Source organism: uncultured Veillonella sp. (assembly GCF_937981445.1).
Lineage (GTDB): Bacteria > Bacillota > Negativicutes > Veillonellales > Veillonellaceae > Veillonella_A.
The window spans coordinates 1-57,671 of sequence record NZ_CALJON010000058.1 but is presented as its reverse complement, the minus strand read 5'-3'; the positions used below and the strand labels follow the sequence as shown (position 1 = coordinate 57,671).

The 57,671-nt window shown below is 39.2% G+C and carries 49 protein-coding genes and 1 pseudogene; 43 read left to right on the top strand and 7 right to left on the bottom strand.

The features are described from left to right. The first annotated feature begins 50 nt into the window (after window positions 1-50). The 19 genes from Q0376_RS09150 (at window position 51) to Q0376_RS09340 (ending at window position 24,854) form a co-directional block, all read left to right on the top strand. Window positions 51-563 (top strand): hypothetical protein, encoded by a 513-nt coding sequence (locus Q0376_RS09150; protein ID WP_298706756.1) that lies wholly within the window; start codon window positions 51-53, stop codon window positions 561-563. A 40-nt stretch (window positions 564-603) separates the two neighbouring features. Then, entirely contained in the window at window positions 604-1,245 is a 642-nt protein-coding gene (locus Q0376_RS09145; protein WP_298706754.1) for a hypothetical protein, read from the top strand. Window positions 1,246-1,353: 108 nt separating this feature from the next. Continuing rightward, entirely contained in the window at window positions 1,354-1,935 is a 582-nt protein-coding gene (locus Q0376_RS09140) for a shikimate kinase (protein WP_298706752.1), read from the top strand. Window positions 1,936-1,954: 19 nt separating this feature from the next. Then, entirely contained in the window at window positions 1,955-2,869 is a 915-nt protein-coding gene (locus Q0376_RS09135; RefSeq protein ID WP_298706773.1) for an ATP-dependent 6-phosphofructokinase, read from the top strand. Window positions 2,870-2,979: 110 nt separating this feature from the next. Further along, a complete protein-coding gene (locus Q0376_RS09130) occupies window positions 2,980-4,056 on the top strand; it encodes an efflux RND transporter periplasmic adaptor subunit (protein WP_298706750.1) in 1,077 nt (358 codons plus the stop codon). A 12-nt stretch (window positions 4,057-4,068) separates the two neighbouring features. Further along, window positions 4,069-4,806: an ABC transporter ATP-binding protein gene (locus Q0376_RS09125; protein WP_298706747.1), complete on the top strand. Its 738-nt coding sequence runs from the start codon at window positions 4,069-4,071 to the stop codon at window positions 4,804-4,806. Beyond that, window positions 4,799-6,013: an ABC transporter permease gene (locus Q0376_RS09120; RefSeq protein WP_298706745.1), complete on the top strand. Its 1,215-nt coding sequence runs from the start codon at window positions 4,799-4,801 to the stop codon at window positions 6,011-6,013. The genes Q0376_RS09125 and Q0376_RS09120 overlap by 8 nt, the downstream gene beginning before the upstream one ends. 13 nt (window positions 6,014-6,026) lie before the next feature. Beyond that, window positions 6,027-6,473 carry a PaaI family thioesterase gene (locus Q0376_RS09115; RefSeq protein WP_298706743.1) on the top strand — a complete coding sequence of 149 codons (447 nt, stop codon included), beginning with the start codon at window positions 6,027-6,029 and terminating at the stop codon, window positions 6,471-6,473. A gap of 401 nt (window positions 6,474-6,874) precedes the next feature. Beyond that, window positions 6,875-7,897 carry a phenylalanine--tRNA ligase subunit alpha gene (gene pheS, locus Q0376_RS09110; protein WP_298706771.1) on the top strand — a complete coding sequence of 341 codons (1,023 nt, stop codon included), beginning with the start codon at window positions 6,875-6,877 and terminating at the stop codon, window positions 7,895-7,897. 12 nt (window positions 7,898-7,909) lie between these two features. Next, window positions 7,910-10,354, top strand: a complete 2,445-nt coding sequence (pheT, locus tag Q0376_RS09105) for a phenylalanine--tRNA ligase subunit beta (RefSeq protein WP_298706741.1) — start codon at window positions 7,910-7,912, stop codon at window positions 10,352-10,354. A gap of 363 nt (window positions 10,355-10,717) precedes the next feature. Beyond that, entirely contained in the window at window positions 10,718-13,105 is a 2,388-nt protein-coding gene (locus Q0376_RS09100) for a U32 family peptidase (protein WP_298706739.1), read from the top strand. Between the two features lie 112 nt (window positions 13,106-13,217). Further along, window positions 13,218-15,596 carry an endonuclease MutS2 gene (locus Q0376_RS09095; RefSeq protein WP_298706737.1) on the top strand — a complete coding sequence of 793 codons (2,379 nt, stop codon included), beginning with the start codon at window positions 13,218-13,220 and terminating at the stop codon, window positions 15,594-15,596. Window positions 15,597-15,732: 136 nt separating this feature from the next. After that, window positions 15,733-17,799, top strand: coding sequence for a transglycosylase domain-containing protein (locus tag Q0376_RS09090; protein ID WP_298706768.1), 2,067 nt, complete (start codon window positions 15,733-15,735; stop codon window positions 17,797-17,799). A gap of 34 nt (window positions 17,800-17,833) precedes the next feature. Beyond that, window positions 17,834-19,042 (top strand): tyrosine--tRNA ligase, encoded by a 1,209-nt coding sequence (gene tyrS / locus Q0376_RS09085; protein ID WP_298706736.1) that lies wholly within the window; start codon window positions 17,834-17,836, stop codon window positions 19,040-19,042. Between the two features lie 248 nt (window positions 19,043-19,290). After that, entirely contained in the window at window positions 19,291-21,669 is a 2,379-nt protein-coding gene (ppsA, locus tag Q0376_RS09080) for a phosphoenolpyruvate synthase (protein WP_298706735.1), read from the top strand. A 64-nt stretch (window positions 21,670-21,733) separates the two neighbouring features. Further along, on the top strand, window positions 21,734-22,363 hold the full coding sequence (locus Q0376_RS09075; protein ID WP_298706733.1) for a helix-turn-helix transcriptional regulator: 630 nt from the start codon (window positions 21,734-21,736) through the stop codon (window positions 22,361-22,363). 306 nt (window positions 22,364-22,669) lie between these two features. Then, window positions 22,670-23,494, top strand: coding sequence for a pyruvate, water dikinase regulatory protein (locus Q0376_RS09070; protein ID WP_298706731.1), 825 nt, complete (start codon window positions 22,670-22,672; stop codon window positions 23,492-23,494). Between the two features lie 21 nt (window positions 23,495-23,515). Continuing rightward, window positions 23,516-24,508 (top strand): deoxyguanosinetriphosphate triphosphohydrolase, encoded by a 993-nt coding sequence (locus Q0376_RS09065; RefSeq protein WP_298706729.1) that lies wholly within the window; start codon window positions 23,516-23,518, stop codon window positions 24,506-24,508. Between the two features lie 271 nt (window positions 24,509-24,779). Further along, window positions 24,780-24,854, top strand: coding sequence for a putative holin-like toxin (locus tag Q0376_RS09340; protein WP_363303107.1), 75 nt, complete (start codon window positions 24,780-24,782; stop codon window positions 24,852-24,854). A gap of 392 nt (window positions 24,855-25,246) precedes the next feature. Here the strand turns inward: Q0376_RS09340 and rpmB are convergent, their stop codons facing one another. Further along, a complete protein-coding gene (rpmB, locus tag Q0376_RS09060) occupies window positions 25,247-25,435 on the bottom strand; it encodes a 50S ribosomal protein L28 (RefSeq protein ID WP_006556543.1) in 189 nt (62 codons plus the stop codon). 303 nt (window positions 25,436-25,738) lie between these two features. Here rpmB and recG point away from each other — a divergent pair, with 303 nt between their 5' ends. The 10 genes from recG to Q0376_RS09010 all read left to right on the top strand — a co-directional run bounded on the left by recG (window position 25,739) and on the right by Q0376_RS09010 (window position 37,302). Then, on the top strand, window positions 25,739-27,781 hold the full coding sequence (gene recG / locus Q0376_RS09055; protein WP_298706727.1) for an ATP-dependent DNA helicase RecG: 2,043 nt from the start codon (window positions 25,739-25,741) through the stop codon (window positions 27,779-27,781). A 370-nt stretch (window positions 27,782-28,151) separates the two neighbouring features. Then, window positions 28,152-28,337 (top strand): 4-oxalocrotonate tautomerase, encoded by a 186-nt coding sequence (locus tag Q0376_RS09050; RefSeq protein WP_298706724.1) that lies wholly within the window; start codon window positions 28,152-28,154, stop codon window positions 28,335-28,337. A gap of 65 nt (window positions 28,338-28,402) precedes the next feature. Beyond that, window positions 28,403-29,857 carry an IMP dehydrogenase gene (gene guaB, locus Q0376_RS09045; RefSeq protein ID WP_298706722.1) on the top strand — a complete coding sequence of 485 codons (1,455 nt, stop codon included), beginning with the start codon at window positions 28,403-28,405 and terminating at the stop codon, window positions 29,855-29,857. 19 nt (window positions 29,858-29,876) lie between these two features. Beyond that, a complete protein-coding gene (locus tag Q0376_RS09040) occupies window positions 29,877-30,602 on the top strand; it encodes a WecB/TagA/CpsF family glycosyltransferase (RefSeq protein ID WP_298706719.1) in 726 nt (241 codons plus the stop codon). Window positions 30,603-30,616: 14 nt separating this feature from the next. After that, window positions 30,617-31,261: a phosphatidylserine decarboxylase family protein gene (locus Q0376_RS09035; RefSeq protein ID WP_298706717.1), complete on the top strand. Its 645-nt coding sequence runs from the start codon at window positions 30,617-30,619 to the stop codon at window positions 31,259-31,261. Beyond that, the gene (gene pssA / locus Q0376_RS09030) at window positions 31,254-31,925 is read left to right on the top strand and encodes a CDP-diacylglycerol--serine O-phosphatidyltransferase (RefSeq protein ID WP_298706714.1); all 672 of its coding nucleotides are present in this window, start codon (window positions 31,254-31,256) and stop codon (window positions 31,923-31,925) included. Before Q0376_RS09035 ends, pssA begins: the two co-directional genes overlap by 8 nt. Before the next feature lie 16 nt (window positions 31,926-31,941). Beyond that, a complete protein-coding gene (locus Q0376_RS09025) occupies window positions 31,942-33,240 on the top strand; it encodes a glycosyltransferase family 2 protein (protein WP_298706712.1) in 1,299 nt (432 codons plus the stop codon). A gap of 194 nt (window positions 33,241-33,434) precedes the next feature. After that, on the top strand, window positions 33,435-34,196 hold the full coding sequence (gene surE / locus Q0376_RS09020; protein WP_298706710.1) for a 5'/3'-nucleotidase SurE: 762 nt from the start codon (window positions 33,435-33,437) through the stop codon (window positions 34,194-34,196). A gap of 171 nt (window positions 34,197-34,367) precedes the next feature. Continuing rightward, complete coding sequence (locus tag Q0376_RS09015) at window positions 34,368-35,021, top strand: MmcQ/YjbR family DNA-binding protein (protein ID WP_298706708.1); 654 nt, start codon at window positions 34,368-34,370, stop codon at window positions 35,019-35,021. A gap of 610 nt (window positions 35,022-35,631) precedes the next feature. Continuing rightward, the gene (locus Q0376_RS09010) at window positions 35,632-37,302 is read left to right on the top strand and encodes a YadA C-terminal domain-containing protein (RefSeq protein ID WP_298706706.1); all 1,671 of its coding nucleotides are present in this window, start codon (window positions 35,632-35,634) and stop codon (window positions 37,300-37,302) included. Between the two features lie 190 nt (window positions 37,303-37,492). On the opposite strand, the gene Q0376_RS09005 is transcribed toward Q0376_RS09010, so the two are convergent. Together Q0376_RS09005 and Q0376_RS09000 are read right to left on the bottom strand one after the other, a co-directional pair. Beyond that, window positions 37,493-38,539: a low specificity L-threonine aldolase gene (locus Q0376_RS09005; RefSeq protein WP_298706704.1), complete on the bottom strand. Its 1,047-nt coding sequence runs from the start codon at window positions 38,537-38,539 to the stop codon at window positions 37,493-37,495. A gap of 162 nt (window positions 38,540-38,701) precedes the next feature. After that, window positions 38,702-40,063 carry an MATE family efflux transporter gene (locus tag Q0376_RS09000; protein WP_298706702.1) on the bottom strand — a complete coding sequence of 454 codons (1,362 nt, stop codon included), beginning with the start codon at window positions 40,061-40,063 and terminating at the stop codon, window positions 38,702-38,704. Between the two features lie 313 nt (window positions 40,064-40,376). Between Q0376_RS09000 and Q0376_RS08995 the strand changes: the two are divergent. Then, window positions 40,377-41,037 (top strand): annotated as a pseudogene (locus Q0376_RS08995) (YjbE family putative metal transport protein). A gap of 375 nt (window positions 41,038-41,412) precedes the next feature. Then, window positions 41,413-41,985, top strand: coding sequence for a nitroreductase family protein (locus Q0376_RS08990; protein ID WP_298706700.1), 573 nt, complete (start codon window positions 41,413-41,415; stop codon window positions 41,983-41,985). 307 nt (window positions 41,986-42,292) lie between these two features. On the opposite strand, the gene Q0376_RS08985 is transcribed toward Q0376_RS08990, so the two are convergent. Continuing rightward, the gene (locus Q0376_RS08985) at window positions 42,293-42,625 is read right to left on the bottom strand and encodes a hypothetical protein (protein WP_298706698.1); all 333 of its coding nucleotides are present in this window, start codon (window positions 42,623-42,625) and stop codon (window positions 42,293-42,295) included. 82 nt (window positions 42,626-42,707) lie between these two features. Continuing rightward, entirely contained in the window at window positions 42,708-43,136 is a 429-nt protein-coding gene (locus Q0376_RS08980; RefSeq protein WP_298706696.1) for a MarR family winged helix-turn-helix transcriptional regulator, read from the bottom strand. A 334-nt stretch (window positions 43,137-43,470) separates the two neighbouring features. Between Q0376_RS08980 and Q0376_RS08975 the strand changes: the two genes are divergently transcribed. Together Q0376_RS08975 and Q0376_RS08970 are read left to right on the top strand one after the other, a co-directional pair. Further along, window positions 43,471-43,857 carry an SgcJ/EcaC family oxidoreductase gene (locus Q0376_RS08975; protein WP_298706694.1) on the top strand — a complete coding sequence of 129 codons (387 nt, stop codon included), beginning with the start codon at window positions 43,471-43,473 and terminating at the stop codon, window positions 43,855-43,857. Between the two features lie 749 nt (window positions 43,858-44,606). After that, window positions 44,607-44,972: an ESPR domain-containing protein gene (locus Q0376_RS08970; RefSeq protein ID WP_298706692.1), complete on the top strand. Its 366-nt coding sequence runs from the start codon at window positions 44,607-44,609 to the stop codon at window positions 44,970-44,972. On the opposite strand, the gene Q0376_RS08965 is transcribed toward Q0376_RS08970, so the two are convergent. Both Q0376_RS08965 and Q0376_RS08960 read right to left on the bottom strand, forming a co-directional pair. Next, window positions 44,969-45,166 (bottom strand): hypothetical protein, encoded by a 198-nt coding sequence (locus tag Q0376_RS08965; protein WP_298706690.1) that lies wholly within the window; start codon window positions 45,164-45,166, stop codon window positions 44,969-44,971. The two genes, Q0376_RS08970 and Q0376_RS08965, sit on opposite strands and share 4 nt — an antisense overlap. Window positions 45,167-45,262: 96 nt before the next feature. Beyond that, on the bottom strand, window positions 45,263-45,418 hold the full coding sequence (locus Q0376_RS08960; protein WP_298706688.1) for a hypothetical protein: 156 nt from the start codon (window positions 45,416-45,418) through the stop codon (window positions 45,263-45,265). A 31-nt stretch (window positions 45,419-45,449) separates the two neighbouring features. Between Q0376_RS08960 and Q0376_RS08955 the strand changes: the two genes are divergently transcribed. From Q0376_RS08955 to Q0376_RS08910, 10 genes are all read left to right on the top strand, one after another. Beyond that, window positions 45,450-47,777 carry a YadA-like family protein gene (locus Q0376_RS08955; RefSeq protein WP_298706686.1) on the top strand — a complete coding sequence of 776 codons (2,328 nt, stop codon included), beginning with the start codon at window positions 45,450-45,452 and terminating at the stop codon, window positions 47,775-47,777. A 32-nt stretch (window positions 47,778-47,809) separates the two neighbouring features. Next, window positions 47,810-49,006, top strand: a complete 1,197-nt coding sequence (locus tag Q0376_RS08950; RefSeq protein ID WP_363303095.1) for a DUF2827 family protein — start codon at window positions 47,810-47,812, stop codon at window positions 49,004-49,006. 283 nt (window positions 49,007-49,289) lie between these two features. Continuing rightward, window positions 49,290-50,270 (top strand): aldo/keto reductase, encoded by a 981-nt coding sequence (locus Q0376_RS08945; RefSeq protein ID WP_298706684.1) that lies wholly within the window; start codon window positions 49,290-49,292, stop codon window positions 50,268-50,270. Window positions 50,271-50,710: 440 nt separating this feature from the next. After that, window positions 50,711-51,430, top strand: a complete 720-nt coding sequence (locus tag Q0376_RS08940) for a TetR family transcriptional regulator (RefSeq protein ID WP_298706682.1) — start codon at window positions 50,711-50,713, stop codon at window positions 51,428-51,430. Window positions 51,431-51,471: 41 nt separating this feature from the next. After that, the gene (locus Q0376_RS08935; RefSeq protein WP_298706680.1) at window positions 51,472-52,572 is read left to right on the top strand and encodes an alpha/beta hydrolase; all 1,101 of its coding nucleotides are present in this window, start codon (window positions 51,472-51,474) and stop codon (window positions 52,570-52,572) included. 172 nt (window positions 52,573-52,744) lie between these two features. Continuing rightward, on the top strand, window positions 52,745-53,044 hold the full coding sequence (locus Q0376_RS08930) for a YciI family protein (RefSeq protein WP_298706678.1): 300 nt from the start codon (window positions 52,745-52,747) through the stop codon (window positions 53,042-53,044). Window positions 53,045-53,145: 101 nt separating this feature from the next. After that, a complete protein-coding gene (locus Q0376_RS08925) occupies window positions 53,146-53,661 on the top strand; it encodes an NAD(P)H-dependent oxidoreductase (protein WP_298706676.1) in 516 nt (171 codons plus the stop codon). Between the two features lie 227 nt (window positions 53,662-53,888). Then, on the top strand, window positions 53,889-56,075 hold the full coding sequence (gene speC / locus Q0376_RS08920) for an ornithine decarboxylase (RefSeq protein ID WP_298706674.1): 2,187 nt from the start codon (window positions 53,889-53,891) through the stop codon (window positions 56,073-56,075). Window positions 56,076-56,301: 226 nt separating this feature from the next. Then, window positions 56,302-57,204, top strand: coding sequence for a LysR family transcriptional regulator (locus Q0376_RS08915; RefSeq protein ID WP_298706672.1), 903 nt, complete (start codon window positions 56,302-56,304; stop codon window positions 57,202-57,204). Between the two features lie 15 nt (window positions 57,205-57,219). Beyond that, the coding region (locus tag Q0376_RS08910) for an OB-fold nucleic acid binding domain-containing protein (protein WP_298706670.1) at window positions 57,220-57,671 on the top strand (452 nt) is incomplete at its 3' end.

Below are 57,671 nucleotides of genomic sequence, written 5' to 3'. Positions count from 1 at the left end.
TAGATTAAGATCATATTAGAATTTGACAATGGATTGCTGGGGAGGTTAAAGTGAATTTTATTACCTTAGGCATGCGTTGCCGTAAGTTGTATATGTTTAGAAAAGCTTGGCTTATGGGAGCGTTCTGTTTTATTCTAGGGCTTCCGATTTATTTCTTCTTACAAAGCTATCAGTATATGGTGAAGACCGAAGATATTAAAAATGAAATAAGTATTCTAATGGAACAGGGCCGACCTATGCGGGCGCAGGCTGTAGCTTACGAAGTGAATAAGCAAGCTTTGCTAGCACATCAACAAGAAACTTCTAGGATTAATAAGATTGTGCTTTATGCTTTGCTAGAAGCTGAAGATGGCATTCAATTAGAGAACATACAATGTTCTGACTATGAAGTGTCTATAAAAGGACGTGCAATTAATGCAAAATTAGGAACAGAGTATGTACAGCGATTAAAATATAAGTTGAAGGATGTGAGTATAACTGACAAGCAAGGAACTGATGCTACTCATAAAGTGGCTACATTCGAAATTCATGGCAGCCTTACAGGAACTAAAGATAGGGCCTAAATATATTGGATGGGGATTAGGGCTTTACCTTATATTATTAATGGGCAGCATATGGACCTATGGTTTTACTAAAGACGAAGTGTTTCGAGTCACACAGGAATTGGTGGCAAAGGAACAACAATTTACTAGTGACCAATATATAGTGCAAAATGAATCCTATGATTTGGTACAAGATTTGGCTCGTACATATGGAAGTGATGAGCTAAAACAAATTATTCTTACTAAAACCGCAGAACATAGATTGCACATAGTGGCTATGGAAGAGCTAATGGATGCATCTTCAAGACCTGTAAAGACTAAGAGTACTAAGGATAGTAAGGATAGTGAGGATAATAAAACCACCATAGATGGTAAAGATAGTAAGGATAGAAAAAATACTAAAGATACTAAAGATACTAAAGATTCTAAAGATACTAAAGATACAAAGGATTCTAATGAAGCTAATGATAGCAAGGACACTAACGAGCAGAAGCTAAATAGAGTAGCTAATTCAAAAAATCACGATGACAGTGAACCATTAACTACATTGCGGGTGGAACTTCAAGGGGATTTAAAAGAATGCTTATTAATGCTAAATGAACTGACTAATCAATATCCGTCATTGCAATATAGAGCAGAGTCATTGACATTAAAAAATGGACAACTTCACATGGTATATAAAATAAGTAATAGCCAAGGCTGATGAATTTCATTTTGTTTTTCATCAGTGCTTGGCTTTTATTTATTCAAATTTTGCCAGCCATGTAGTACAATGAAAGATAAGAAATTAAACAGATACAGGCGGGATAGAATGAAACGAAATATTATTTTAATTGGCACAATGGGCAGCGGCAAGAGTCATCTGGGACGTAATTTAGCGGAAGCCAAGGGATGGCAATTTGTTGATACGGATCGACTTTTAGAACGTCGCTATAATTTGCCTATTGCACAAGTTTATGAAAAATTAGGGGAAAAGTTATTTCGTGCTGCAGAGCGTGAGATTTTAAAAAAAGTTTGTTTATATCATGAGTCTGTGATTTCAGTAGGGGGAAATTTTCCTATTGATGTGAGGACGTTGCGCTATTTGCAGCGCTATGCTTATATAGTGGGGATTCGGGCAGCTAATTATCGCATAGTAAAGCGGGTAAATCGTCGCATAGGCAAGCGCCCTACTATGGATTATGATGATGTAGGGGGCTTTGTAGAATCTATGCTGCAAGTATGGAAGCCTTTGTACCGCAAATGTGATTTAGTTATAGATACAACATATGGTCGAACAGAAGATTTAATTGACCGAATTCATGAAGTGATTGAACAAGACGGTATTGTATTTAAGAAACGGCGACCTTTAACAGGAGGGAAGAGGCGTGAAAAATCTAGCAATTCTAACTAGCGGTGGTGATGCACCAGGCATGAATGCGGCTGTGCGTGCCTTAGTTCGTAAAGGCATTTACGAAGGCTATACAGTTTATGGCATTCGACGAGGATTTGAAGGCTTATTACATGATGATATTATTCCTTTAGATCGCCGTGATGTAGGGGCCATTGTAAATAAAGGGGGCACCATGCTTAAAACTGCTCGATGCCCTGAGTTTAAGGAGTTAGACAATCAGAAAAAAGCGGCCGCTCTTTTGAATCAGCGTCAAATTGATGCGGTTTTAGTTGTTGGTGGTGATGGCTCCATGGCCGGTGCACAGGCATTGAGTGAGCAGGGTATCCCAACGATTACAATTCCCGGAACGATTGACAATGATATGTGTGGTTCGAAGTATACTATTGGTTTTGATACGGCCTTAAATACCATTATTGAGGCGGTTGGTAAAATTCGTGATACCTCTACAGCTCATGATCGAGTGGCTATTGTGGAAGTCATGGGGCGCCACGCAGGGCATTTAGCGGTGCAGTCAGGCCTTGCTTGTGGGGCAGAGCTTGTTTTAATTCCAGAAAAGCCCCTACCTCTTGATGTAGTATGTGATCATTTGCGTGCCTCTAATGCAGCTGGTAAGACAAACAGTATTATTATGGTTGCCGAAGGAGCGTATCGGAGCTTTGAAGTATGTGCCTATATAAAGGAGCATATGGAGATTTCCCCGAGTGTAACGGTGCTTGGGTATTTGCAACGAGGCGGTTCGCCTACGGCAAAAGATACGACAATGGCTGCTTTGATGGCCGAAAAAGCCATTGATACGCTTAAAGCAGGGCAATATAATTGCTTGATTGGGGTCAGTGATAAGGGGATTGAAGCCATTCCGTATGACATAGCCAAAGATATACGCTATCCCATAGATGAAGGACAATACCAATTAATTTCTGTATTGGCTCGTTAATTTAAGTAGATGTGCAAACATCAGAACTACTTTTTCCATTCATGAGTAGCTCATTGTAACGCTCTATGATTATTTATAATATATTGTGATAAAGTAAAGGAGTTATATGAATGTGGAGAAATAAAAAGTTTTGGGGGGCTATAGTCCTAGTATTAATTGTATTGGGGGCCGCTTTTTATTATTTTAAAGGCAAAGATAATAGCGCAGCTCCTAGTTACACTACGGGTAAAGTAGAACGAGGCAATATTTCAACTATTATCACTGCCACGGGGACCATTAACCCAGTAAACTATGTAGATATTTCTACGAATGTAGCAGGCATGTTAGAATCTGTATTGGTAAAGGAAAATGACCATGTTACAAAAGGTCAAGTAATTGCAACTATTGATGATCGGCAGTTGCAAGCTTCCGTTGATGATGCACGAGCAACTTTAGATACAGCTAAGCTAAATTTAGATCGTTATTCTGTTTTAGTGTCTCAAGGGGCCATTGCACAACAAACTTATGATACCGCTAAAGAAGCCTACGACAAGGCCTTAGCAGCGTATAACCGAGCTGAAGCTGTATTAAATGACTCGACCATTACATCTCCTATGGATGGGACTGTAATTGGTACACCATTAAAAGTGGGCCAAACGATTAGTACAGGCATTTCCACGCAGATGATTATTGCTACAGTGGCAGATTTAAAAAATCTAGAAATTTACTTAACTGTTGATGAAACCGATATTGGCAGTATTAAAAAAGGGTCTCGCGTTGATTTCACCGTAGATGCCCATCCCGGCAAAACGTATACAGGGACCGTAAGTGATATTGCCCTTGGCACAAAAGGTAATATGGGGACTACTAGCTCCACCGTAGTATATTACACGGTAAAAGTGGCCATTCCAGAGTCTGAAGCAGGTGATTTCTTCCCCACTATGACGGCTCGTGCTACAATTTACGGTGATGAACAGAAAAATGTACTCGTAGTACCATTAGCAGCTGTTCGTACTGATAAGGTTGGGGAATATGTATATGTAATTAAAGATGGTAAGCCTGTGCGCACTAGTGTAACTACAGGCATCACTGGGGATACTACGATTCAGATTACTAAAGGTGTTAATGAAGGCGATGAAATTGTAGTAAGTGGTGATGTGAGCGCTAATTCAAAGACCACTAAATCTGGTGGCGGACCAATGTTTTAGGAGGCGTTATATATGAAAGAAGCCGTAATAACATTGGAAGGCATTACTAAGACATATGTGAATGGCAAATTAGTAGTACCGGTGTTGCATGGTATTGATTTGTCTATTTATGAAGGTGAATTTACATCCATCATGGGGCCATCTGGTTCAGGGAAGTCTACGTTTATGAATATATTAGGCTGCTTGGATCGCCCTACATCAGGGTCTTATAAGCTTGATGGGGAAGAAGTGGCAACGCTAAGTGATGATGAATTAGCTTTTGTGCGCAATAAGCGTATAGGCTTTGTGTTTCAAAGTTTCAATTTACTACCTAAGCTAACAGCTCAGGATAATGTGGCACTTCCTATGGTGTATGCAGGGGTTAAGAAACAGGAGCGTAAGGCACGAGCAGCAGAGTTGCTCACCGCCTTAGGGCTGGGCGATCGATTAGACCATTTGCCAGCTGAATTATCTGGTGGACAAAGGCAGCGTGTGGCTATTGCCAGAGCCCTTGCTAATGATCCATCCATTATCATGGCTGATGAACCAACAGGTAACTTAGATTCCAAATCCTCAGTAGATGTAATGGATATTTTTACTAATTTATATAAAGAAGGGCGTACTATTATCTTAGTAACCCATGAGCCCGATATTGCTACCTATGCAAGTCGCAATATTGTGCTTCGTGATGGATTAATTGTAGAAGATAAGCAAAATCCTCATATGGCTGGTTTAGAGAGAACCAAAAAAGGAGGTGGGGCTCATGTATAAAGAAGGATTTCTTATGGCCTGGGCCTCTATTGTGGCTAATAAAATGCGCTCTCTTTTGACTATGTTAGGGATTATTATTGGTGTTGCTGCCGTGATTGCCCTCGTATCCATTGGCTATGGTGTACGCAGTCAAATTCAAGACTCTATTTCGAGCCTAGGCAGTAACTTGCTCATGGTCTATCCAGGGGCACCACGTACGCCAGGGGTGCGTCCTACAGCTGACTCACAAAAGACTTTGAAGATAGATGATTTTAAGTCCATATCTCATATTGATGGTGTTGATTTGGCCTCACCAGTGTCAGCTGGTTCCAGCTATATTGTGATTTACATGAATAAGAACTGGACGACGACAGTTAATGGGGTCAGTGCTAATTTCCAAGAAATCAATAATTGGACAGTGAAGTCGGGGCGTTTTATTACGGACTCACAAGTGGAGCGCCGGGAGCGGGTAGCCGTTATTGGTAATACAGTAGCGACTAATTTGTTCGGTGATGAAGATCCGGTGGGCAAAGATATTCGTATAAAAAACAATCCTTATAAAATCATTGGTGTACTCGATTCAAAAGGATCCGGTAGCTTTGGGAATGACCAAGATGATATCGTGTTCATTCCTTATACAACAGGGATGGAACGCCTTCAAGGGGTTGATTACTTGCGCATGATTTACATTAAAGCAAAGGATGGCGAAGATTTAACTCGTTTGCAAGCGGATGTGGAAAATATTATGCGGGTGCGTCATAAGGTAAAAAATCCTGAACTTGATGATTTTAATGTACGTAATATGGCTACGATTATGGCCACTGTAGAAGAAACTACGGCTACCATGACTATGTTTTTAGGTGCTGTAGCGGCTATTTCCCTTTTAGTCGGGGGCATTGGCATTATGAACATTATGCTCGTGTCTGTTACAGAACGAACGCGTGAAATCGGGGTTCGAAAAGCCTTAGGGGCGACCTATCAGACCATTGTTATGCAGTTCCTTATTGAGGCGGTGGTAATCAGCTTAGTAGGCGGAGCCATTGGCATTGTTATCGGCATAGGTGCGTCTAAAGCCATTAGTGCCTTATCTGGCATGACTACGGTTATATCAATGGGACCGATTTTATTATCTTTTGGATTCTCTATGGCCATTGGCTTAATCTTTGGTCTCTATCCAGCACGAAAGGCTGCGAAATTGAATCCTATTGATGCGCTTCATTATGAGTAGTACGAGGTTGTTTATGGAACAGAATATTAGAACATTAGTAGATTATTTTAACTCCATTCGTGAATCTAATACATTTGAATGGTCAAAAGATTATGTTGTTACCAGCGGCAAGCCAGGACATCTAGAAATGACCTTTACTACCGATGTGATTCGTCATATGAATTTTCATGGCGCCGTGCAAGGTGGCGTATACATGACCTTTTCTGATATTTTGATGGGCGTTTCTTGTTTTACTTTGGGGCGTCAAGTGGTTACCATGGAAATTAAAGGTAATTTCATCAAAAGCTGTAGAGCCGGAGAAGTATTACGTGGCGTTGGTAATGTAGAGCATAATGGAAAGAATACCTTAGTAGCTACTAGCCGCATTTATGACTCTGTAGGTGAATTAGTCTATATGGGGACTGGTACTTTCTATGCTATTGGAGAGCATAAACTACCAGACTTACCTTGGCATTTGTAAGAAAGACGTTAGGTCATGGCCTAGAGCTTTTGACAAGGGCCTAATAACTTTGGTATACTAACTCATATATTAATAACACACTTGGTTATTCCGGTTTATTAGGGCATTCATCCCTGGTCAGAAGTTCATACTAGAACATCTAAACTGAATATGCCAAGTAAAGGCGATGACAAAATTGGCGTTCTAGACGTGATTTTTCAGAGAGTAAAGTATTGGTGTGAGCTTTATAAATCAACTAGAAAGAGCCCTTCCTTTTGGAGCCATGGATTGAACTAAGAGTAGATTCATCGTGAGGCCGCGTTAAGGCTTTTGAGTACTAATTAGGGTGGTACCGCGAGTTTATATAACCTTCGCCCCTTGCCAGGGGTGGAGGTTTATTTTTTTAGGAGGCTAATATGGGCATGGAAGAAACTTTAAAGGCATTGAAAGAGCAAGCCGCGTCGTTGATTAATCATGCGGATGCATTGCCAAAATTGCAAGAAGCAAGAGTTAAGTATTTAGGTAAAAAAGGGGAATTAACAGCATTATTAAAAGGCCTTGGTAAATTGGCAGCTGAAGAGCGTCCGCGCATGGGGGCTCTTGTAAATACAGTGCGTCAAGAGCTAGAAGCTATGATTGATGATGTGCAACAAAAGTTAGAAGCTGAAGTATTAGCCGCTAAATTAAGTGCTGAAAAAATTGACATTACCTTGCCAGGTCGTGCGACTCGTGAAGGGCACGTACATCCTTTGACAGCTGTTAATGAAATGATTGAATCCTTCTTTATGAAAATGGGCTACACTGTAGCAGAAGGGCCAGAAATCGAAAGTGACCATTTCAATTTTGAATGTTTGAATTTACCTGCTGACCATCCAGCACGAGATATGCAGGACTCATTTTATATAACAGAAAATATTTTACTTCGTACTCATACATCGCCAGTACAGGCACGTACGCTTCAAAGCCAAGAACCAAATAGCCCAGTGCGCATGATTGCACCAGGTAAAGTATATCGTTGGGACTATGATGCTACCCATTCACCAGTGTTCCATCAAGTAGAAGGTCTTGTTGTAGATAAAGGCATTACCTTTGCAGATTTAAAAGGGACGCTTGAAATCTTCTTGCGTCACATGTTTGGCGAAGAAACAAAAGTGCGCTTCCGTACTAGCTTTTTCCCATTCACAGAACCTAGTGCAGAAGTAGATATTTCTTGCTGCATGTGTCATGGTGAAGGCTGCCGCGTATGCTCTCATACAGGTTGGCTTGAAATTTTAGGCTGCGGTATGGTGCATCCTGAAGTACTTCGCATTAATGGCTATGATCCTAATGAAGTGCAAGGCTTTGCCTTTGGTATGGGTGTAGAACGTATTGCCATGCTCTTATATGGAATTGGCGATTTACGCTTGTTCTATGAAGATGATGTTCGTTTCTTGAAGCAGTTTTAGGAGGTAGTAAGGATGAAAGCTAGTTTAACATGGATGAAGGACTATGTGCCTGTAGATACAACTAAGCCTGCTCAGGAATTGGCAGATATTTTGACACAAGCAGGCATTCCTGTAGAAGATGTGATTTCTATGGACCAAGGGTTGAAGAAAATTTTTACAGGTAAAATTGTAGAAATTACTAAGCACCCAGATGCTGATAAATTACAAGTGTGCCAAGTGGCTTGTTTAGATGATAAAACCGGGGAAGAGATTACGAAACAAATCGTAACCGCTGCTACGAATGTAGCCGTAGGGCAAGTGGTACCGGTGGCGTATCATAAATCTCGCTTAGCTGATGGTACGGAAATTAAAAAAGGTAAACTTCGCGGTGAAGTGTCTGAAGGGATGTTCTGCTCTGTGGCTGAGTTGGGCGTGTCTAAAGATTTAGTGTTACCTGGTGAAGCTGAAGGCATTTACATTTTGCCAGAAGGTACACCAATTGGTATGGATATTCGCGATGCTTTAATGCTTGCTGATACAGTATATGAATTTGAACTTACACCAAATCGTGCAGACTGTTTCTCTATGATTGGTCTGAGCCGTGAATTTGCCGTTATGACTGGCAATGAAGCAAAAGAGCCAACTATTACAGTGGCTGAAACAGGGGCTGATGTGGCAAGTGAATTATCCATTCAAATTGAAGATAGTGAACTTTGTCAACGCTTTATGGGCCGTGTAGTATCCAATGTAACAGTAAAACCAAGCCCATTGTGGTTACAAAATCGCCTTCGTAATTGTGGCATTCGCCTTATCAATAATGTAGTAGACGTAACGAATTATGTAATGCTCGAATATGGTCAACCTATGCATGCGTATGACTTTGATGAACTAGAAGGTCAGAGCTTAACAGCGCGAGCTGCTAAGGCAGGGGAAACTATTAAAACTCTTGATGGTACAGATCGTGAACTTAGTGAAGGTATGATTGTCATCGCTGATGCTAAGCGCCCTGTTGGCGTGGCTGGTGTTATGGGTGGTTTTGATACAGAAGTATCTAATAAAACAACTACTGTAGCTTTAGAAGCTGCTGTATTTAAGCCTGCATCGATTCGTCGCACAGCTCGCGCTTTAGGAATGCGCAGTGAAGCATCTGGCCGTTTTGAACGTGGTATTAATGTGGAGTATACCGCTAAAGCCCTAGATCGTGCGGCACAGCTTTTAAAAGACTTAGATGAAGCAGTAGAAATCCATACAGGCGTTGTTGATGTATATCCTGTGAAGGCGCAAAGTCGCACAGTAAGCTTTACTGCAGCGGCTATTAATAGCTATTTAGGCACTCATATTGAGGAAGCACGGATGGAAGAGATTTTAAAGACTCTATCCTTCGGTTGGCACAAAGAGGGTGAAATGATTACAGTTGATGTACCATCTTGGCGCAATGATGTAAGTGTAATGCCTGATATTGCTGAAGAAGTGGCCCGTATTTATGGCTATGATAATATTCCGTCTACTACACCTTGGGCTAATTTAACAAGTGGTACGATTAGCGAAGAAAAGCAAATTGTTAAAGCTCTTCGCCGTACTTTCGTTAGTCATGGGTTAAGCGAAATTATCACATTTAGCTTTATGCATCCTGATAGTTTGAAAAAACTATTGTTACCAGAGTCTGATACACGCTATGAAGCAGTGCCTATTTTGAACCCTATTACTGAAGAATTCCCGGTAATGCGTACGTCCTTACTTCCTAGTATGTTAGAGGCGGCTGTGCGCAATGTGGCTCAAAAAAATCATGATCTATGGTTATTTGAAACAGCGGCTACGTATCATCCAAAGAGCTTGCCTATTACAGAGCTTCCTGTAATTAAACAAGCTGCTTGTGGTCTTATGATGGGCAAAGTGAATGATATGCAGTGGAGCGAAGCACAACGCAATACAGATTTCTATGATGTAAAAGGTGTGATTGAGTCTGTATTAAATGCTTTGCGCATTGAGGCGACAATTGAAACTACATCCGAGCCATATTATCATCCTGGCGTAAGTGCACAATATGTAGTGGATGGTAAAGTAATTGCTACATTAGGTGAACTTCATCCACAAGTTATTAAAAATTATGACTTGTCTGGCAAAGTGTATGCCTTTGAAATTGATGTAACGGCTATTTTATCCTTACATCGCGGTCATTTACAATATGCAGGCATTAGTAAATTCCCTGGCACAAGCCGCGACCTTGCCATTGTGGCTCCAAATACAATCTCCTCTGAAACAATTGGTCAAATCATTTATGAAAAAGGTGGTCAATTCTTAGAGCGTGCCTTTGTATTTGATGTGTATGAAGGGGAACATATTGAAGCAGGTTTCCGCAGCTTAGCGTACAATTTATCCTTCCGTAGTAATGAAGGTACATTGACTGACGAAGACATTGAGCCAGCTATTAATGATATCTTGGCAGCGCTTAATGAAATCGGTTGCAAGCTTCGTTAATCATAATTTTATAAGTCATGCTGTTGAGTTAATCTATTAAAAAATACGCTACATTATAAAAAAGACTGTAGGCTTTGGACCTGCAGTCTTTTTGTAGTGTCACATCATGTGGCATGGGTATAGGCAGATAATGTGCAATGTTATCGATGAATATTGTTGTGGTGTTGCAGTACATTGGCTCCTATTGCAGTATATAATACAGTGGTGTTATAGAATATAATGTCATAGTGTTGCTTAATGTAATGTGCTATAAAATGTGTTATAATAATTATATATTTGTAATCAGTCTTAAAGGATAAAGAGATAGTTATTTCTTTGTCCTTTTTTTAACTATAATGTATAAATTACCCTTAAGGAGGGGCTATGGAGTTATTAGCACCTGCAGGTACAGCAGAAAATTTTATGGCAGCTCTTGAAGCTGGTGCGGACGCCATTTATTTAGGTGGTAAATCCTTTAATGCACGGGCTAGCGCTGCTAATTTTGATATAGATAATTTGCGTGAAGCCGTCAATCTAGCTCATGTATTAGGTGTTTCCGTATTTGTTACGGTGAATATATTAATTGGTGATGCAGAGTTAAAGGACTTAACGGCGTATTTAAAAGAGTTAGAAGCTATCGGTGTAGATGCTATTATTGTGCAAGATTTAGCCGTGGCACGCTTGGCTAAGCAAGTGGCACCAAAATTACACTTACATGGTAGCACCCAGCTAACAGCGACTAATTTGGGCACTGTTAAGTTTTTGGAACGCATGGGCTTTACGCGCGTTGTATTGGCGCGTGAAATGAGCCTTAAAGAAATTGAATATATTTGTAAACATGCAGAAGCTGAAATCGAAGTTTTCGTTCATGGAGCCCTTTGTGTATGCTATTCCGGGCAATGCCTTATGAGTAGCTTTATTGGGGGACGCAGTGGCAATCGAGGGGCTTGTGCCCAGCCTTGTCGTTTGCCTTATGAACTATTGCGCGATGGCAAAGAAGTAGTGAATGCTCCTGATGAAACATATATTATGAGCCCTAAAGATTTAAATTACAGTGAACATATGGAAGAGCTCATTGCGGCTGGGGTGGCATCTTTTAAAGTAGAAGGTCGTATGAAAAAAGCCTCCTATGTTAAAGAAGTCATTGGTACCTATCGTCAAATTATTGATCGCGCTGGTAAGACTGTAGCCGGTGATCAAGAGCATTTGAAGGCTGGATTTAATCGTGGTTTTTCTACAGATTTATTGGACGACACGGTGAGTCGTAATATGATTACGGCGGTAGCACCAGGCAATCGGGGCAAACGAATTGGTCCTAGTGAAGGGGGACCTAAAACCCCAGTATGGGATAATTTACAAGATTTTTCACGTAAATATAAAGTTCAAATGTACTTAGATGGTAGTGAAGGTTCTGTGCCCACTTTGACCTGCATGGTTGATGTAGAGGATACCGTTAACAGCGATAAACGTCTTTATGAAATGCCCTTTGAAACTGATGTGATTACCGTTACTGTGCCAGCCGTGGACTATGAACTACAATTAGCAAAGAAAAAAGCTACTAGTAAAGAGAAGATTGAAGAACAGTTGGGACGCTTAGGTACAACCGTGTTTCATTTAGAGTCCTTGTACATCCCTGAAGGTGCTTTTATGTGGCCGTCCAGTGTGTTAAATCAAATGCGCCGAGATGCTGTAAGGGCTTTAGAGCAGCATTTATTGAAACGTCATGAAGCGGTGTTACACAATATATTACAGACTATTACTGGCGCCATTCATACCTATGTAGGAGCACATCCGATGGTGCTAAATAGTCCATCACACACTATGGGGCTCAAAGGCCAGCAGGTAAGTTTAGGAGATGGAGAAACGCCAAAGTCTGCAGGACATATATCTCTGCGTACGGTCGCGTATGAAGGCCCGCGGATGTCGATTCAATTAGATGAGCTCTGGCAAGTGGAAGCAGCCTTAGCTGGCGGTGCACAGAAGATCATCTTTGGCGGCGATCGCTTAAGTCGTAAGCCTTATGAGCCATCTATATATAAAGAGGTAGTTGATTTATGTAGAGCGAAGGGCGTACCATGTACTTTAAGTACACCCCGCGTTGTAAAAGAGAATGAAGCAGCGCAGTATAAGGCGACTTTAGACCATATTGTGACAGCGCAGCCCGATGCGATAGGGATTCATTTTTTAGGGGCTTTGGAATGGCTTACTGAACTCGGTTATGAAGGAACTGTAGAAGGAGAAAGCAGTTTGCAACTTTTTAACTCTGAAGCGGTGCAGCAAGTGGCAGCACTAGGCCTACGGGAAGTGACTTTATCACAGGAGCTCACGCTCAAGCAGATTGGTAAAATTGCTACGAATTCGCCAATTCCTGTGGAATGTATTGTTCATGGTTTAACCGAGCTTATGATTACAGAGTATTGTGCTATTAGTAGTTTTGCTGGCACAGGTTGTAAAGCAAATTGTCCGGCTCCTTGTTTGAAAAATGGCTATGCCTTACGAGATCGTTTTGGCGAAGAATTCCCTATTCGTACAGACCCGTATTGTCGCATGCATATTATGAATAGCCGTATGCTAGACATGAGAGCCTATATTCCGGAGCTTAAACGACATAATATGGCGTATTGGCGTATTGATGGGCGTCAGCAAAGCAAAGCTTGGATACGCGAGACTTTACATAACTATGTGGGTATTTTACAAGGCACTGTACCTGTGCCACCAAAGCATGAAGAATTACCAGTAACTAGAGGTCATTATTTTAAAGGTATTTTCTAGTTTTATAAAATTGATGCTATACCCTGTGTTGTAGAATCATAGATAATGAGTGGTAGCGAGTATATAGGGTATGTTACAGATAGTAATTATATAAGGAGGAATATTTTAATATATGAATAATAGTTTACAATTGTTAGATTTCTTTGTCATTCGTGAACGCTTAGCAGAACATTGCTCGTCTAAGATTGCCAAGGAATTAGCTATGGAGCTAGAGCCTCTAACAAATGGTGTAGACATAAAAACAGCATTAGATGAAACTGTAGAGGCCTTGCGGTCTTGGCAACAGGAAATTGAACAACCTTTAGGTGGTACTCGAGATATTAGAGATGCTTGTTCAAAAAGCCGTAAAGAGATTGTGCTTACCCATGATGAATTATGGGATATTTATACCACTATAGGTGCGTATAAACGGATGTATCAGTTCTTTACTACTAAGTATGCCACCTATCCATTGTTATCTCTTTGGATTCAAGATATGCCTCGTCATGATGGTTTAGAACGAAAGTTTGAGCGTGTATTTGACAAAAAGGGAAATTTATTAGATTCCGCATCGCCTAAACTGCAAAATTTAAGGGCAACTATTGGTCGTACAAAGGATCGCATTAAAAATGATATTCAAAGCATTTTACATGATCCAGATAATCAGAAATATTTCCAAGAAACGTTAGTAACGCAGCGTAATAATCGTTACGTAATTCCTGTAAAACAAGAATATCGCTATGCCTTTGAAGGCCTCATACATGATCGGTCCTCTACAGGGGCTACATTATATATAGAACCAATGCGACTAGTTAATCTTAACAATGATTTGCAAGAAGCTATGATGGCTGAAGAGGAAGAAGTGCGGCGCATTTATAAAGAATTGTCTTTAGCTGTGCGCAAGGATAGCAATTCCTTAATGGATGCGTGTGAACGGGTATCACATGTAGAATTTGTGTACGGTAAAGCATCTTTAGCGATGAAGATGAAAGCGCAGCCAGCTGAATTATCTGGTGGTAGAGAGGTAAAATTACTCAATGCCCGTCATCCTTTGATTCCTCCTAATGTGGTGGTACCTACTACCATCATTTTAGGGAAAGAGTACAAAATACTTTTAATTACCGGCTCTAATACGGGTGGTAAAACTGTCGCTATGAAGACGTTAGGCTTACTTAGTTTGATGAATCAAGCAGGCCTTTGCATTCCCGCTGATACAGGTTCTATCTTACCGATTTTTAACACGATTTATGCAGACATTGGTGATGAACAAAGTATTGAAGCTAGCCTTAGTACATTTTCGGCTCATATGACACAGGTAGTACATATTTTAAAAGTAGCTGGTCCTAAGGATTTAGTATTGCTCGATGAATTAGGTTCAGGTACTGACCCAGAAGAAGGAAGTGCTTTGGCTGTTGCAATTTTAGAATACTTCCGCAAGCGCGGCCCTTTAATGATGGTGAGTACCCATTATAATGAACTAAAAAATTATGCCTACCATACAGAAGGTATTGAAAATGGTCATGTAGAATTTGACGAACGCACCTTGCGTCCTACATATCGCTTGCATATTGGGGTGGCTGGTAGTAGCCATGCCTTTAGTATTGCCGCTCGCTTAGGCTTGCCGCGTGAAGTGATTGATTATGCTAAGACGCAACGCGAAGGGGCTGCCAATCAGGATATGGAAGAAGTGCTTAGTGATCTTAATGAGCAACTTCGTAGAAATCAAGAGAGGGAAAGAAAGCTTAAAAAAGAATTGGAAGAAGCACGGCGTGCACGCACCTATGTGGAGCGAGAAAAGAAGAAGATTAATGATCGCCGTAAGCAGATTTTAACTAAAGCCCAAGAAGAGGCGCAAAGTATGAAGCAGTCTCTTCGCGTGGAAGGGGAACAGATTATTAAACAACTTAAAAATCAGTTCTCTGAAACAAATAAAGATAAACGCCAAGAAGCCATTAGTAAGGCCCGTAAGAATATTTCCGGTGTGGCCGTGCCAGAGATTGAATTTGAAAAGCGCGAAGCCGTAAAATTAGACGACTTAAAGGCAGGGCAACCCATCTTTGTTACGAGTCTCAATGCGACAGGCACGATTGCGTCCATTCAAGGAAAGCGCATTCAAGTGGAAGTTAATGGCTTGACAGCGAATGTAAAGGTTACTGATTTAGCTCTCGCGAGTCGAGAAGAAGTAAATCAGTTAAAACGTAAACAAGAAGCTGTACAGCCTAAGCCACGCAAACGGGCAGGAGGATCTGCTGTAGAGCGCCAAAAACATGCCACTACAGAGCTCAATGTAATTGGCCAAACAGTGGATGAAGCTAATCAAAATGTAGGGCATTTTATTGATCAAGCCTTAATGGCTGGTATTTCTCCAGTGCGTATCGTTCATGGGAAAGGCACAGGCGCATTACGGGCTGGTATTCATCAGTATTTAAAACATTTGCCTCATATTAGTCGCTTTGAAATTGCCGGCTATGACGAAGGTGGTGCGGGGGCTACAATCGTCTATTTGAAATAAGAATTGGAGCCCTTAAAAGTAGACAAAATAGCCTAAAAAGGCTTATAATAAGCGGTGTATGACGTTTTATATACTTATTGAGAGGTGTCGTATGAGCTTACGAAGTTCGTCAAAAGGACGACAAATAAAAAATAATATGCCAGGTAAGCCACAGAAGAAGAAAAAATCGCCTTGGCGAAGATTTCTTTGGATTGTAATTACTCTATTTATAATTATTGTGGCCGGTGCTGGCTGCGGTTTTATTGGTGCTACTATGTCTGATTTGCCAGAAGTGTCCAATGTAAAACCAGCCGCATCCTCGCAGATTTATGATGTACATGGCAATTTACTTACTACAGTACATGCTGCTGAAAATCGCTTGCCTGTAAAATTGTCTGAAGTACCTAAAAATCTTCAAAATGCTTTTATTGCTACCGAAGATGCTCGTTTTTATAGTCACCATGGCATTGACCCTATTGGGATTATGCGTGCCATTTGGGTCAATATTGCCCATGATGGGGTGGCTGAAGGGGGCAGTACCATTACGCAGCAGTTAGCCCGTAATGCCTTCCTAACACAGGATCGTACATTGAAGCGTAAGATTATGGAAGCTATGTTAGCACTCCGTATTGAACAGCATTATACGAAGCAAGAGATTTTGGAAATGTACATGAACCAAATTTATTTTGGTCAAGGTGCTTATGGTGTACAGGCGGCGGCCCATATTTACTTTGGTAAAAATGTACAAGATTTAGACTTGGCACAATGTGCAGTATTAGCCGGCTTACCACAAAGCCCTAATTATTATTCACCATTTAACAATTTAAAAGCAGCTAAAAATCGTCAAGCTATTGTACTAGGCCAAATGGTTAAATATGACTATATTGACCAAGCTACAGCGGATGAAGCAAAAAATGCTGATTTAGGCCTTCGTGAAAAAGCTGAAACAGCTCATAGCGATAATAATGCATCGTATTTTATTGATTATGTTATTTCAGAAGTATCTGAAAAATATGGCGATGATGCTATTTATAAAGATGGTTTAAAAATTTACACTACCATTGATATGAAGGCGCAAGAAGCAGCCATTAAGGCAATGGAAAACTTGCCTACCTTCTATCAAGATGAAAATGGTTTGCATCAGCCTCAAGGTGCCTTAGTAGCAATTAACCCACACAATGGGTATATTGTAGCTATGGTAGGCGGTCGTGGCGATGATTCCTTTAACCGTGCTGTTATGGCTGTACGTCAGCCAGGGTCTGCCTTTAAGCCATTTGTTTACTTGGCGGCCATTCAGGATGGCATGACACCAGGCAGTGTTATGGAAGATAAGAAAATCGACTTTAATGGTTGGAGCCCTAAAAACTATGAAGGCACCTATTCTGGTGAGATGACCTTACGCTATGCCTTGCAGCATTCTGTAAATACTATAGCAGTTCAATTAGCTGATAAAGTAGGGATGAAAAAAGTCCTTAATCTAGCAGCTGATATGGGCATTTCCACCTTAGTAACCTCAGGCAATCCAAATGATAATAACTTGGCTGCTGCCTTAGGTGGTTTAACTGAAGGGGTACGCCCTATTGATATGGCTGTTGCTTATGGTACACTAGCTAATGGCGGGGTTAAGGTAAATCCTGTGGCGATTACTAAAATTGTGGATCGCAATGGTCAAGTGGTAGAAGAAAATAGCACGGAAGAACAACGTGTTGTAGATGCTAAAGATGCGTATGTATTGACGAGTATGCTAGAGTCCGTAGTGCAAAGTGGTACTGGTGGAGGCGCCAATATTGGGCGACCAGCAGCCGGTAAAACAGGGACTACAGATGAATCAAAAGATGCTTGGTTTGTAGGTTATACACCAGATTTAGTAGCCGCCGTTTGGCTTGGTGATGACTTTGGTGTGGAAACTCTTGATGGCATTACCGGTGGTACTGTACCAGCTGTAATTTGGCGTGATTTTATGTCCCAAGCATTACAGGATATGGAAATACCAGCGTCTGACTTTAATGTGCCAGCAGGGGCCGCGGCGATTGCTAACCAAGGCTATGCACCAGTGGTAAAAGAAGAGCCAAAAGATAAAGACAAGGACAAAGACAAAGATAAGGATAAAGACAAAGATAAGCAAAAAGAGGAGGATTCGGTAAGCGAGGATAACTCTAATACTGACCAGGCACCAGCTACTGATGCTGACTCAGAAAAGCCTAAAAATAAAAAGTCCCGTTAGCATATGATAGCGTGCACAGCTTAGGAGGAAACGAATGAAATCATTAGAAGAACAAATGCGACTCATCCAGCATGGTGTAGATACCTTGCTTCCAGAAGAGGAGTTTAAGAAAAATTTAGCCAAGGCTATTGAAACGAATACACCATTAAAAATTAAATTAGGTCTTGACCCTACAGCACCAGATATCCATTTAGGGCATACGGTAGTGCTTCGCAAATTAAAGACATTTCAAGATTTGGGCCATCAAATTATTATTGTTATTGGTGATTTTACAGCTCGTATTGGGGACCCTTCCGGTAAGAGTGTAACCCGCCCACCTCTTGATGAAGCAGCGGTAGTGCGCAATGCAGCTACCTATAAAGAACAGATTTTTAAAGTTCTTGACGAGTCTAAGACTATCGTTCGTTATAATAGCGAATGGTTGAGTAAACTTTCTTTTGAAGATGTGTTAAAGCTAGCTGGTAAATACACTGTAGCACGCATGCTTGAACGGGATGATTTTCAAAAGCGTTATACAGAAGGCCGTGCCATTGGGGTTCATGAATTTATGTATCCTTTAATGCAAGGTTATGATTCTGTTGCTCTTGAAGCTGATGTAGAATTTGGCGGTACGGACCAAACCTTTAACTTATTGGTGGGTCGTCATTTACAAGGCGAATTTGATCAACGTCCACAATGTATTATTACTATGCCTATTCTTGAAGGCCTTGATGGTGTTCAAAAAATGAGTAAATCGTTAGGCAATTACATTGGTATTAGTGAGCCTCCTACTGAAATGTATGGCAAGGCTATGAGTATTCCTGATGAACTTATGATGCGTTATTTCATGCTTGTGACAGATATGTCCATTGAAGAACAAGAGGAATTAAGCAAAGCCTTAGAGGCTGGCACAGCGCATCCACGAGATACAAAAATGAAACTCGCCCATACTATTGTTCGTTTATACCATGGTGAAGAAGCTGCTAATGAAGCGCAGGAACAATTCATTCGAGTGTTCCAAAAACATGCGTTGCCAACAGATATTCCTGTGTATGAAATGGCAGCACCTACTGAACCAGTATATATTCCTCAATTATTGACTGATGCTGGTTTGACTGCTAGCAATAGTGAAGCGCGTCGCTCTATTAAAGCGGGTGCCTTCAAAATTAACGGGGAAAAATGCAGCGAAGAAAATGTAACCTTAGCACAAGATATGGTGTTACAAGTAGGTAAACGCAAGTTTATTAAATTACAATTTAAATAAAAAGTACGTGCTATATTTACTGTATTGTATTATGCAATAAGCTAAATGTGTTGCACTATATAAGAAGAAGGCCGTCATCCTTAGAGATGACGGCTCTTTTTATCTACCCTAGTATGTAGTTTACATAGGCGATGTTAGGCTAATGCAAAAGATTTATAAATAGTGTAGCAAAAATATTTGACTTTATTTTAAATGTATTGTACTATTTACTTAATTGATGTGTTTCTTTTCTTAGGAGGTTTCATATAATGAATCGTGAAAATGCATATGTACTATGGTTTGATGAATTAAAACGTGAAGATGTAGCCTTAGTTGGTGGTAAATCATCTTCTCTTGGGGAAATGACTTCTTCTACAAACGTACCTGTACCTTATGGCTATGCCACAACTGCACATGGATACCGGTTCTTTATGGAACAAACTGGCTTAGAAGAAAAAATTAAAGCAGAACTTGATAAATTAGATGATGTAGAAAACTCTGCTTTACTTCGCGAAATTTGCTTCAATATTCGTAAACTAATCGTTGATGCTGAAATGCCAAAAGAATTAGCTGATGCCATTGAAAAAGCCTATGAAGAATTAGGCAAAAAAGTAGGTGAAGCTAATCCATTCGTTGCAGTGCGCTCTAGTGCAACGGCAGAAGATTTACCAGATGCTAGCTTTGCCGGTCAACAAGATACATACTTAAATGTTCGCGGTGCTGATGTAGTTATCCAAAAGGTTAAAGAATGTTATGCATCCACCTTCACTGACCGCGCTACCTATTACCGTGTAAAACAGGGCTTTGATCACATGACGGTAGCACTTAGTGCGGCCATTCAAATGATGGTATTCTCCAAAGCAGCTGGTGTTATGTTCACTGTTAACTTAGTGGATGGCAATGATGACAGCATTCTTATTGAAGGCTCTTGGGGCCTTGGTGAATATGTAGTACAAGGCACAGTAACTCCTGATAATTTCACTGTAAATAAACAAAATATGACAATCACAGATCGCATGATCAATGATAAAAACGTAGCACTTGTTCGTAAACCTGAAGGGGATTGCGTAGAAATTCAAATTCCTGAAGAACAAGCTAAATCTCAAGTTATTACTGATGAACAAGTACTAGAATTAGCTAAATATGCTAAAGCCATTGAAAAACACTATGGTTGCTACATGGATATGGAATGGGGCGTTGATGAACGAGATGGTAAAATCTGGATTTTACAAGCTCGTCCTGAAACAGTGTGGTCACGTAAAGAAAAACCAGCAAAAACGGAGGCAACTATGGGTGCAACAACTACAACACGTGAAATTATTGTAAAAGGTCTTCCAGCAAGTCCTGGCAAAGTAGCTGGTAAAGCACATGTGATTTTAGACCCAGCTGATATTGATAGCTTTAAAGAAGGGGAAATTCTTGTTACTACAATGACAGCTCCTGACTGGGTGCCAGCTATGAAGAAGGCAAAAGCTATTGTAACTGATGCGGGTGGCATGACTTGCCATGCGTCCATCGTAAGCCGCGAACTTGGTATTCCTTGTATTGTTGGTACTAAGAGCCGCAGTGAAGAAGGTACTTTAAAAATTAAAACAGGTCAAATGATTACTGTTGATGCTACTAATGGTATCGTATATGAAGGTATTCTTGAAGATGCTGTTAAGAAGGAAGCGGCTCAAGCAGCGCCAGTAGCAACAGAATTTATTCCTGTAACTGGTACTAAAATTTACATGAACTTAGGTGACCCAGATCTTGCTGAAAAATATGGCGTTCTTCCATGTGATGGCATCGGTCTTATGCGTGAAGAATTCATCTGGACTACCTTCATCCATGAACATCCATTGCATTTAATTGAAACTGGTCGCAGTCAATTTGCTATCGATACCTTAGCTGAAGGCATGCGTAAAGTATGTCAAGCATTGGCTCCTCGCCAAGTAGTACTTCGTTTGAGTGATTTCAAATCCAGCGAATACCGCGATTTAACTGGTGGCGACAAACATGAACCACATGAATCCAGTGCTCTTCTTGGCTGGCGTGGCGCATCTCGTTACTATGATCCTAAATATGCACCTGCATTCCAATTAGAATTAGCAGCTATTCGCAAAGTGCGTGAAGAATATGGTTTCAAAAACTTACAAGTTATGATTCCATTCTGCCGTACAGTTAAAGAAGCAGCAGAAGTAACTCGTGTAATGGCTGAAAATGGTCTTGCTCGTAGTGCAGACTTCAAAATTTGGCTCATGGCTGAAATTCCTTCCAATATTATTTTGGCAGATCAATTCAACCAATATGTAGATGGTTATTCTATTGGGTCCAATGATTTAACTATGTTAATCTTAGGTTGTGACCGCGATAATGAAACTGTTCAACATATTTATGATGAACGTAATTTGGCTATCCGTCGTGCGATTCATCATTTAATTGAAGTGGCGCATCGCGATGGTAAAACAGTATCTATTTGTGGTCAGGCACCAAGCGTATATCCTGAATTCTGTGAATTCTTAGTACGCAGTGGCATTGACTCCATCTCTGTAAATCCAGACGCAGTAAAATCCACTAAGAAAATGGTGGCTCAGTTAGAACAACGCATGATGCTTGATGCTGTAACTGGTCGTGGCCGTTCTGTTGGTAATGAATTAGAATGGTAATTTACTAATAAGCACACAGGAGGCTCTTTGGGGCCTCCTGTTTTTTATGAAGGAGGTGTACACTTTGCAATTAACTAATCGACAAGAACAGATTGTTACTATTGTGAAGAATGAAGGACCGATTACGGGGAAGATGATTGCCAGTCGTTTAGATGTAACCCGTTCGGCATTACGCTCCGATTTGACTGTACTGACCATGATGGGGCTACTTGATGCAAGACCTAAAGTGGGCTACTATTTTGTTGGAAATCAGGCAGTGAATCCTGTGGCTAGTGAAATAAAACAGTACAAAGTGCATGATGTGATGGCTCAAGCGGTAGCGGTAGGACCGAGTACTAATTTATATGACACCATTGTGACCATGTTTACAGAAGATGTGGGCACTGTGCTAGTATGTGAAGATGGCTTTTTAGTAGGCCTAGTATCACGCAAAGATTTGCTTCGTGCGGCCATTGGTAAAAATGATCCTAAGGCGATGCCTATTTCTATGATTATGACGCCGACTAGTAAAATTATAGGTTGCACTAGTGATGATACAGTAGTAGAAGCGGCGCAACATATGGTGGACTATGAAGTAGATTGTTTGCCTGTCCTAGAAGAAGTGGAAGAAGGCAGTCGGAAGCGATATAAAGTGTTAGGGCGTATTTCTAAGACGACGATTACGAAACTATTGCTAGAGTTCGCAAAAGAGTAGTCATCGACAAATATTTCAAAACCAAGGGGATATTTCTGGAAGAATAACGGTTGACGTTTGCAAAAGAGTAGTCATCATCAAATATCTCAAAGGCAATCGTTTAGGAATATGTTTCAAAGAAGAGAAATTTAACAGTAAGTATCTTAAGGTAGAGTATTGAATAATATATTATTTTCTGCGTATAATCTTAATAAGAAAACTTTATCTCCCCTTAATTAATTGTCGTGTTCTTGCGAATCATTTTATAGGGCAGTTTTTACGAAAATTTGTGTTAGTTAAATTTTAAGTTACATAATGAGGTGTCATATGGCGAGCAATAAAATTATTTTTGCAATTTCTGACTCTTTAGGTGAAACCGCCGAATCTGTAGCGCGTGCTACAGCGAGCCAGTTTGATCAAGAAGATATAGATATTGTGCGTATTCCTTATATTAATCAAGAGTCTCAAATTGATGATGTACTTCGTGAAGCAGCACAGGATAATAATGTTATCTGTCATACAATAGTTTCGCCTACATTGCGCCAATATTTACATAATCAGGCAAAAGTTATGGGTGTTCAAGCTGTGGATATTATGGGGCCTGTGCTAGATTCTGTGAATAGTGTAGTGAGTACCAAGCCTCGCTTAACCGCTGGGATGGTGCATAAACTAGACCAAGAATATTTTAAAAAGGTGGAAGCTATTGAATTCGCCGTAAAATATGATGATGGTAAAAATCCATCTGGTTTTGAAAAAGCTGATATAGTTATCATTGGTGTATCTCGAACAAGTAAAACGCCACTTTCTATGTTCTTGGCGTACAAGAAAATTAAGGCCGCTAACTTACCTTTAGTACCAGAAGTACCACTACCAGAAGAATTATTTAAAGTGCCTGCAAAAAAAGTGGTAGGCCTTATCATTGATCCGTATAAATTAAATAATATTCGTTGTGAACGTTTGCGTACCATGGGGTTAGACCGAGAAGCTAATTATGCCACTATTGCCCGTATTGAAGAAGAACTAGAATATGCACGGGCTGTTATGCGCCGTGTTCACTGTCCAGTGCTGGATGTGACAAATAAATCTATTGAAGAAACAGCATCATTTGTGATGCAAATTATTGACCGGAATAAACAACAAGAGTCCAAATAAAGTGGAGAGGAGGCATTATATATGAGAGTGCGGGAAACTATTGAAGAACGAGAAGAGCTTATACTATCACCGCGAGCGGCGAAAAGCCGCTTGGCACAGCGCGATAGAGATGAGGTACTAGATCCATTGCGCACAGCCTTTCAACGAGATAGAGACCGTATTATTCATAGTAAATGCTTCCGTCGTCTTAAACATAAGACTCAGGTATATATTGCGCCTGGGGACCATTATCGGACTCGTATGACCCATACCTTAGAAGTGGGGCAAATTGGCCGTACTGTGGCTAGGGCTTTGCAGCTTAACGAGGATTTGGTAGAGGCTATTGCCATGGGCCATGATGTGGGGCATACACCCTTTGGTCATGTAGGAGAATATGCGCTGCGTGATATGGTGGGGCATTTTAATCATAATGAGCAAAGCCTAAGAATGTTAGAAGTGCTTGAGAAAAATGGACAAGGCCTTAATTTAACAAAAGAAGTGCGAGATGGTATTTTAGGTCATACAGGGACTCATATACCTAAAACCTTAGAGGGGCAAATTATCCGTTTAGCTGATCGAATTGCTTATTTATGTCATGACTTTGATGATGCGCAAAGAGCGGGGATGCTTGAAGTATCTGATTTACCAGAAGAGGTGAGAGCTGTTCTCGGTGTAACTCCATCAGCTATGATTACGTCCATGGTTATGGATATGGTAAAAGAATCTATGGACCAAGATTCCATTCGCATGTCGCAGGATGTAACGGATGTGATGAATATATTCCGGCGTTTTATGTTTGAACATGTATACATGGCGCCTACTTTAATTCCTGATCGTAATCGTGCAGCGCATGTAGTAAAATACTTATTCCGCTATTATATAGAAAATCCAGAGCTCTTACGCAGTGAAGTAGGCCACGATAATATTGTGTCGCTTACAGATATTGTAGATTATGTGGCAGGTCTGACTGATCAATATGCTATAAAACTATTCAAAGAGTTTTATATTCCTAAAATTTGGGACCCTAGTGCATAATGAGAGAGTGGAAAATAAAAAAAATCTCCTACGGAAAACCTCGAAACAAGTTCGAATGGTATTTCTCGTAGGAGATATTTTTTATTTTTAGGAAAAGGAGAGATATGAGTGTGAGTCGGCTTAGATGGTTAGAAGGAGTGGGGGAGTATAAATGCTCTAATAAGGTGGATAGCCGTCTTCTTTGTTTATATATTCAACTTGAATTATATGCTAAACTACATATAGGAGCCATCAACGTGAGTTAGGTTCATCTCCGTAAGGAGGTGGTGCTATGACAGTATATGAATCACTATCCTTAATGATAGCGTTCGCTACTCTTGTAGTGCTGATCATTTCTAGTAAATAATTAAAATTTATTTATTTGTATAAATGAAACGACCTAACGTTATAAATAAAGTAGTACCAATACTTTAACACGTTAGGTCATTTCTTTTCACAAACTTTAGAGATGAGCCTAACGCTAGCTACACGTTGGTGGCTCTCTTTGTAGTTTTATTATATCACAGTAAAGGAGAAGTCTCAATGAGATTAATCTAATGATTTTTTCATGCTAAGGACATCCCTATAACTATATAGTTGCACCGAAATATATGGTTATATCAAAATGTATGGGGGCACCCATATATATGGCTTTTTAAGGTGAATTAAAATAAAAAAATATCTCCCACAAGAAATTTCAGAGATAAGCTCTTAGTTTCTGTGGGAGATATTTCTTTGAGTACATGTACCTTCTTATTTTTACGCGCGTGTAATTTTATCGGAACGAAGGCAGCGAGTGCATACATTTACCTTTTTGGTTTCGCCGTCTACAATTGCTCGTACTCTCTGGATGTTTGGCTTCCAGGTCCTTTTTGTGCGGATATGAGAATGACTCACATTCATGCCGCTTGCAGTGGTTTTGCCACATACTTCGCAAAGGTTTGCCATAATTTCCACCTCCAAGCATAATTTACAACATAACATATGTATTCTATCACAAATGAATATATTAAGGCAAGCAGATATTTTTCTTTTTACCTGTGCCGAGTGGATATGAGTATTTGACCATGTAGAATCTATAGAGTGGACTACATCGTCATTTAATTATACACTATATAGTAGTAGTTGAATAGTTAGGACGGTAATTAATTAGAACGTATATAGAGCTATAATTAATTAGAACGTATACAGGATAATAATTAATTAGAACGTATAATAGCATTTACTTATAGAACACAAGGAGGAATGTACATGGAGGAGTCTTTGCTCACCATTAAGGGGATAGGGCCTAGTCGAGTAAAGCAATTAAATAAATTAGGAATTACGAATATTTCATCCTTGTTGACTTATTTCCCTCGTGCCTATGAAGATCGAAGCGCTACATATTTAATTGGGGCATTAAAAGATGGTATGGTGGGGGCGACTACAGGGCAAGTGATGCGAGTACAAGAGAAGAAACCTCGTCGCGGTTTATCTATTTTGGAGATTTATTTAACCGATGGCACGGGGAGCTTAAAGGTAGTCCTATTTAATCAAGGCTATAAAAAGAATTTTTATAAAATGGGACAACGCTTGCATGTGTATGGCAAAGTTGAGTTTAGTTATGGTGCTTTGCAAATGAATACACCGCATATAGAGGTATTATATGATAAGCAGGAACCACAAGGAGGGATTGTTCCCGTTTACCCTTTAGTCGAAGGTATTTCGCAATATACGGTTCGAAACGCAGTGGCTAATTGGTTTGACGCCCATGACTTACTGGACGATATACTACCTGCGAATGTAGTGAAAGAACATTCTTTTATGCCTCGTTATGAAGCTTTTAAAGAAATGCATTTACCTACTAATGTAGAGCGCCATAGTTTAGCGCGTAAACAACTAGCCTATGAAGAATTGTTTGTTATGCAGGCGGGGTTATTGCTTTTACGGTCTAAAGAACAGTCTGCTTTAGGCGTAAAGATGGGGCCTAATGGACATTTGTTTGAAACATTTTTAGGTCAATTACCTTTTGCTTTGACAGGCGATCAACAGCGCGCCGTTCTAGATATTACCACTGATATGGAAAATGAACGACCTATGCGACGTTTGCTTCAAGGTGATGTAGGGGCTGGTAAAACCGTAGTGGCAGCCCTTAGCCTAATTAAAGTAGTTGAAAACGGCTATCAAGGGGCCCTTATGGCGCCAACTGAAATTTTGGTACAGCAACATTATGAAAGTCTACAAGGATTGATGACTGACTTACCTGTAAAAATGGCACTGCTAACAGGCTCTATGAAGCAAAGTGAGCGAAATGCTGTATATGAAGGTCTTGCCGATGGTAGTATTGACATTGTACTCGGCACTCATGCATTGATTCAGGAGAAAGTACAGTTTAAGAAATTAGCTTTAGCTATCATAGATGAGCAGCATCGTTTTGGCGTAGAACAACGGGCGACACTGCAGAAAAAAGGACAAAATCCGCATGTTCTTGTTATGACTGCAACGCCTATACCACGGACTATGACCTTGTCTATTTATGGCGATTTAGAAGTGAGTTTGATAAAAGAACTGCCACCAGGGCGTAAACCAGTTCTTACGTATGCTGTAGACTCTACCTACAAAGAGCGGCTGCATGTATTTTTTGAAAAAGAAATGCGTGCAGGCCATCAAGTTTATGTAGTCTGTCCTTTAGTAGAAGAGTCGGAGAAATTAGACTTAGTGGCAGCTGAAGCTTTATATGCTGAATTATATGATTTATATAATAAGGAATTTGGCGTAGGTCTTGTGCATGGACGCATGCCGGCTGCGGATAAAGAAGAGATTATGAATGAATTTCACAGTGGCCGCATTAAATTATTAGTGTCTACAACTGTTATAGAAGTAGGGGTAAATGTGCCAAATGCGACTATTATGTGCATTGAAGGGGCGGAACGATTTGGCCTATCCCAACTTCATCAGCTGCGTGGCCGCGTTGGTCGTGGCGAGGCACAGTCTTATTGTGTGCTCATAAGCGATAGTAAGAATGAAGAAACAAAAGAGCGCTTGAAGGTTATGACCTCTACGCAGGATGGCTTTGTCATTGCAGAACAAGATTTATTGCTTAGAGGCAGTGGCCAATTATTTGGATTGGCACAGCATGGTTTGCCAGATTTGAAGATTGCTAATATTTTAAAAGACATAGATTTATTAGTTATGGCTAGACAAGATGCTAAGGATTGGCTACTAGGCGTTGGATTGAAAGTGGGGGCTAATACTATGAAACGTCATTTGCTCAATCGATTTGGTCCAAGCTTTGAACGGATTATATACAATTAAGGTTATTTTATAATTTGCAGATATTTTTGTTTTATAGTCTGCATAGATTTATATTTCATAACTTGCATAGATTTATATTTCATAGGCTACATAGATTTATATTTCATAGGCTATATAGATTTATATTTCGTGGCTTACATAGATTTATGTTTTATAATTTATATAGATTTGCACTTTGTGACACACATTAGTGAAAATTTACAATATTAGGCTTCTCATTAATGTTGCTTCTATATTCAATGCGCAGATAAAGTATTGTTTTTCTAGGTTTTTAGTTGATTTTATAGGCCTAGTAAGGGTATAATAACAAGATAGATAAGTCTATGTTAATAGGAGTTTCATTCGTTTAGGAGACGGAGGGTAGAGTTTCATGCCAATTATTCATGTAGAATTAGTAGAAGGTCGTACTAAGGAACAAAAGAAACAACTTGGTGAAGAAATCACAAAGGCTACAGTAGATATTATGAAAGTACCTACTGAAGCTGTGAAAGTTATTTTCGTAGATATGAAAAAAGACGACTTTATGGAAGGCGGCGTACTTCGTTCTGAAAAGTAAGACTTACGTTATGTTATAAGATATGTCTAAGCTGATGTAGAAAATTAAGGAGAAAGGAAGTTACCATGAGAGAAGACAAGTTTGGGTTACGCGGTTTAACCTTTGATGATGTATTATTAGTCCCTGCAGCATCTAATGTGTTGCCGCATGAAGTTGATTTAACTACTAACCTAACCCGTGATATTAAGCTCAATATTCCAATGATTAGTTCTGGTATGGATACAGTAACCGAGTCACGTATGGCTATTGCTATGGCCCGTGAAGGGGGTATGGGCGTTATTCACAAAAATATGTCCATTGAAGAACAAGCCCATGAAGTGGACAAAGTAAAACGTTCAGAACATGGTATCATCGTTGATCCAATTTATTTGAGCCCTCAAAATTTATTAGCTGATGCGGAAGAGTTAATGCGCAAATATGCTATTTCTGGTGTACCTGTTACAGTAAATGGCAAATTAGTAGGTATCATTACAAACCGCGATATGCGTTTTGAAAATGACCTTACACGTCCAATTGGTGAAGTTATGACTAAGGAAAACTTAGTTACAGCACCAGTGGGTACCTCTTTGGAAGAAGCGAAAGACTTATTGCGTCGTCATCGCATTGAAAAATTACCTTTGGTAGATAGTGACGGCAATTTAAAAGGCTTAATTACTATCAAAGATATTGAAAAAGCAACTAAGTATCCTAATTCTGCTAAAGATAGCAGCGGCCGTCTCTTAGTTGGCGCTGCTGTAGGCGTAAGTAAGGATTTATATGACCGTATGGATGCACTTGTGGCAGCTAAAGTTGACGTTATTATTGTTGATACGGCTCATGGTCATTCTGCCGGTGTATTGCGCACCTTAAAAGAGTTGAAACAAGCGAATCCACATCTTCCAGTTATTGCTGGTAATGTGGCGACTGCAGCAGGTACAGAAGCATTAATTGAAGCTGGCGCTGATGCAGTTAAAGTAGGTATTGGACCTGGTTCCATTTGTACGACTCGTGTTATCGCTGGTATTGGGGTTCCTCAGATTACAGCGGTTTATGAAAGCGCTAAAGTAGCACGTCGTCATAACATTCCAATTATTGCCGATGGTGGTATTAAATACTCTGGCGACATTGCGAAAGCTATTGCTGCAGGCGCTGGCGTAGTTATGATGGGGAATATTCTTGCTGGTACAGATGAAAGTCCAGGAGAAACTGTAATTTACCAAGGTCGTAGCTATAAAGTATATCGTGGCATGGGCAGCTTAGGTGCCATGAAACTTGGCAGTAAAGACCGTTACTTCCAAAGCGAAGCTAAAAAATTAGTGCCAGAAGGTATCGAAGGTCGGGTACCATATAAAGGCATGTTAGCGGACACTATCTTCCAAATGGTAGGTGGTCTTCGCGCTAGTATGGGGTATTGCGGATGTCACAACATCCAAGAGATGATTAATGATACTCAGTTTATCCAAATTACTGCTGCTGGTCTTAAGGAAAGCCATCCACATGATGTTAGCATCACTGTGGAAGCACCTAACTACAGCGGCTGATTATTGAGGTGTATTTGTATTGCGTAATCAATTGAGCATTCTTGATGTGCCAGTTGACGTTATAACCATGAATGAAACAATTCAGCGTGTACAGGATTTATATTCTGAGCCGGGGCTACATACTGTAGTCACGGTTAACGCTGAAATGGTTATGCGTGCTCAACAGGACAAAGAATTGCACGACATTTTAAAAAAAGCAGATATTGCGGTTCCTGATGGAGCTGGGGTTTTATGGGCTGCTGAGCAATTAGGTAAGCATGTGCCAGAGCGCGTGGCAGGTTGTGATTTAGCAGTAGCTTTATTAGGGGAAGCTGCTAAAAATAACACGCCCGTTTACTTCTTAGGTGCAGCACCGGGTGTGGCGGAGCAGGCTGTAAAAAATATGGAAGCCCGCTGGGGCTCATTACAAGTAGTCGGTATTCACTCCGGCTTTTTTGATGAGCAAGAAGAAGAGCAGATTATCAGGACCATTGAAGAGGGGGGCGCTAAGTTAGTATTAGTCGCCTTAGGAGTACCTAAGCAAGAAAAATGGATTGCGGAGAAATTGCATCATTTAAGTGGTGTTGTTGCCATTGGCTTAGGTGGATCTTTTGACGTCATGGCAGGGACAGTAAAACGTGCACCTGCTTGGATGCAGCGGAATCGATTGGAATGGCTGTATCGCTTAGCCAATCAACCACAGCGTATAGGACGTATGATGGCCCTACCGAAGTTTATGTGGGCCGTTAAGAAGGCAAAAAAATAGAGAGGTGGTGCGAAATGCCCACAGGGATTATCGTAAAAGATGGGTATCCATTGATTATTGGTACCTTTCTGTTAGCAGTGATTGTAGGTTACTTTGTGTCACCTTACATCGCTATTATTCCTTTTGTACTCGCTTGCTTTTTCTTATTCTTTTTTAGAAATCCTGACCGTAAAATTACGACAGATCCTAATTTATTAGTATCTCCAGCAGATGGCACTGTCATGGATGTGAGCGAAGTATATGAAGATTTATTTTTAAATACAGAATGTAAAAAGGTAACGATTTTTCTTTCTGTTTTTGATGTGCATGTAAATCGTGCACCTATGGAAGGTAAAATCACATTCCGACAATATACATGTGGCGGTTTCTTGCCTGCCTATAAGAAAAGTGTAGGTTATGAAAATGAACGCCATTCCATTGGCATTGACAATGGTAAAATTGAAATACTAGTGACTCAAATTGCGGGTTTATTAGCTCGTCGTATTATATCGTGGACTGATCTTGGCAATACCTTAACGAAGGGCCAACTGTATGGCATGATTAAATTTGGTTCTTGCACAGAGTTATTTGTTCCTAAATCAGTAGAAATCTGTGTAAAAAAAGGGGACAAAGTGCGAGGCGGAGAAACTATCGTTGGGAGGATTCACGATAATGGATAAATCTATATTTCCTAATTTGTTCACGGCAGCTAATTTGTCGTTTGGTGTGATTGGTATTACTATGGCAGCACAGGGCGAATTTACTTGGGCTGCATTATGCGTGCTATTTTCACTCATTGCTGACGGCTTTGATGGCCGAGTGGCACGAGCCCTTGGTGTATCTGGTCCTATGGGACGAGAATTAGACTCCTTAGCCGATGTAGTCGGTTTTGGCGTGGCACCAGCGTACATGATTTTTATGTATCAATTGCAGCATGTAGGTTGGATTGCGTATATTCCATTACTTGCCTTTTCCGTATTAGGCGCTTTCCGTTTAGCGCGCTTTAATATTATGACTGAAGAGGTACATGGCTATTTCTTAGGCTTGCCAATTCCGGCAGCAGGCTGTATGGCAGCTACCTATGTGCTCTCTGGTATTCGCGTGCCAGAATGGGCTCTTATGATTTTTATGGTCATTGTAGGCTACTTAATGGTAAGCCGTGTGCATCATCCAGATTTTAAAGGCAAAGGCGCTGATAAAACTAATGCATTAGCTTTAGTCATTACTGCTGTGTTAGGTGTGGCAGCGCTCATCGTAGATTGGCATTCTTGGCCAGTATTGATTTTTGCTTTATACGCCGTATTTGGCATTTGTAATACCATTATTAATACAGTAAGACAGTGAGAGGTGAAGGACGTAAATGGATTATATTCTTGACCTTATCATGATTCCCTTGCAGGTTATTATAGTATTTTATACTTTATACTATTTTGTCCTTGCTGTAGCGGGAATGTGGCGGAGGAAAGAAAAAAAGAATTATACGCCTAAGAACTCATTTGCCATTATTGTGTGTGCTCATAATGAAGAAGCGGTAGTAGGTCAGTTGGTGGAGAATTTAAAAATTTTAGATTACCCTGATGATCTCTATGATATTTTTGTAGTTGCTGATAATTGTACTGATAATACAAAGGCTGTGGCAGAAGCGGCCGGAGCAACAGTGTATGAGCGAGTTAATCATGAGGAAGTAGGCAAGGGCTATGCCATGGGATGGATGTTTAATCGCATTTATGAGATGGATCGCACTTACGATGCTTTCGTTATTTTTGATGCGGACAATTTAGTACATCCGAACTTTTTACTTGAAATGAATCATCACTTAGAGTTAGGGGAACCTGTAATCCAAGGCTATCTTAATGCTAAGAATCCAACTGATACTTGGGTGGCAGGTACATTTGCTATTGCCTTTTGGATGGTAAATCATTTGTGGCATTTAGCTAAATACAATGTAGGTTTGTCTACCGCTCTTGGTGGCACAGGGATGTGCATTCGCACCGATATTATAAAAAAATATGGTTGGGATTGTAATTGTTTAACTGAAGACATGGAGTTCTCCATGAAGCTACTAATCCATGGTGTGCGTACTACTTGGGCGCATGATGCTATTGTATATGATGAAAAGCCCTTGGGCTTTATGCAATCCTGGCGTCAACGTAAACGTTGGGCACAAGGGCATTTTGACTGTGGTGAGCGCTATATTCCTAAACTATTTGTGGAAGGGATTAAGCAAGGCAATATTCGCATTTTAGATGGGATAATTCAAATTAGTCAACCCTATTTCTTATTAGTATCCACGGCCTATTTGATTATGACCTATATTAATGCGTATGTGCCGATTTATACGAATATTATTTATCAAATTTTACCGGTTACGGTTTGGTCCATTATCGGTATTGGTCAATATTTATTCCCTCTTATTGTATTGGCGAGCATTAAGGTACCTAAAAAAGTTTGGCTTTACTACTTAGTATATCCTATCTTTATGTACAGTTGGGTGCCAGTTACATTCTTAGGCTATTTAAATCGTCATGATAAAGTATGGGCTCATACAGAACATACCCGTGGGGTTGCTTTGGGCGAGGTAAAATTGACTCGCATGGGTAATGTGAAGACTGATAAAATGGCCAATAAAGACGGTCAAGAAGATAAGTCTCATGAATGATATTAAGCTGGCTAAGTCATAGTGTAAGGCTAACGTATAAAATTGAAACATAAGCAAGGATAGTAAGAAGTAAACATTTGATAGTTTACTCAACTATGGTTATAATGGAAAGTATCTGGAAGGATACTTTCCATTTTTCTATATATATGTATCATACATATAATATTCTTTGTATCTCAGAAAGGAACTACACCATGCATATATTACTAACTAACGATGATGGATTTCGCGCTAAAGGAATTCGTGATTTGGCGGCGGAATTAGCAAAACACCACCGAGTTACCATTGTGGCTCCTGAACGGGAACAGAGTGCTAAGTCACATTCGATTACAATACAGGACCCAGTGCGCACATTTAAAGTAACCCGTGACCCAGAGGCAAATCCTCAGTGCATTGCCGTATCAGGAACACCGACAGATTGCATGAAACTGGCTTTGTATCACTTATTAAAAGATGACATGCCTGATCTCGTTGTGTCAGGTGTAAATGATGGATTCAATTTGGGGTCTGACGCCCTATACTCTGGCACAGTAAGTGCAGCCATGGAAGCAATGTTTTATAAAGTGCCGGCCTTAGCTATATCAGTTGAGCGCTACAGTCAAGAGCGAGGCCGTGAAATAACACCATTTATTGCTGAATTTATTAATCGTGTCTATGTAGAAGAACAATATAAAGGATTATTAAATATGAACTTCTCTAAAGAAGGCCCTATTGGCTGGGATCAAGTAGAAGTACTCGATCAAGGGATGCAACATTATGTGGACATTATTGATGAACGGGAAGATCGTAAGGGGCGTGCGTATTTTTGGATTGGTGGGCGACTTGCTTTTATCCCAGAAGAGACCCCGACGGATGTAATGGCTATAAAAGAAAATAAAATTACTGTAGTAGCGCTTACTTGGAAACAGCAGGATGAAGCAGGCACGCACATGATGCGTTCTATGTTGAAGAAATAGACGCTTTATATTGGATAAATAGAGGTTCTAAATTGCGCTCTATGTTCAGGAAAGCGACGTTCTCTATTAAAGAAAGAGACATTATCTATAAAAGAACTAGACTCTTTATGTTGATGAAAAGGCGCACTTGTGCAGAAGTCATAACTTTTGGGATGAAATGAAGGCGATACCATGCTGTTTAAAGAACAATTAGTCAATTATGAATTAAATGCCCATAAGGCACAGGGGGTTGGCTGTACTTGTCATGAAGGTGTATTTTATTACACTACATTATTAGCGAAGGGAGCCTTTGAGGCTCAAGTTAGCTTTACTGATGCGGAAATAGACGTTAAGGTCGTAGATAGTGGTACTAAAGAGCCTTATACATTGCTCGAAATTCCTAGCAGCGATGGCCCCTTTGTAATGAGTGTGCGTCATGAAGTGGAGCAATTAGTACAGTATATACTGGGTCAATGCTTTGATTTTAAAGATATAAAGCAAGGGCTTGTTCAATATATGATGGATACTTATGGTACAATTCCTGAATCGCCGTGGAAAAAATATCCTAAATTTCTGACATTTAAAACTACTAAGAAACAAAAATGGTACGCCATTATGATGAATATACCAGCAACTTCCTTAGGCTTAAAAGGTGAAGAAGTAGTAGAGGTTTTAAATGTTAAAATCAATCCTCCGTCAGTGGCTCAATATATAGACCAAAAGACCTTCTTTCCGGCTTATCATATGAATAAGAAACATTGGATTACCATTATGCTTCATAAGGATATATCACTAAACATGGTAAAAACCATGATTGATAAAAGTTATAAGTTAGTTGAATCGTAGAGAAAACAGGCTCGCATAGAGCCTGTTTTTTATTTATAGAATAGTATAATTGTGATATAAGTTTATAGAGATATAAGGATTTTTCGTACTGTTAAAATAATTTAATTTTTCAAGAAGAATAAAATTATACATAGTTAAGTTTTTCATATATAGTTTTTATTGAGAACGTGCTAGTATGTATAATACGTAAAAATGCCTATGGATTATGGTGTTAACAACATTTGTTTAGCTTATTTAATGGTTAATTTTAAATATTTTAAAATTAAATTAAAGTGATAATGATAAATTTTAGTTTATTTTTCTAAAAATATTAAAAAATATGAATTTTACATTCAATCAATCATAAAAGTTATTGATGATATACTTGACAAGTTTTATTATGATTAATATGATGATGAATCATATATGAATTTTATTTTATAAAGACGCAATATTATTGATATCAAAAATATTGAAAAATGATGCTATGAAATGAAATTGAGTTGAGTTGTAGTGCGGATGTATCATCTGTTAAATAATTTTCCACTATATCTTAGGGGGCGTGGCATATTGATATAACCATACTATGACAGAGTGTTAAAGATGTGTTGTTAGATGAAGGTGTTGTAATATGAAACAAAGTAAGAAACGTATGTTAAAATCCTTAGTAATGTCTACTTTGATGGTAGCTAGCGTGGCCACGGCGGTGCAGGCGCAAGCTGTAACGTTAGGTGATACTGCTAAAGCCCACGATGGAGCAGTTGCAATTGGTAATAATGTAGTCGCAGAAAAAGTTGATGCCGCCAATCCAGCAGAAATAGGTTCAATTGCGATTGGTAATGATGCTGTTGCTAAAAATGATGGCATAGCTATTGGGAACAATGTTTACACGGGGCGAAAAGATGAAACGTATGATAACTTACGTCCAGAAAATATTTCCATTGGTAATCGCGTGCAAGCGGCTATTGGAGCGACGAACCATGGAATTGGTATTGGCAGTGATGTGGTCCATGGTCTATCTTCTGTGGGGATTGGTACTAATGTAAATGCGCAAACGATGGACAGTATTGTTATTGGACATAATGCGAGTGCTAAGCTTGGTAAAGAAGGCATTGCTATTGGGCTTAATGCTACTACAGCTTTGCAAAGTATCGCGTTAGGCACTGATACTAAGGCTAACTCTAAATCTATAGCTATTGGTTTAAGTTCAATAGCTGATCAAGTTGCTGATGGTGTAGCACTTGGCAGTAAATCTATAGCGAATCGTAATGGGTTGATTTTTGAGGGAACACCTGAAGTAACTACGAGTGAAACTCCTGTATTGGGAGAATTGGTTCCTTATCATCCTAAAAAGGTTTCTACACCTGTAACAACAGAAGTTTATGCCTCTAGTAAAGCGAGTAAGGATGATAAAGCCAGTATTGTATCTACAGTAAAAGGTTCATTAAGTGCAGTTTCTGTGGGGAATGATGATGAGACTCGCCAAATCGTTCATGTAGCAGCTGGTAGTGCTGATACCGATGCAGTCAACGTTGCTCAATTAAAGTCTGTAGATAACCGATTAACTGTAGTTGATGGACAAGTAGTAGAATTAACTGGGCGTGTTGATACTATAGAAAACCAAATTAATGATATTAAGACTTCTGGTTCTACTAATACTACTGAGATTAACAATATTAAAGAAATAGTTAATAATCAGAAAGACACTATTGAACAGCATGACAGAGAAATTAAGGATTTAGGCGACCGCGTATCTGACAATACTAAATCCATTAATGACTTAGACGGCCGTGTAACTAACAACACCAATGCCATTTCTGATTTAAATGACCGCTTTGATAGCCAAAGCAATGCGATTTCTGGTTTAAATACGAGAGTGGATCGTTTAGGTAAAGAAGTAAACAAAGTTGGTGCTGGTGCAGCTGCCTTAGCTGGTTTACATCCACTTGATTTTGACGATGACTCTAAATTGACTTTCGCTGCTGGTTTTGGTTCCTACAAAAATGAACAAGCTGCTGCAGTAGGTGCATTCTATCGTCCTAATGAAAACTTGATGTTCAGCTTTGGTACGGCTGTAGGTAACTCTGATAATATGTACAATGCAGGATTATCCGTACGTTTTGGTCAATCCTCTCCTTATGAAGGATTAAGCAAGGCTGAATTAGTATCCGAATTAGAAAAACAAGGTCAAGACATTGATGCATTAAAAGCGAAAGCTAGTGAAGTAGACACTGTTAAAGCAGAAAATGCAGCATTAAACGAACGTTTAGCTAAATTAGAAGCATTAATTACTAATCGCTAATTAGAACATAGGTAATTAACGTGTAGATAATTACTGATTTTAAAACTTAATAGTTAATAAATAAAAAGACTGTTGTGAAATGAAATTATCATCTCATAACAGTCTTTTTCTGTATTCCCTAACTATGGAATTACATCACCTAACTATGGCGTTACATCATATAAGGGTATATACTCTTATGACACCTTTTCTACAACAACCCAATCAACGCATCTACATCGTCTTCGTTAGTAGCCCAACTGGTGGCAAGTCGAATAATAACATGATTTTCATCGATTCGTTCCCAGAAGCTTACAGCGCAATGTTTGGTGAGTTGGTCATAGGCTTCATTCGTTAAGGTAACAAAAATCTGATTTGTAGGGGATGGAAAGGCTAAGGTATAGTTTTTATTTTGTAATGCTATGCGAAGTTTTCTTGCCATAGCTGTGCCGTGTTGCCCGATTGTTTCGTATAAATTATTGGTAAATAAAATATCAAATTGGAGCCCTAAGAGACGGCCTTTAGCGAGTAAGGCACCATTTTGTTTGATAATAGTAAAGAAGTGAGGCACAGTATTGGCTTTAGTAAATACTAATGCTTCACCAAAGAGAGCACCGCATTTTGTGCCACCTATGTAAAAGGCATCGCAAAGACGACCTAAATCCTCTAGTGTAACATCGTTCTCAGGGCAGCTTAATGCGTAGGCAAGACGCGCACCATCAATATAGAGGGGCAGTTTATAGTTTTCGCAGACTTTGTGGATAGCCGTTAATTCCTCGAGGCTGTAGAGCGTACCGTACTCTGTAGGCTGTGAAATATATACCATACCAGGTTTTACTATATGATCATGATTTTCATCATTCCAATAAGTCTCCATGAGCTTTGTGATTTGTGTGGCTGATATTTTACCATACGTATGAGGAAGCGTTAATACTTTATGGCCTCCCAGCTCGATGGCACCAGCTTCGTGGGTACTAATATGCCCCGTATCAGCTGCAATAACGCCTTCGTAGCTTGAGAGTAAGCTCTTAATAACAAGGGCATTAGTTTGTGTGCCACCGACGAGAAAGTAGACTTCACCATTTGGCACATTGCAGGCACTCTTGATTTTCTCTTTGGCAGAAGTAGAATATTCATCTAGACCATAACCAGCGCTTTGCTCCATATTAGTGACTGTGAGTTTTTCGAGGAGGGCAGGATGCGCACCTTCCATATAATCTGAGGCAAAGGATAGCATATGAGTGGTAGTTAGTTTCATAAAAGTCTCCTTACATGTTAGATACTATTTTGATATATTTTATACATTTAATAGATTTAACACATTTCATACATTTAATACATTTGATATAAAGCGTAGGCTCTTAACTCGACATTAAGGAAGAGCCTATTTTATAACTATATATTAGGGCTTATTTTACAACTATAAATTAGGGCTTATTTTATAGCGGCGGTATTGAATGTACCAAGTACGCCACGTATAGAGTATGCCAGCGGCAGCAACACTGCTTAATAGACCAACCCAAATGCCATAAGGGCCGTAGTCAAATACATAGGTAAAGAGGGCCACTACTGGCACGCTGACGCCCCAATAACAGGAAATAGCAATGGCAGAGACGATTTTAACATCTTTATACCCTCGAAGAACGCCTTGTAATGGTGTACCAAAGGCATCAATAACGGAGAAGAATACTGCATAGGATAGGAAACTGCCGATAAGTTGAATCATAGATGGATCAGATGTATAATAGCCAGCAATTTCATGTAAGTGGGTAAAACTGTAAGAGCAGATTAAAATAGCAATGATAATGGCCATGATCCGCGCAATATAAGCATAGGTGCGGGCATCTTTATATCGTTTGGCGCCCACTTCATAAGATACTGCAATGGTGCAGGCAATACTGATACTAAGAGGGAAGCCATAGAATAAGTTGGTAAAGCTAATGGCTGCTTGATGGGCGGCAATAATATTAGTGCCGTAATAGGCCATTAATAAAGCGGCTAAGCTAAATATGCTCATTTCACAGAAAATAGCAAAACCAATGGGAACGCCCAATTTAATTTGTTCTAAAATATAAATTCGCATAGGACGACCCAAATTACTAAAGAATCGATAGTGTTTAAAAGCTTTGCTAATAGATAAAATTAGTACATAGGCGAGTACATTGTACCAAGCACAGATAGCGGTAGCGATGCCAGCGCCAACGCCGCCTAAGGCAGGAAGGCCAAAATGGCCGAGGATCAAACCATAGTCGAGGAAGACATTGAGTAAGAAGCTAGTAAAAATAACTGTCATAGAATAATGTGTATAACCGTGAGAGTCTACGGTATTACGTAAAATACAGCTCCACAAGAGGGGAATAATGGCTATACCGATAGCACTCATATACTGAATGGCAATATCATAGGCGGCAGGTTCTAAGTCTAAGAGATTGAGTACTGGCTTTAGTCCGAGTGCGCCTATCCCGATTAAAAGAATGCCAAGAAAGGTGGCTAAATATAGTCCATTACCTACAATCGTAGGAATGGTATCCTTCTTTTTAGCACCTAGCAATTGACCTAGAATTGGTGATATGCCTAGTAAAATGCCCATAGTCCCATAAAATGAGGCTGTCCAAATATTGTAGCCCACGGAAATACCAGCCAAGTGTATTGTACTGTATTGTCCGGTTAGTAATATGGAAATAAATGCACCGGCCATTAAAGAAAATTGAGTAATAATAATGGGGATGCTCAGTCTGATAAAACGAAGTATTTTGCTCGATAATGTAAATGTAGGTTCCATATAATCTCCTTGTTTAAAATTCTATTTCTATTATACTGAAAATTAGTATATATTGTTAGAGAGAGATTGTGTCGTTCGAGATATATTGTTAGGTATATATGTTAAAAAGAATGAGTTAAGACATAGTCTTTCTTTACAAAGATTTTACAGTTATAATTCCTAGTATTTTAAAATAATTAATTGATTAGTTAGAATATTTTAGATATAATATATAAGAAGCTAATTTCTCTGTATTTTATAGAGTTTTGGAGCTTTTTATTAATTTATAAAGAGATTATTGTGTTTAAAAGACATTATTGGAGGTTATGCATAATTGGAACTATTTACGTTAGCAGGTTTGCTTGCATTATTTAAAATCATTGTTATTGACATTTTATTAGCCGGTGATAACGCGATTGTAATTGGTATGGCGGCTAAAAACTTAGAGCCAAACCATAGAAAGCAAGCTATCTTCTGGGGGACTGCTGGGGCGATTGGATTACGCCTTATCTTGGCATTCTTGTTTGTGGAAGCGATTAACAATATACCAGGACTTCACTTAGTGGGCGGTGTATTATTACTTTGGATTGATGGCCGATTCTAGCGGAGAACACAATATTGAAGCTAAGAGCAACTTAAGTGGTGCTATTATGACGATTATTATTGCGGACGGCATCATGAGTATTGACAATGTAATTGGCGTTGTTGGTGCTGCACAAGGCCATATGGGCTTGGTATTAGTGGGGATTTTAGTAACTGTACCACTTATTATCTGGGGTAGCCGCTTATTCGTAAACCTTATTGATAAATACCCTGTAATTCTGTACTTCGGTGGTGGTATCTTAGGTTGGATCGGTGGCGAAATGATTCACGCTGACCACTATGTAATGGACTATTTCAACGAAACTACTACATTAATCTTTAAGATTGTATGTGTAGTGGCTGTTGTAGGCTTAGCTTTATTGAAAAAAGGCTTAAGCAAAAAAGACGCTTAATACACATAAAGCTAAAAAGATAAAGCTAAAAAGATAAAGATAAAAAATATAATAAGTACAAGGGCAATGACTTCGGTCGTTGCCCTTTTTCTTTAAAGGAACACTATTGAATACATATAAAAGTAACTAAATTGAAAAATAAAGAAATAACTATATTGAAAAAAATAGAAATAAGGTTTATAATGAACTTGTAACAACAATAAAAACAAGTTGAGCGTACAGAATAGCTAAAGTAGAAAATAGCTTAAAGTACGGAAACAGTTACAGTAGAGAAATAGTTAAGCTAGAGAAAAAATTAAATTAGAGGAAAAGTAAAAATACAAGGATAGTAAATAGTAATTTAATATATCTAATTAGTTTTAAGGAGGATTTACTATGAAAACATTAGAAACTTTACAAGCACGCCGTACCTATTACAATATTAATAAAGAATTACCAGTAGCACCTGAAAAGGTTGTTGAGCTAGTAGAGCAGGCTACAGAACTTGTTCCTGACGCATTTAATATGAAGAGCTCTCGTGTAGTAGTGGCTTTAGGCGCGCAACATGACGCACTTTGGGATGCTATTTATGATGTGTTTGAAGGTCAAGTGTCTCGTGAAAAAATTGATAGCTTCAAGGCTGGTTATGGTACTGTACTTTATTTTATAGACCAACCAACGGTAGAACGCTTGCAAGGTCAATTCCCTATTTATGCGGATCGATTCCCTCATTGGGCCGCACAGTCAGCCGGGATGCTTCAGATTTCTATTTGGGAAGGCCTTCGTGAACTTGGTGTAGGGGCCTCTCTACAACATTACAATCCTGTGATTAATGAAGCAGTACAAAAACTGTTTGATCTACCTAGCACTTGGGTGCTTGATGCACAAATGCCATTTGGCGGTATTGCGGCGGAACCAGATGCAAAAGAGAAAGAAGATATTAGAGAGCGTGTAGTTATTAAAAAATAATCGCTTAGATGAATATAGTTAAATGAATATATTTTAACGAATATACTTAAACAAACTTGATTAAGTGGAATATATGTGCAGAGAGTAAGTAGACCCAGTATCTAATAATTACCCTCATAAAGACATAAGATATTTTACTTTTTAAAATAAAGAAGCTGTAACTAAGGAGGAATCCTCGGTTACAGCTTTTTTATGTAATATATTACATTTAATATATCATATGTAATAATTAAACTTATATATGATAAGGAATTTTAAAGTTTTTAAGCTAATTAGACTAATCTTATAAACAATGTACTCTAACGACTTATCCTTCAATAATAGCTAGGCAGCCTGCGCAAGCTGGGCAATCACAATACATGGCACCTTTGCTTTTAATTTCTAGTCCATGAGCATGTAAGTCTTTAGCCAATGTTTCCCCAAAAATTTGAACGCCTAATTCGGAACCGGTTAAAGCAATTAAATTGTCAACAGTAGTAATGTCAGCTTTTGCTTCAGCGATTAATTTTTCTGTGGTAGCAGCTTCTTGTTCAGTACCTATTGCGTTTAACCACGCTTGAGCGACTTCTTTTAATTCTGGACAACAAGATGGTGCTTCCATAATAGATGTAACGATAGGGTTTAGTTCTTTGCTGGTCATAATACGTATCTCCTTTTATATACCTAATTATTCTTCCAAATTACTTAGGAGTTTTTAAATTACTTAGGAGTTTTTAAATTACTTAAGATTTTTCTAAATTACTTAAGATTCTCCTTAACTGTGCCTCGAAATGTGAAATTTCAGATTCTGAAAAACCATTATATGCTTTGCTTGTCATCATTTGGCTGATGATGGCTGAATCTGTCTGAGCTTGTTTACTCAAGGGAGTTAAAAATATGCGTTTACTGCGTTTGTCGCCATCTTTGATGCGGCGCTCAACTAAATGCTGCTGTTCCATTGTTTGTAGCATTTTAGATAGCGTATTTAGAGCAAGCCCTGTATTAGTAGCTAACTCAGACATAGTAATGCCATCATTTTTCCAAAGTTGATATAAAATTTTGCCTTGCTCAGAGTTAAAGCTGGTAATATTATGTTCTTGCAATAAACGATTTAGTAATCGGTTACTCAATAAATGGATCCGACCTATTAAATAACCTATTTCTCGATCCAAAAGACACCTCCATAGTAAGTACATGAATCAAAACTTCTATATAGAACTTATATAAAGCGTATCATAAAGGGATGGCGCTGTCAATAACATCTATATAGAAGTTTTTTTGTTCGTTTGATATAGTTAAATAAATCATTCTCCAATGTGTGACGTAGCTATATTTCCGAATTGTATGCGTTTTGTTTATAATAGGTAATAAGAGAGGGCTTCATTTTCTCGTATTAGCTTATAGTATATAGCAATAGAGATCGGTGGTAGATAGTAATAGAGCTTAGTAATCGAGGTAAACAATAGAGAATTGTTTTTGTAAGTAGTGATGGTAGGGAGGATATATATGAATAAAGAAATAAAGCGTCTCATAGAAGCAGCTGACAAAGCTATTAAAGAGGAACGATTTGATGATCTTATGGAATTTTATACGGAAGATGCTGTGCTAGTTGTAAAGCCCGGTCTAGAAGTAAAAGGCAAGAAGGCTATAAAATCTGCATTTATAAAGATTGCTGCTTATTTTAATAATAGCATCGTTCCTACGCAAGGAAAGATGTGCATGATAGAAGCAGGTGATACAGTGCTTGTTTTATCACAAACCTTATTGGCTGCCGATAAAAAAGCAGATTCAGAGTATGCTATGGAGCGGAGAGCTACCTATGTGTATCGTAAAATAGATGGAAAATGGCTCTGTGCTATAGATAATTCCTATGGAACGAGCTTGCTTGATTGATTGAATCATTGCTTGTATATGTAATTTAATTCGTTTATATAATTTAATATTGAATTTGAGTTTTAAGTAAAATGAAGGCTCTGTGTTTCCTAAACCTGCTAAGTGAGTTTAGGAGAGACAGAGCTTATATTATTACTACATATAAAAATGATAAAACTTAGTAATTTAAATAATGAATTACTAAAGTGGAACATGAGGGAAAAAATAAGAAAAACTTCTTGTTTACAAGAAGAGATTTGGGGTAAAAGAAAAAATAAAATTGAGAGATATTTTAATTAAATTTGATTTAACTTATATGCTATTTAAGAGCACCGTAGATTGGCAATAAAATTATGGATTTATAAAAATAAAAGATTAAGTTTTTAGGTATAAATTAAAATATATCTCTTTTATGTGAAAAATAAGATTGATTAAATATAATATTTTAGATTTAGTTTATTTAATTATAAATTAAGTTCTAATTAATTTAATGGATAATGTATATGGGATTTATGATATTGGTTATGATGAGCTTGTAATTAGTCTTTTTATGCTTAAAAATAGATGTTGATGCTAGAGCGCATTTTGAAATGATAGTTGTTTTATACAATTAAAATAATTGTTGAATTTTAATTAATAGATTAAAAATATTTAACAATAGTATTGTGTACGATGGAATTTTATGTTAGAATTGTCTTCATCTTGAAAAGTAGCTTGAGAAATAAATTACATTAATTAGAATATTTTGATACGAAAAAAGGAGTGTTTGAATGAACAAAATTTTTAAAATTATATGGAGTAAAACTAAAGGATGCTATGTTGTAGCCTCAGAATTTGCTAAAAGTCATCAAGCTGGTGGAGTTAAACGGACAAGACGTTTAACAGCTGCTATTATGACAGCGCTAGTTTTGGCACCGCAAGCAAGTGTATGGGCTACGACAATTGATGTTGGTGGGGAAACATGGTCTGCCGGTTCTGCCGGTAGCGGTGTAATGACAATAACTGGAAGTAATGGTATTACCGTTAAACCGAGTAATACAAGTGGTGCCGGTATTAGCAAAAGCATGACTGTTACTATTGGTTTGGATGATTCTACTACTACAGCTATTAGTACTGCGGTTGCGAGTGTTAGTTAAGCTGCTAGCAGTGCAGCAAGTGCTTCTAGTGCAAAGGTAAGTGAAGATCGGGCGGTAAAGAGCGCTGAAAGCTCTGCATCCAGTGCTACAGAAGCAGCAAATAGTGCTACAGAAGCAGCAAATAGTGCTTCCGATGCGGCAAGTAGTGCCAAAGAATCTAAAGACAGTGCGTCAAATGCAGCAAGCAGCGCCACAGAAGCAAAAGACAGCGCCTCTAATGCTAAAGTAAGTGAAGATAATGCAGCGAAGAGTGCTGAAAGCTCTGCATCTAGTGCAACCGAAGCTAAAGGCTATGCTTCTAATGCAGCAAGTAGTGCAACAGAAGCGAAAGATAGTGCCACCAATGCTAAAGTAAGTGAAGACAATGCCACAAAGAGCGCTGAAAGCTCTGCATCCAGTGCGACTGACGCGGCTAAGAGTGCGAGTGATGCAGCGAGCAGCGCCACAAAAGCAGAAAGTAGTGCTTCCAATGCTAAAGTGAGCGAGGATAATGCAGCGAAGAGTGCTGAAAGCTCCGCATCCAGTGCTATAGAAGCAGCAAATAGTGCTTCCGATGCGGCAAGTAGTGCCAAAGAATCTAAAGACAGTGCGTCAAATGCAGCAAGCAGCGCCACAGAAGCAAAAGACAGCGCCTCTAATGCTAAAGTAAGTGAAGATAAAGCAGCGAAGAGTGCTGAAAGCTCTGCATCCAGTGCTACAGAAGCAGCAAATAGTGCTTCCGATGCGGCAAGTAGTGCCAAAGAATCTAAAGACAGTGCGTCAAATGCAGCAAGCAGCGCCACAGAAGCAAAAGATAGCGCCTCTAATGCTAAAGTGAGCGAGGATAATGCAGCAAAGAGTGCTGAAAGCTCTGCATCGAGTGCGACTGAAGCGGCCAATAGTGCGTCAAACTCTGCAAGCAGTGCCAAAGAGTCTAAGGATAGTGCTTCCAATGCTAAATTGAGCGAAGATAATGCTGCAAAAAGCGCTGAAAATTCTGCATCCAGTGCTACAGAAGCAGAAAATAGTGCTTCCGATGCGGCAAGTAGTGCCAAAGAATCTAAAGACAGCGCGTCAAATGCAGCAAGTAGCGCGTCAAATGCAGCTAAAAGCGCTACAGAAGCTAGCGATAGTGCATCTAATGCCGCTAAGAGTGCTACTGAAGCAAGTGATAGCGCATCCAGCGCAAAAAGTAGTGCTTCCAATGCGGCAACTAGTGCCACTGAAGCAAGTTCTAGTGCGTCTAGTGCTAAAGAAAGTGCTTCCAATGCAGCTAATAGTGCTACAGAGGCTAAAAATAATGCCTCTGATGCTATAAAGAGTGCATCAGATGCTAAAGAGAGCGCTACTGAAGCCGCTAAGAGTGCAAGTGATTCAGCAAGCAGTGCCACAAAGGCAGAAAGCAGTGCGTCCAATGCAAAAGCAAGCGAAAATAATGCCGCATCGAGTGCTACCGCGGCCGATACGAGTGCTACTAATGCAGCTAAAAGCGCTACAGAAGCTAGCGATAGTGCATCTAATGCCGCTAAGAGTGCTACTGAATCAAGTGATAGCGCATCTAGCGCCAAAAATAGTGCTTCCAATGCGGCAACTAGTGCCACTGAAGCAAGTGATAGTGCATCGAGTGCTAAAGATAGTGCATCTAATGCCGCATCTAGCGCTACAGAAGCTGGAGATAGTGCATCTAATGCTGCTTCTAGTGCTAGCGATGCTCAGACAAGCGCCAGCAATGCAGCTAGCAGTGCTACTGAATCCGAAGAAAATGCCAAGAGTGCCGCTGATAGTGCCAATGAAGCTAAAGCGAGCGCCGATGTAGCAACTAGCAGTGCTAATGCAGCTATTTCTAGTGCTAAAGAAGCAAGCAATGCCGTATCTAATGCTGTTAAGGAATTGGTTGAAGGCGGTATTATGGGCGGTGAAGCCAATGGCGAAGGGGCTACAACAGTAGGTAAAGGTTCCGTAGCTAATGGCGATAATACGAGTGCTATGGGTAATAATGCCAATGCCAATGGTTCTAATGCATCTGCTATTGGTGCCGATTCCGTTGCAGAAGGAAATAATGCATCTTCCATGGGGGCTAATGCGATTGCAAAAGGTGAAGGTGCTAGTGCTATTGGGGCTAACTCTAAGGCCACTGCAGACGGTGCCAGTGCTATAGGTTCAAATGCAAGTGCTACGGCAGAAAATGGCACAGCTCTTGGTGCTAATTCTAGCGTTACAGGGAAAAACTCGGTAGCCTTAGGAGCTGGATCCGTAGCTGATAAAGAAAACTCTGTATCGATTGGTTCTAAAGGTAATGAGCGTACGTTAACTAATGTAGCACCAGGCGAAGTTTCTGCTACCTCTACAGATGCTATTAATGGTAGCCAATTATATAATGCAACAGCACAACTTTCTGGTAATATTAATAGTGTAAGTAAACGAGTTAATGAAGTAGGGGCTGGTGCAGCGGCTTTAGCAGCTCTCAACCCACTAGGCTTTGATGAAGATGACAAAGTAACATTTGCTGTGGGCTATGGCCACTATCATAGTGAAGATGCATTAGCTTTGGGTGCATTTTACAAAGCAAATGAAAATACCATGTTTAGCATGGGCAGTACATTAGGTAATGGTGACACTATGTTTAATGTGGGCGCTTCCTTTAAATTTGGATCTTCTACTATTGATAGGGAAACTAAAGAAACCTATAAGCAAGCTCCAATGAGCGTTATGAATGCCTTGAACGATACGGTGCAAGCACAGGATAAAACAATTAAGAAACAAGAACAACAAATTAAGGCCTTACAGGCACAAGTTAAAATGCTTATGGAAAAAATTTCAGGTTGATGATAATGCGATGATTTAAGTTAGTGAATCATATGATGGGAAAGGAATCTGTTGTGAAAAAAGTCAATGTTGGTATTACCTTCTTTTGGGGGGAATCATATAATAATATTTGGTCAAATGGAGCAGGGCAAAATATGTACTTTCTTAAGGAAGCGTTAGAACAAATTCCTTGGGTTAATGAAGTATATTTTGTATATTGGGACAATGATTTGAAAAAAGTCCCTAGTTCTTTAGAACTAGAGGCCATGAATATTAATATATATGAGTACAATGATGTAATAGCCACAACAGACCTTCTCATTGAAGGCACTCTTATCGTAAGTCGAGCCCGTGAACGTGAAATTCATGACCATGGTGGCAGACTAGTGACCTTCCGAATGGGCACCGATTATATGATGGATTTGGAAAAATTTGTCTATGATCTGCCCGGAGGGCGCGCCTTTAATGGCTGTGAATATGATGCGATTTGGATGTTACCCCATCATTATGAAACTAACCGTCATTATTTAGAAGTCATGACTAATACAAAGGTTCATATAGCGCCGTATTTATGGGATTCCTTATTTTTAGATAAAATAGTCAAAGACTATGAGCGTGAAGATGGTTACCCTGGCTTTGGCTATCGACCTAAGACTGCAAGTGAACGCCTAGAGGAACATGGAAAACGTTTAGCTACATTTGAACCTAATATAAGTGTAATAAAATCTTGTTATACACAGATTTTATTAGCTGAAGCGGCGTACAAGAAAGAGCCAGAGGCTATTAAACATATATACCTTTGTAATACGATTAAACGAAAAGATACCAAAGTATTTCATGACTTTATAGGTTGGACTAAACTCTTAGATGATAATAAATTATCTGTTGAGCCTAGATATATTACACCGTATTTCTTGGGCAAATATACAGATATCGTCCTTTGTCATCAATGGTCCTTAGCTTTGAATAACTTGTACATGGACGTATTGTATGGAAATTATCCATTAGTTCATAATTCGCCATTTTTACGAGACCATCAAGTGGGCTTTTATTATGATGGCTTTGATGCCTATGCTGGGGCAGAGGCACTGTTAGAGGCAGTTCATCATTATGATGAAGACTTTGAGCTACATGCAGCGCGTAATAAAGCGTATTTATATACCTTATCTCCCTATAATCCAGCGGTTGTGGCCGAATATGAGTGGCTATTGAAAAAAGCATTATTTGAAGATAATAAAATAGATTGGTAATATATCAAGGTTTCATGAGTTGCGCTAGTGAATGATGGACTATTTAATTTTTGTAGTACACGATGTTGAACCTGCTGGAGTTCTTTAGGGCTACCGCCACCGATTAATAGGGTGTTTCCTATTTGATCTGTGGTGGTAGCTTTTTTATGTCTTAAAGGGGTCATTATGCTACTTGAGAGCGTTTATAATAAGTTATTGACTTAAAGTAAGCTCTATGTGCTATGCTTATTTTAAGGGATATCATATTTTCAAAAGGTATGTATTATTTTAAAGGAGCAAGCATATGGAATACGTAAAATTAGGACGAACGGGCCTTGATGTATCGAAAGTCGCCTTAGGTTGTATGAGTTTTGGTGATCCATCGTACGAACAGTTTAAGTGGGTGTTGGAAGAAGCTGAGGCGCGGAAGATTATCAAGCATGCAGTGGATCAAGGGATTACTTTTTTTGATACAGCGAACTGCTATAGTTATGGTGCTAGTGAGGAAATTGTAGGTCGTGCGTTAAAAGATTTTACACATCGTGAAGACATTGTATTGGCTACGAAAGTCTTTATTGATATGCGTCCAGGGCGGCCTAATGGCGGGGGCTTATCACGAAAGGAAATCATGTATGAAGTAGAGCAGAGCTTGCGCCGTTTAGGTACCGATTATATTGATTTACTCTATATCCATCGTTGGGATTATAATACACCTATCGAAGAGACTATGCGCGCTTTAAATGATTTAGTTTCAGCGGGAAAGGTTCGATATATTGGTGCCAGTGCCATGTATGCTTGGCAATTCCAAAAGGCCCAATATGTGGCGGAACGTCATGGTTGGGTGCAATTTTCAGCTATGCAAAATCATTATAATTTAGTATATCGCGAAGAAGAACGTGAAATGATTCCATTATGTAAGGATATGGGCGTGGGCTTAACTCCTTATAGTCCACTTGCAGGGGGGCGTTTAAGTCGTGATTGGACGGCTACTACTAAGCGCGCTGAAGTAGATAAAATAGCCATGGCTAAATATGATACAACTAAGGATACAGATAAGATTATTGTGGATCGTGTGGGTGAATTAGCTGAAAAATACAATACCACTCGCACGGGTATTGCCCTTGCTTGGCAATGGCATAAAGGCGTAGTGGCGCCAATTATTGGGGCTACGAAAGAACGTTATATTGACGAAGCAGTAGGGGCTCTTGCGGTTCAATTAACTGAGGCGGATGTAAGCTATTTAGAAGAACCTTATGTGCCTCATAAAGTAATGGGTGCAAGATAACTGTTCGCGCAAATAATTGTAGAGAAAATAATTGTTAGACAAAATGGCTGTTATAGATAATAACCTTTAGAATGCATTAATCTTAACATGCATTAACCTGAGCATGTAGTAACCTCAGAAAACATTAAATTAGATTACATTACATTACTATTAAAGGCAATCACCAATAGTAAGCAAATTAATAAAAAGTAAGACATATTTGAATCCGGACTGGGATTTGAGTATGTCTTTTTTTGTGTGTTTATGGCTTTATGGATATTTCTATTACTAATTTTATTAATGAAAAGATATAGTTTTTTATATTGACAAAATGTCAAAATATTTATTGACAATGTGTCAATAAATAGATATTATACTAGTATAGAAGGATGAATTTAATTCTTTCCATCTTTTGGATAAAAGAAGGGAAAAGAAAATTAATAAGAGAGGAGGGGACGAATTTGGCAAGAGTAAGTAAAGACAAAGTATTGCAACGGCCTGATGAAATCATAGATGCTTGTGAAACTTTGTATAAGACGAAACGTTTTAGTGACGTGAGTTTAAAGGATATTAGTGAAATGACAAGTCTGTCTCGTCCCTCGATTTACAATTATTTTAAAACGAAGGAGGAGATATTTTTAAGCCTTCTTACGCGGGAGTATAAAGAGTGGATTGAAGAATTGCGCGCCGCAATTCAACCTTCATTAACGTATATATCATCTTTAAACGCGGAAGCGACTCGTACATCGTTAACACATAGCGTTCAGAAAATAGATCATGAATGCCTCCTAGACGAAGCCGTTCAATCCTTTGCTCGTATAGTAGCGAAGAGCTTAGCCAGTCATGAGTTGTTGTTGCGCATTCAATGTACTAATTTATATGAAATTGAAGAGAACAGCCGCATAGAATTTCTTGTGGAATTTAAACATGTTTTTAAAGAAGCTATCATGACTGTAGATGAAGGCCTAGCAGCTTATTTCCCGCATATATCAGAACAAGCACGAGGGGATTTTAGCTATGCATTCTTCCCCTTTATTTATGGTGTCTATCCCTATGTGTATCCATCGGCTAAGCAAAAATTAGCTATGGACGAGGCGGCTATACAATATAAAGCAATTACAATAGAGCAGATTATATATGCCTGCGTTGAGCCATTGTTGCGAGGCTTGGTAAGTAAATAATGTGTAGGCGCACATATGTAAAGTGAAAAAGGAGATTTGAGATGAAGGTAAACATATCACTAGCAAAGAAAATAGCAGTTACAGCGTTGGCCGCCTTTAGTTTAGTGACGACGTCTTTAGCGGCACCTTTAGTGCTGCCGTCCCAGGGACTGGTATTACAAGGTGATAAAAAACAAACTTATATAAATACAGAAATTCAACATTTCTTCAAAACTATGGGAGCCAATTTTACTAAATTTGAGATGCCCACTAATTGGACGCAAGGTGTAGAAATGATTAATAATGTACGGGTAGAACATTATGCCTTACAGGCTGATGAGGCCCCAGTACCAAACAAGGAAGCAGACTCCAAAGGAGAACAATCCAAGGGAGCACAATCCAGGGGAGAAGAATCTAAGGGCGCACAATCAGTTAGTATGGTAGGGCCAGAATCAGATCGTGTTGTATTGCAGCTGCATGGTGGCGCTTATGTAGCAGGTATGTCCGATGCACATCGTGTGCTGGCCATGAAAATTGGTACCTTATTAGATGCAGATCAAGTATATAGCGTGGATTACCGATTAGCGCCTGCTCATGTGTATCCTGCTGCTTTAGACGATGCTGTAGAAGCGTATAAAGGCTTATTGGATAAGGGGATTAATCCAAACCATCTTATCGTTGTAGGTGATTCTGCTGGTGGCAATCTAGCGTTAGCCTTATCCTTATATTTAAAGGAACATAATATGCCACAACCAGGAGCTTTATTATTGGCTTCACCTTGGACTGATTTTGAACATAAAGATAATACATCGCGTATTACCAATGATAGTAAAGATCAAGTATTAGGCTTAGGCACACCGCTCAATGGGGCCGTTAAGAATCCGGTGTATGTTGGTGACATAGCATTAGACGATCCACGATTATCACCTATTTATGCTGACTTGAGTGGACTGCCACCAATGCTTATTCAAACTGGTGGCAATGAACTTTTTGTTACTGAAAATGAAGCATTAGCTGCTAAGGCAACCAGCGATGGCGTAATAGTAACATTCACTGTATATCCAGGCATGCCACATGATTTCGCCCTTCTTTTACCTGAAATGGATGATTCAGTACAATCTTTAGTTGAGATGAGAGATTTTGTAAATCGCAATGTAAAATAAACTAATTAAAATAAAGTAATTAGAATAAAGTAATTAAAATAAAGTAATTAAAATAAAGTAATTAAAATATAGCGATTAAAATATAGTAGTTAAAATTAAGTAATTAAAATGAACTGACTATGGTTATTTAATATACTATCGCTGTAAGCGGATACCTAGAAAGGAGACATATATGTATTTAATTGATATTGTAATTAATACAGAAAAAGTAGATAGTAAGGACGCTGACAATTTATTGGAACAACATCGTCAATGGTTTGCTAAGTATTTTCAAGTTGGTGCTTTTTTGATGGTAGGTCCTTATCGAGACCAAGCAGCTGCTGGCGTTGTGATTGCACAAGCGCCGTCACGGGAGGCCTTAGAGGGCATATTAAAGGATGATGCGTATTATCCAGATAAAGCGACATATACAGTGCGCGAATTTCAAGCGAATTTGATTGCTCCTAATGTGGCTGACTATAAGGGGCAATAAAGAAGCGTGAGAATGGTAGAAATATAATTAAGAAAATGAGTATATCTTTGTAGTTACATATAAAACAGATTTCAATTTATTCCCAAAAGAAGGAGATTATTATGAAAACAACAGTATTTTTATTTCACCCAAATTTCAATGAGTCTAATGTAAATAAAGCCTTAGCAAAAGCTGCACAAGATGCTAATGTAGAAGTACGTAATGTATACGAATTGTATTCCAATGGCATTATTGATGTGGAAGCAGAACAGAAGGCATTAGAAGCGGCTGATCGAATTGTGTTGCAATTCCCTATGTACTGGTATTCTAGTCCAGCTCTTTTAAAACAATGGGAAGATGATGTATTCCAATATGGCTGGGCTTATGGCTCAACTGGCACGGCCTTACATGGCAAAGAATTGCTCGTAGCTACTTCTACTGGCGCACAGGCAGACGATTATACAGGCGCAGGCAAATTTGAAATTACTGTGGAAGAGTTATTAGCTCCATTTAAAACAACTTGTAAAATGATTGGTGTAAAATGGTTACCACCTTTTGTAACCAATGGTGCTTTGGGCATTGAAGAACAGCGTTTAGGAGCGGCTGCTAAAGACTATGTAGGACGCTTACAAGGTTAATCTACCTGATGGATTACTCCCAGAAATCCCTTATGCTTAATAGAGCATAAGGGATTTTTTACTTCCTTAAATTTTCTATAATTTATAGGTTACTTTAGTGGAATTAGATATGTTTTATAATTTTTATATTCGTTATACTTGTAAGAGAGACGTAAGTAATTTGCAAGAGCTGTGTAAGAGAGAGGACGTATAAACAGAATTTTTTGGTTGGTATAGGAGGTATTTATATGAATTCATTGAGTATAGCTTGTAGCACATTGGCTGCACAATATTTTACTATTGAAAGTCATAGACCACAGGTAAATCTTGATGCTATTATGCAGCAATTTGAGCCAGATCTTACAGCCGTCGGTGCTGTTATTGTAACTGATAGAGAACTTAATGTGTTAGAGGCCGTATTTGATACCTTACTTACTTTGCCAATTTTCGTTGTACGGACACAGCATGACGAAGATATTCCCTTGCACATCTTATCTAAAGGCGTTCATATTATAGATGTAGATTCATTAGAGAAGGACCTCTTTAATCGTCAAGTAGAAGAGGCAGTGGCTACGTATGAAGCTCAGGTATTGCCACCATTTTTCAAGGCCCTTGTAAAGTATGTTGAATCTGGCAATATGTCCATGGCCACGCCAGGTCATCATGGAGGACGCTTTTTCCGGAAACACCCAGCGGGTCGTTATTTTTATGATTGGTTTGGCGAATCCCTATTCCGTTCAGATATTAGTTCCTCTGATGTGAGCATGGGGGATATGCTTACTCATGAAGGGTATCCTTATGATGCGGAAAAGCATGCAGCAGAAGTATTTAATGCTGATTTTACTTATTTTGTTTTAAATGGTACTTCAGCAGCTAATAAAGTAGTATGTAATGCTTTGCTTAAACCAGGTGATGTGGTATTATTTGACCGCAATAATCATAAATCGCTATACCATGGTGCGTTGATTCAGTCAGGGGCTACACCTGTTTATGTGGAAACATCGCGCAATCCTTATGGCTTTATTGGTGGCGTTGATGACCATTGTTTTGAAGAAGACTATTTACGTGCGCGCATTGCGAAGGTGGCACCTCATAAAGCTCAGGAACAACGACCATTTCGCGTGGCCTTGATTCAATTAGGAACCTATGATGGTACTATTTATAATGCTAGGCAGGTCGTAGATCGTATTGGTCATCTGTGTGACTATATTTTATTTGACTCTGCGTGGGTGGGGTATGAGCAATTTATTCCTATGCTTCGCGATTGTAGCCCCATGTTATTGGAATTAGGCCCTGAAGATCCTGGTATTTTTGTGACTCAATCAGTGCATAAGCAATTAGCTGGTTTTTCACAGACTTCACAAATTCACAAAAAAGATAGCCATCTCAAAGGGCAGGCTCGCTATTGTAATGATGATTGCTTTAATAATGCCTTCATGCTACAAGCCTCGACTTCGCCTTGCTATCCACTGTTTGCTTCGTTAGATGTGAATGCTAAAATCCATGAAGGCGAATTGGGCCGTAAGTTGTGGGCCGAAACAGTGCAATTAGGCGTAGATACGCGTAAGGCGATTAAAGCGCATTGCCACTATATTAAATCCTTTGTGCCTGAGGTGGTAAATGGTAAACCTTGGGATACGTATACAACGGAAGAGATTGCAACCGATAAGGCCTTTTTTGAAATTGATCCTCAAGCATCGTGGCATCAATTTAAAGGCTATGGCAAAGATCAATATTTAGTGGATCCATGTAAAATCCTTTTATATACACCAGGTATAGATCAGCAAACGGGAGCGTATGAGGACTTTGGTATTCCCGCTGGTTTATTGTCTAATTATTTGCGCGAACACGGATTAACGCCTGAAAAGAGCGATTTGAATTCTATTTTATTTCTACTCACGCCAGCTAATTCAGAAACAATGATGAGCAATCTTGTATCGCTCTTAGTTCGCTTTGAACGGTGCATTGATGAAGATTTGCCGATGCGAGATGTATTACCAAAGATTTATTACGCCCATGAGGACCATTATAAAGGCTATACAATGCGTCGTCTGTGCCAGGAGATGCATGAGTTTTATAAAAAGCGTAATGTAAATACATTGCAAAAACGCTTGTTTAGAGAAGAGTTCTTCCCAGAGACCGCTGTTTCTGCCCAAGTGGCTACGCAGGCCTTTATTGGTGGCAATTATGAAGAGGTTATGCTGGATCAGGTGAAAGACCGCATTGCCTTGGAAGGGGCCTTACCATATCCACCAGGGATTATTACTATTGGCCTTGGGGAACGGTGGAATGATAATGTGATTGCGTATTTTAAAGTATTGGAAGATACGTTTAATGAATTGCCTGGCTTTGCTGGTGAAATTCAAGGCGTTCATTTTAAAGACATAGAGGGAACGATTCGCGCTTTTGCATATGTTATGAAAGAGGACATGTGATTGTAAAAAGGCAAAGTGCAATTTTTAAGTCGAATATGCCATGTAAAATGGTTATGTAATCAAAAAGATAGGTTCCTAGGGGGTAAAAGTAAGGCGCCTATGTTGTGAATTGAGGGCTGGTGGATTATAATTAAGAATGGATTATAATACATTATAATCAAAAGGTAAATCTGGTAACTATATTACCGGAGGCTAACATAGATACGTTTAGGAGAGGATATTTTCTATGGATTTCGATGTTTGTAGAAATTATGTGTGTGTCGCTGAATCCTATACCATTAGTGAAGCAGCGCGCCAGTTAAATATCGCACAGCCAGCACTCAGTTTACAAATCAAAAACTTAGAGGCCTATTATGGCGTACAATTAATTAAGACGCGCCAAGGCAGTCGTCATATTGAACTGACTAAGGCCGGGGACTTATTGTATCGCCGCATCAAACATTTATTAAATCAAGAAGAGTTGTTGCGAAAAGAAGTGCGTAAGAGTGCTGCTGAAGAAGCAGACACTATAGTTATTGGCACAACGCCAGAGCTAGCGTATATTGTAAATGACTATATAAATAGCTTTAAGTCAACCCAGCCAAAGGGTAAGTGGAAAGTTGTGTTTAACGATATTAAGTTAATTACAGAATACTTAGAGCGAGGCATTTTTAATTTAATTATTACTCCCACAATTCCGCCGCACAAGCATTTATATACTTTTGAAGGGGCGGGGACGCGTGAAATTGTAGTCATAGGGCCTAAGAATCATTCCTTACTGCAAAGGCGAAAGTCGATTAATTTGACGGCTTTACATGGCCAGCAAGTGGCTGTTATGGCTGATTTAGAGAATTCATTGCTTCGTAATTGCCGCGAAAAAGAAGTGGATATTTCCTTTAATCTTAGCAGTAATTCGTTGATGTTTATTCTTGATACGGTCATGCAGACTGGGGAATTGGCTATTGTATCGGGCTGTATTCCGCAGTGGGTAAAAGAATTAGTAGAGTATGTGCCGCTCACAAGTGATGAACTAACAAAATCACAGCAAGTGTTTACGTATAAAGGTGGTCAAAAGACTAAATTAGTAAAAGAATTTTTAACGTATCTCAAAGAGCATGACTTTATTAATGAGGCAGAGTCAAGTAATTAGTAAGGAGAGATGATAATGGATTTATTTGATGAATTAAATACATTTCCCCCTCTAGGAGAGAATGACAGTGATATAAGTTTTGCTCGTATGGAGAAATTACAAAGATTATATGAATTGGATATATATCCTTATGGTGATAAATTTAATTGGACTCATTATGCCAAGGATATTATTACTGAGTATGAGACTTTAAAAAATACTAAGGTAGCTGTATCGGGCCGAATTATGGCGAAACGGGACCATGGGAAGACCATCTTTTTGACTTTGCGTGATACGACAGGAGATATTCAGGTATTTGCACGCACTGATGAAGTGTCTGACTTAGAAGATAGCTTGCTTGACCTCTTAGACGTGGGTGATATTATTGGGGTTCATGGCCTTGTTTTTACTACTGATAAAGGTGAAATCAGCATTCGCACCACGCAGATAGAATTGCTAACGAAGTCTTTGAAGCCATTGCCGGATAA

What these genes read in the sequence shown, in the direction of transcription:
- Q0376_RS09145 (WP_298706754.1), top strand. Translation starts at nt 604, where the DNA reads ATGGGCAGCATATGGACCTATGGTTTTACTAAAGACGAAGTGTTTCGA.
- Q0376_RS09140 (WP_298706752.1), top strand. Translation starts at nt 1,354, where the DNA reads ATGAAACGAAATATTATTTTAATTGGCACAATGGGCAGCGGCAAGAGT.
- Q0376_RS09135 (WP_298706773.1), top strand. Translation starts at nt 1,955, where the DNA reads ATGAATGCGGCTGTGCGTGCCTTAGTTCGTAAAGGCATTTACGAAGGC.
- Q0376_RS09130 (WP_298706750.1), top strand. Translation starts at nt 2,980, where the DNA reads ATGTGGAGAAATAAAAAGTTTTGGGGGGCTATAGTCCTAGTATTAATT.
- Q0376_RS09125 (WP_298706747.1), top strand. Translation starts at nt 4,069, where the DNA reads ATGAAAGAAGCCGTAATAACATTGGAAGGCATTACTAAGACATATGTG.
- Q0376_RS09120 (WP_298706745.1), top strand. Translation starts at nt 4,799, where the DNA reads ATGTATAAAGAAGGATTTCTTATGGCCTGGGCCTCTATTGTGGCTAAT.
- Q0376_RS09115 (WP_298706743.1), top strand. Translation starts at nt 6,027, where the DNA reads ATGGAACAGAATATTAGAACATTAGTAGATTATTTTAACTCCATTCGT.
- pheS (WP_298706771.1), top strand. Translation starts at nt 6,875, where the DNA reads ATGGAAGAAACTTTAAAGGCATTGAAAGAGCAAGCCGCGTCGTTGATT.
- pheT (WP_298706741.1), top strand. Translation starts at nt 7,910, where the DNA reads ATGAAAGCTAGTTTAACATGGATGAAGGACTATGTGCCTGTAGATACA.
- Q0376_RS09100 (WP_298706739.1), top strand. Translation starts at nt 10,718, where the DNA reads ATGGAGTTATTAGCACCTGCAGGTACAGCAGAAAATTTTATGGCAGCT.
- Q0376_RS09095 (WP_298706737.1), top strand. Translation starts at nt 13,218, where the DNA reads ATGAATAATAGTTTACAATTGTTAGATTTCTTTGTCATTCGTGAACGC.
- Q0376_RS09090 (WP_298706768.1), top strand. Translation starts at nt 15,733, where the DNA reads ATGCCAGGTAAGCCACAGAAGAAGAAAAAATCGCCTTGGCGAAGATTT.
- tyrS (WP_298706736.1), top strand. Translation starts at nt 17,834, where the DNA reads ATGAAATCATTAGAAGAACAAATGCGACTCATCCAGCATGGTGTAGAT.
- ppsA (WP_298706735.1), top strand. Translation starts at nt 19,291, where the DNA reads ATGAATCGTGAAAATGCATATGTACTATGGTTTGATGAATTAAAACGT.
- Q0376_RS09070 (WP_298706731.1), top strand. Translation starts at nt 22,670, where the DNA reads ATGGCGAGCAATAAAATTATTTTTGCAATTTCTGACTCTTTAGGTGAA.
- Q0376_RS09065 (WP_298706729.1), top strand. Translation starts at nt 23,516, where the DNA reads ATGAGAGTGCGGGAAACTATTGAAGAACGAGAAGAGCTTATACTATCA.
- rpmB (WP_006556543.1), bottom strand. Translation starts at nt 25,435, where the DNA reads ATGGCAAACCTTTGCGAAGTATGTGGCAAAACCACTGCAAGCGGCATG.
- recG (WP_298706727.1), top strand. Translation starts at nt 25,739, where the DNA reads ATGGAGGAGTCTTTGCTCACCATTAAGGGGATAGGGCCTAGTCGAGTA.
- Q0376_RS09050 (WP_298706724.1), top strand. Translation starts at nt 28,152, where the DNA reads ATGCCAATTATTCATGTAGAATTAGTAGAAGGTCGTACTAAGGAACAA.
- guaB (WP_298706722.1), top strand. Translation starts at nt 28,403, where the DNA reads ATGAGAGAAGACAAGTTTGGGTTACGCGGTTTAACCTTTGATGATGTA.
- Q0376_RS09035 (WP_298706717.1), top strand. Translation starts at nt 30,617, where the DNA reads ATGCCCACAGGGATTATCGTAAAAGATGGGTATCCATTGATTATTGGT.
- pssA (WP_298706714.1), top strand. Translation starts at nt 31,254, where the DNA reads ATGGATAAATCTATATTTCCTAATTTGTTCACGGCAGCTAATTTGTCG.
- Q0376_RS09025 (WP_298706712.1), top strand. Translation starts at nt 31,942, where the DNA reads ATGGATTATATTCTTGACCTTATCATGATTCCCTTGCAGGTTATTATA.
- surE (WP_298706710.1), top strand. Translation starts at nt 33,435, where the DNA reads ATGCATATATTACTAACTAACGATGATGGATTTCGCGCTAAAGGAATT.
- Q0376_RS09015 (WP_298706708.1), top strand. Translation starts at nt 34,368, where the DNA reads ATGCTGTTTAAAGAACAATTAGTCAATTATGAATTAAATGCCCATAAG.
- Q0376_RS09010 (WP_298706706.1), top strand. Translation starts at nt 35,632, where the DNA reads ATGAAACAAAGTAAGAAACGTATGTTAAAATCCTTAGTAATGTCTACT.
- Q0376_RS09005 (WP_298706704.1), bottom strand. Translation starts at nt 38,539, where the DNA reads ATGAAACTAACTACCACTCATATGCTATCCTTTGCCTCAGATTATATG.
- Q0376_RS09000 (WP_298706702.1), bottom strand. Translation starts at nt 40,063, where the DNA reads ATGGAACCTACATTTACATTATCGAGCAAAATACTTCGTTTTATCAGA.
- Q0376_RS08990 (WP_298706700.1), top strand. Translation starts at nt 41,413, where the DNA reads ATGAAAACATTAGAAACTTTACAAGCACGCCGTACCTATTACAATATT.
- Q0376_RS08985 (WP_298706698.1), bottom strand. Translation starts at nt 42,625, where the DNA reads ATGACCAGCAAAGAACTAAACCCTATCGTTACATCTATTATGGAAGCA.
- Q0376_RS08975 (WP_298706694.1), top strand. Translation starts at nt 43,471, where the DNA reads ATGAATAAAGAAATAAAGCGTCTCATAGAAGCAGCTGACAAAGCTATT.
- Q0376_RS08970 (WP_298706692.1), top strand. Translation starts at nt 44,607, where the DNA reads ATGAACAAAATTTTTAAAATTATATGGAGTAAAACTAAAGGATGCTAT.
- Q0376_RS08950 (WP_363303095.1), top strand. Translation starts at nt 47,810, where the DNA reads ATGATGGGAAAGGAATCTGTTGTGAAAAAAGTCAATGTTGGTATTACC.
- Q0376_RS08945 (WP_298706684.1), top strand. Translation starts at nt 49,290, where the DNA reads ATGGAATACGTAAAATTAGGACGAACGGGCCTTGATGTATCGAAAGTC.
- Q0376_RS08935 (WP_298706680.1), top strand. Translation starts at nt 51,472, where the DNA reads ATGAAGGTAAACATATCACTAGCAAAGAAAATAGCAGTTACAGCGTTG.
- Q0376_RS08930 (WP_298706678.1), top strand. Translation starts at nt 52,745, where the DNA reads ATGTATTTAATTGATATTGTAATTAATACAGAAAAAGTAGATAGTAAG.
- Q0376_RS08925 (WP_298706676.1), top strand. Translation starts at nt 53,146, where the DNA reads ATGAAAACAACAGTATTTTTATTTCACCCAAATTTCAATGAGTCTAAT.
- speC (WP_298706674.1), top strand. Translation starts at nt 53,889, where the DNA reads ATGAATTCATTGAGTATAGCTTGTAGCACATTGGCTGCACAATATTTT.
- Q0376_RS08915 (WP_298706672.1), top strand. Translation starts at nt 56,302, where the DNA reads ATGGATTTCGATGTTTGTAGAAATTATGTGTGTGTCGCTGAATCCTAT.